45 protein-coding genes and 1 tRNA gene are annotated in these 50,890 nt (G+C 42.3%); 13 read left to right on the top strand and 33 right to left on the bottom strand.

Going from position 1 to position 50,890, the window contains the following annotated elements; genetic code table 11:
* Positions 1-3: 3 nt before the first annotated feature.
* The 4 genes from A7456_RS11910 to A7456_RS06055 all read right to left on the bottom strand — a co-directional run bounded on the left by A7456_RS11910 (position 4) and on the right by A7456_RS06055 (position 1,928).
* On the bottom strand, positions 4-318 hold the full coding sequence (locus tag A7456_RS11910) for a calcium-binding protein (protein WP_067008579.1): 315 nt from the start codon (positions 316-318) through the stop codon (positions 4-6).
* Between the two features lie 139 nt (positions 319-457).
* Complete coding sequence (locus A7456_RS06065; protein WP_066886328.1) at positions 458-751, bottom strand: hypothetical protein; 294 nt, start codon at positions 749-751, stop codon at positions 458-460.
* On the bottom strand, positions 748-1,512 hold the full coding sequence (locus A7456_RS06060; RefSeq protein ID WP_067008576.1) for a hypothetical protein: 765 nt from the start codon (positions 1,510-1,512) through the stop codon (positions 748-750). Before A7456_RS06060 ends, A7456_RS06065 begins: the two co-directional genes overlap by 4 nt.
* 230 nt (positions 1,513-1,742) lie before the next feature.
* A complete protein-coding gene (locus A7456_RS06055) occupies positions 1,743-1,928 on the bottom strand; it encodes a hypothetical protein (RefSeq protein WP_067008573.1) in 186 nt (61 codons plus the stop codon).
* Positions 1,929-2,119: 191 nt separating this feature from the next.
* On the opposite strand from A7456_RS06055, the gene A7456_RS06050 reads away from it, so the two are divergent.
* From A7456_RS06050 to accC, 3 genes are all read left to right on the top strand, one after another.
* Entirely contained in the window at positions 2,120-2,731 is a 612-nt protein-coding gene (locus A7456_RS06050; RefSeq protein ID WP_067008570.1) for an LOG family protein, read from the top strand.
* 340 nt (positions 2,732-3,071) lie between these two features.
* Complete coding sequence (accB, locus tag A7456_RS06045; protein WP_067008666.1) at positions 3,072-3,497, top strand: acetyl-CoA carboxylase biotin carboxyl carrier protein; 426 nt, start codon at positions 3,072-3,074, stop codon at positions 3,495-3,497.
* A gap of 10 nt (positions 3,498-3,507) precedes the next feature.
* Positions 3,508-4,857 (top strand): acetyl-CoA carboxylase biotin carboxylase subunit, encoded by a 1,350-nt coding sequence (gene accC / locus A7456_RS06040; protein WP_066886339.1) that lies wholly within the window; start codon positions 3,508-3,510, stop codon positions 4,855-4,857.
* A gap of 272 nt (positions 4,858-5,129) precedes the next feature.
* On the opposite strand, the gene A7456_RS06030 is transcribed toward accC, so the two are convergent.
* From A7456_RS06030 to A7456_RS06020, 3 genes are all read right to left on the bottom strand, one after another.
* A complete protein-coding gene (locus A7456_RS06030; protein ID WP_067008564.1) occupies positions 5,130-6,551 on the bottom strand; it encodes a surface lipoprotein assembly modifier in 1,422 nt (473 codons plus the stop codon).
* Positions 6,552-6,638: 87 nt separating this feature from the next.
* Complete coding sequence (locus A7456_RS06025) at positions 6,639-7,562, bottom strand: factor H binding protein domain-containing protein (protein ID WP_067008561.1); 924 nt, start codon at positions 7,560-7,562, stop codon at positions 6,639-6,641.
* A gap of 208 nt (positions 7,563-7,770) precedes the next feature.
* Complete coding sequence (locus A7456_RS06020) at positions 7,771-8,667, bottom strand: LysR family transcriptional regulator (RefSeq protein ID WP_066886350.1); 897 nt, start codon at positions 8,665-8,667, stop codon at positions 7,771-7,773.
* A 293-nt stretch (positions 8,668-8,960) separates the two neighbouring features.
* On the opposite strand from A7456_RS06020, the gene A7456_RS06015 reads away from it, so the two are divergent.
* Complete coding sequence (locus A7456_RS06015; protein WP_067008559.1) at positions 8,961-10,121, top strand: MFS transporter; 1,161 nt, start codon at positions 8,961-8,963, stop codon at positions 10,119-10,121.
* Between the two features lie 125 nt (positions 10,122-10,246).
* Positions 10,247-11,026 (top strand): hypothetical protein, encoded by a 780-nt coding sequence (locus A7456_RS06010; RefSeq protein WP_067008556.1) that lies wholly within the window; start codon positions 10,247-10,249, stop codon positions 11,024-11,026.
* A gap of 101 nt (positions 11,027-11,127) precedes the next feature.
* Here A7456_RS06010 and A7456_RS06005 read toward each other — a convergent pair whose 3' ends face one another.
* Positions 11,128-12,654 (bottom strand): acetyl-CoA hydrolase/transferase family protein, encoded by a 1,527-nt coding sequence (locus A7456_RS06005; RefSeq protein WP_064610540.1) that lies wholly within the window; start codon positions 12,652-12,654, stop codon positions 11,128-11,130.
* Positions 12,655-12,836: 182 nt separating this feature from the next.
* Positions 12,837-13,932, bottom strand: a protein-coding gene (prfB, locus tag A7456_RS06000) for a peptide chain release factor 2 (RefSeq protein WP_152721544.1) whose coding sequence is annotated in 2 segments (ribosomal slippage) — positions 12,837-13,859 and positions 13,861-13,932 — 1,095 coding nt in all. Because the reading frame shifts where the segments join, the coding sequence is not laid out codon by codon here.
* A gap of 207 nt (positions 13,933-14,139) precedes the next feature.
* Between prfB and gltS the strand changes: the two genes are divergently transcribed.
* Positions 14,140-15,387, top strand: coding sequence for a sodium/glutamate symporter (gene gltS / locus A7456_RS05995; protein WP_066886364.1), 1,248 nt, complete (start codon positions 14,140-14,142; stop codon positions 15,385-15,387).
* Positions 15,388-15,513: 126 nt separating this feature from the next.
* Here the strand turns inward: gltS and A7456_RS05990 are convergent, their stop codons facing one another.
* Both A7456_RS05990 and mrcB read right to left on the bottom strand, forming a co-directional pair.
* Entirely contained in the window at positions 15,514-17,103 is a 1,590-nt protein-coding gene (locus A7456_RS05990) for an inorganic phosphate transporter (protein WP_066886367.1), read from the bottom strand.
* Between the two features lie 278 nt (positions 17,104-17,381).
* On the bottom strand, positions 17,382-19,745 hold the full coding sequence (gene mrcB / locus A7456_RS05985; RefSeq protein WP_067008553.1) for a penicillin-binding protein 1B: 2,364 nt from the start codon (positions 19,743-19,745) through the stop codon (positions 17,382-17,384).
* A 568-nt stretch (positions 19,746-20,313) separates the two neighbouring features.
* On the opposite strand from mrcB, the gene A7456_RS05980 reads away from it, so the two are divergent.
* From A7456_RS05980 to htpX, 3 genes are all read left to right on the top strand, one after another.
* Positions 20,314-20,916 (top strand): nitroreductase family protein, encoded by a 603-nt coding sequence (locus A7456_RS05980; RefSeq protein ID WP_066893451.1) that lies wholly within the window; start codon positions 20,314-20,316, stop codon positions 20,914-20,916.
* A gap of 265 nt (positions 20,917-21,181) precedes the next feature.
* Complete coding sequence (locus A7456_RS11975; protein WP_067008550.1) at positions 21,182-22,027, top strand: lytic transglycosylase domain-containing protein; 846 nt, start codon at positions 21,182-21,184, stop codon at positions 22,025-22,027.
* A gap of 183 nt (positions 22,028-22,210) precedes the next feature.
* Positions 22,211-23,119: a protease HtpX gene (gene htpX / locus A7456_RS05970; protein WP_067008547.1), complete on the top strand. Its 909-nt coding sequence runs from the start codon at positions 22,211-22,213 to the stop codon at positions 23,117-23,119.
* Positions 23,120-23,168: 49 nt separating this feature from the next.
* Here the strand turns inward: htpX and A7456_RS05965 are convergent, their stop codons facing one another.
* The 17 genes from A7456_RS05965 to pncA form a co-directional block, all read right to left on the bottom strand.
* The gene (locus A7456_RS05965) at positions 23,169-23,873 is read right to left on the bottom strand and encodes an LrgB family protein (RefSeq protein ID WP_067008544.1); all 705 of its coding nucleotides are present in this window, start codon (positions 23,871-23,873) and stop codon (positions 23,169-23,171) included.
* On the bottom strand, positions 23,870-24,253 hold the full coding sequence (locus A7456_RS05960) for a CidA/LrgA family protein (protein ID WP_067008542.1): 384 nt from the start codon (positions 24,251-24,253) through the stop codon (positions 23,870-23,872). Before A7456_RS05960 ends, A7456_RS05965 begins: the two co-directional genes overlap by 4 nt.
* Before the next feature lie 173 nt (positions 24,254-24,426).
* Positions 24,427-25,464, bottom strand: a complete 1,038-nt coding sequence (sppA, locus tag A7456_RS05955) for a signal peptide peptidase SppA (protein WP_067008539.1) — start codon at positions 25,462-25,464, stop codon at positions 24,427-24,429.
* A 136-nt stretch (positions 25,465-25,600) separates the two neighbouring features.
* Positions 25,601-28,180: a ComEC/Rec2 family competence protein gene (locus A7456_RS05950; RefSeq protein WP_067008537.1), complete on the bottom strand. Its 2,580-nt coding sequence runs from the start codon at positions 28,178-28,180 to the stop codon at positions 25,601-25,603.
* Positions 28,181-28,195: 15 nt separating this feature from the next.
* On the bottom strand, positions 28,196-28,990 hold the full coding sequence (gene ispD / locus A7456_RS05945) for a 2-C-methyl-D-erythritol 4-phosphate cytidylyltransferase (RefSeq protein WP_067008534.1): 795 nt from the start codon (positions 28,988-28,990) through the stop codon (positions 28,196-28,198).
* A gap of 7 nt (positions 28,991-28,997) precedes the next feature.
* On the bottom strand, positions 28,998-29,489 hold the full coding sequence (locus A7456_RS05940; protein ID WP_066893443.1) for an FtsB family cell division protein: 492 nt from the start codon (positions 29,487-29,489) through the stop codon (positions 28,998-29,000).
* 1 nt (position 29,490) lies between these two features.
* Entirely contained in the window at positions 29,491-30,804 is a 1,314-nt protein-coding gene (eno, locus tag A7456_RS05935; protein ID WP_066893442.1) for a phosphopyruvate hydratase, read from the bottom strand.
* Positions 30,805-30,940: 136 nt separating this feature from the next.
* Positions 30,941-32,782 carry a DUF262 domain-containing protein gene (locus A7456_RS05930; protein ID WP_067008530.1) on the bottom strand — a complete coding sequence of 614 codons (1,842 nt, stop codon included), beginning with the start codon at positions 32,780-32,782 and terminating at the stop codon, positions 30,941-30,943.
* A 39-nt stretch (positions 32,783-32,821) separates the two neighbouring features.
* Positions 32,822-33,688 carry a 3-deoxy-8-phosphooctulonate synthase gene (gene kdsA / locus A7456_RS05925; protein ID WP_067008527.1) on the bottom strand — a complete coding sequence of 289 codons (867 nt, stop codon included), beginning with the start codon at positions 33,686-33,688 and terminating at the stop codon, positions 32,822-32,824.
* Positions 33,685-34,101, bottom strand: a complete 417-nt coding sequence (locus tag A7456_RS05920; RefSeq protein ID WP_062501586.1) for a PIN domain-containing protein — start codon at positions 34,099-34,101, stop codon at positions 33,685-33,687. Before A7456_RS05920 ends, kdsA begins: the two co-directional genes overlap by 4 nt.
* A gap of 8 nt (positions 34,102-34,109) precedes the next feature.
* Positions 34,110-34,355 (bottom strand): hypothetical protein, encoded by a 246-nt coding sequence (locus A7456_RS05915; RefSeq protein ID WP_067008524.1) that lies wholly within the window; start codon positions 34,353-34,355, stop codon positions 34,110-34,112.
* 9 nt (positions 34,356-34,364) lie between these two features.
* Positions 34,365-34,619: a type II toxin-antitoxin system Phd/YefM family antitoxin gene (locus A7456_RS05910; protein WP_066893435.1), complete on the bottom strand. Its 255-nt coding sequence runs from the start codon at positions 34,617-34,619 to the stop codon at positions 34,365-34,367.
* 70 nt (positions 34,620-34,689) lie between these two features.
* Positions 34,690-36,324, bottom strand: coding sequence for a CTP synthase (locus A7456_RS05905; protein ID WP_067008522.1), 1,635 nt, complete (start codon positions 36,322-36,324; stop codon positions 34,690-34,692).
* Between the two features lie 432 nt (positions 36,325-36,756).
* Positions 36,757-37,053, bottom strand: coding sequence for a PepSY domain-containing protein (locus A7456_RS05900; RefSeq protein WP_065256757.1), 297 nt, complete (start codon positions 37,051-37,053; stop codon positions 36,757-36,759).
* 276 nt (positions 37,054-37,329) lie between these two features.
* On the bottom strand, positions 37,330-38,859 hold the full coding sequence (gene rimO / locus A7456_RS05895; protein ID WP_082995470.1) for a 30S ribosomal protein S12 methylthiotransferase RimO: 1,530 nt from the start codon (positions 38,857-38,859) through the stop codon (positions 37,330-37,332).
* A gap of 142 nt (positions 38,860-39,001) precedes the next feature.
* Positions 39,002-39,086 (bottom strand) — tRNA-Leu (locus tag A7456_RS05890).
* Between the two features lie 94 nt (positions 39,087-39,180).
* Positions 39,181-39,795, bottom strand: a complete 615-nt coding sequence (gene pncA / locus A7456_RS05885) for a bifunctional nicotinamidase/pyrazinamidase (RefSeq protein WP_406946782.1) — start codon at positions 39,793-39,795, stop codon at positions 39,181-39,183.
* A gap of 226 nt (positions 39,796-40,021) precedes the next feature.
* Between pncA and A7456_RS05880 the strand changes: the two genes are divergently transcribed.
* A complete protein-coding gene (locus A7456_RS05880; RefSeq protein ID WP_062500485.1) occupies positions 40,022-41,506 on the top strand; it encodes an alanine/glycine:cation symporter family protein in 1,485 nt (494 codons plus the stop codon).
* Between the two features lie 58 nt (positions 41,507-41,564).
* On the opposite strand, the gene A7456_RS05875 is transcribed toward A7456_RS05880, so the two are convergent.
* The gene (locus A7456_RS05875; RefSeq protein ID WP_067008516.1) at positions 41,565-42,365 is read right to left on the bottom strand and encodes a ferredoxin--NADP reductase; all 801 of its coding nucleotides are present in this window, start codon (positions 42,363-42,365) and stop codon (positions 41,565-41,567) included.
* A 119-nt stretch (positions 42,366-42,484) separates the two neighbouring features.
* Between A7456_RS05875 and A7456_RS05870 the strand changes: the two genes are divergently transcribed.
* The 3 genes from A7456_RS05870 to A7456_RS10940 are packed head-to-tail and all read left to right on the top strand — an operon-like array spanning position 42,485 to position 45,338.
* Complete coding sequence (locus A7456_RS05870; protein WP_067008514.1) at positions 42,485-44,023, top strand: hypothetical protein; 1,539 nt, start codon at positions 42,485-42,487, stop codon at positions 44,021-44,023.
* Positions 44,024-44,052: 29 nt separating this feature from the next.
* A complete protein-coding gene (locus tag A7456_RS05865; protein ID WP_067008511.1) occupies positions 44,053-45,072 on the top strand; it encodes a hypothetical protein in 1,020 nt (339 codons plus the stop codon).
* Positions 45,069-45,338 (top strand): YkgJ family cysteine cluster protein, encoded by a 270-nt coding sequence (locus tag A7456_RS10940; protein ID WP_082995469.1) that lies wholly within the window; start codon positions 45,069-45,071, stop codon positions 45,336-45,338. Before A7456_RS05865 ends, A7456_RS10940 begins: the two co-directional genes overlap by 4 nt.
* A gap of 163 nt (positions 45,339-45,501) precedes the next feature.
* Here A7456_RS10940 and A7456_RS05860 read toward each other — a convergent pair whose 3' ends face one another.
* Genes A7456_RS05860 through nuoK form a run of 4 tightly spaced genes read right to left on the bottom strand, consistent with a single transcriptional unit; the run spans position 45,502 to position 50,856 of the window.
* The gene (locus A7456_RS05860; protein WP_067008508.1) at positions 45,502-47,013 is read right to left on the bottom strand and encodes an NADH-quinone oxidoreductase subunit N; all 1,512 of its coding nucleotides are present in this window, start codon (positions 47,011-47,013) and stop codon (positions 45,502-45,504) included.
* Positions 47,010-48,689 (bottom strand): NADH-quinone oxidoreductase subunit M, encoded by a 1,680-nt coding sequence (nuoM, locus tag A7456_RS05855; RefSeq protein ID WP_082995468.1) that lies wholly within the window; start codon positions 48,687-48,689, stop codon positions 47,010-47,012. Before nuoM ends, A7456_RS05860 begins: the two co-directional genes overlap by 4 nt.
* 1 nt (position 48,690) lies before the next feature.
* Entirely contained in the window at positions 48,691-50,544 is a 1,854-nt protein-coding gene (gene nuoL, locus A7456_RS05850) for an NADH-quinone oxidoreductase subunit L (protein WP_067008505.1), read from the bottom strand.
* 6 nt (positions 50,545-50,550) lie between these two features.
* Complete coding sequence (nuoK, locus tag A7456_RS05845; RefSeq protein ID WP_036331908.1) at positions 50,551-50,856, bottom strand: NADH-quinone oxidoreductase subunit NuoK; 306 nt, start codon at positions 50,854-50,856, stop codon at positions 50,551-50,553.
* Positions 50,857-50,890: the final 34 nt, after the last annotated feature.

The following is a 50,890-nucleotide window of genomic DNA, read 5'->3' as shown; positions in this document are numbered from 1 at the left end:
TATTCAGATTCTTTTGGCATTTGGTTCATTCCTGATTGTTCGCACTAATGTCTTAATTAAACTCGTAGCCCGTAGTAGCTCGTAGATACCATCAGTGAATTTAATCACATCTTTATCCTGACCGTTTGGGTTGAAATTAATGATTTCGTCTTTACCGAAATTTTTACCCAGCACATAAACATTTGAGCCAATGCCACTCTCTAGCTTGTCGTTACCAATGCCCGAATATAGAATATCATCTCCATCGCCACCATAAGCATGATTGTTGCCACTTAGTAGATGAATAATGTCATCTCCTGCCCCACCATTTAAGTCCAAGGTTAATGGGTCATAGATGTGGTATTCGCCTGAGCGGGGGATGTCTAGCCAATCTTTAACGATGTCGGGGAGCCAATCTGTGGGAATGTTGGGAAAATCAAATTTAGCAAAGAAATCACCAACCTGTTCACGCCATTTGTCAAAGGTGTCTTGTACTGCTTCTTTTTAACTTACCAAAGGTAATTCCCAAAGAAACAGTATCAGCAATTTTTGAAATGTTATCCACCCCTCCATTGCTTGTACCTGTAAAAGTAGCAAACGCCCCTATCGATGATATTAGTCCAGCAGTTGCTGACAATATGTTACTAAAAGTTGGTTCTTTAATTGCCTCGCCAAAATCACCTCCTGCACTTATGGTGCCAGAAGCAAAATTATAACCATTTCTATGAAATTCATACAAACTTGCTATAACTGTTGCTAGTGAATTACTCATACATTTCTCCTATTTGTGTACAACATAAATATAAATGAAAAAAATATAGATAAAGTATAAGAAGCCATACTTATTGTTAAGAACAAGAAAGATTTTCTCTTATTCTCCTGGAAAAATCGCAAAGAATCTTGATATTCTATGTAGGATATTCCACTGATTTTAACATCATATGCTAGAAAAATAGGCTTGTTATTTCCATTGTAAGTAGTTAGATAAATAACTTCAATGCTTTCACCTATTGGCAATTCCAGTTTTCTATCCATAAGCTTATGATGTGGATAATTTAATTGAAAAGTTTGGCTATTAGTTAGTTTTTCTGATTTATTATTTATAACAAAATATTTTTCAGGTTTTTTATATTGGTTACTACCTACAATTGGTGAAGAAACCACCCCAGTTACAGTACTTAATTCTTTTTTTTCCTTATTAAAATCTATCATATAATAAGGAAATTCTAAAAAATTAAAAATTGATATAATGACAATAATTGATATTGGTGAAATAATAAAGACAAACTTAATATCTTTTCTTATTTCCTCTATATTTTCTTTACCATCTTTAATTCTAAAATATAGAAACAAATATTCTATGATAAAAATAAAAAAAATAAAACCAAAACCAACAAAAACACTAAAAAAATAATTAGTTAAAAAACATAAAACAAAAAACACCATAAAAAATATATGGAAATTTTTAATTAATCTCTCTCTGTTAATATTTTCTTTAAAAAAAATAATATTAATAAAATGATTTAATTTCATAAAAATTTTCCCATATCTACATTAGAAAACCAAACACAATTTGATAAGTAATAGAGTTTATGGGTTAGACCCAAATGTAAACCTCGAAAAATTTAAATATTGAGCTTTATTTAATCAATAAGTTACCAATATTACAACAGCCTCACAATCAACATATTATACACCCATTCACTCACAAACACAAAAACACAACATTTATTCCCTATTTTCTGATTGTTCCTTTATAACAATCAAGCTGCCCATCTTTCTTCGTTGATTGCAGGTATATTAAGATTATGACGACCCATAATCATGCCATCGCCATTATGGTCAAACATCGCTCCCCCATTCATCACAAATAGCATGCCAAACTTAGACACCCTACCCACACCATTGCCATCTAGGTCTAGGATGATGGGGTCATAATATTTTTTCATCATTGATTTTTTATCAAAGTTTTGTTAAATTAAGATGCTTATCATTTTAACAAAATGGTATTGCACATTGATGGTTTTTAATGAATGTCATTTAACCCATACATCCAAATGTTTTAAATAACCTTTAAAACAATACCATCCGCCAACAAAACCAATTTTCTTAAAATTTAATAAAAATATAGCGAGTTTTTATGTCTGCCATCACCTTAAACAGCATTACCGTCTATTGCGGTTCTAACTTTGGTCAGATTGCCGATTATTATCACCATGCCCAAATCCTAGGTGAACGCCTTGCCCATCACAATATCCGCCTAATCTATGGTGGAGGTAATATTGGACTGATGGGTACAATCGCTGACAGTGTCTTATCTCATGGTGGAGAGGTTACTGGTGTCATTCCTACCTTTTTAAAACAAAAAGAGGTCGCCCATTTGGGTCTGACCGAACTCATCGAAACGCCCGACATGGTTAGTCGCAAAACCAAACTCATTGAACTGGCAGATGGCTTTATTGCCATGGCAGGTGGCCTAGGAACGTATGAAGAGCTGTTTGAAGTGCTGTCTATCACTCAGCTTAATCTCATCTCCAAACCCATTGGCTTATTAAATGTCGCTCACTTCTTTGATCCGCTACTTGACATGCTTGCCAAAACTGTTGAGAGTGGGTTTATGCCCAAAGAAAACTTACAACTTGTCTGCGTGGCTGACAACAGCGAAGAGCTGTTACACAAAATGGCAAATTTTAAATTCATTAACGCCCCCAAATGGGTCAGACCAGCATGGCTTGATGAACACATTGATTGATGTTAAATGGCAAATTTATTAAAGCCAATGCAACAACAATGATTAAAAATTAACCATATTTCATCTTTATACTCACCAATTTACCCCATTTTACAAAAAAATTTGCCTAAAATCACAAAAAGTACTTGCAAAATATTCGTACGCATGTACACTACACAGTTGGTAAAATACAGATTTGCGTTATTGACGTTTAGCAATAACGCTGATGATTGCCACTAGGCGATTTTGAAAAAATTTGTTACAATAAACTTTTACAATTTTATAAGGTAACGGCATGGGCATTCTAAAAAACACCCAAAAACCAACTTCCCAATCAAAAACACAGGCAAAGAGTGCCAGCATTGACATCGCTCAGATTCGTGAGTTGATTGAACTCATGGAAGAAAAAGATTTGGCAAATTTAGAACTGGGCAATCATGACAACTATGTCCACCTAACTCGTCATGTCGCAACGCAAACCGTTGCCCTACCCCAAATGTCAGCATCTGCCAGTATTTCACCAACTGCCCCCACACCAAAAACCCCAAGCGGTAAAGTTGAGACATCGCCCATGGTTGGTGTATTCTATTCTGCCCCCAGTCCCAATGACCCCCCTTTTGTCAAAGTTGGTCAAAAAGTAGAAGCAGGCGACCAACTTGGTATCATTGAAGCGATGAAAATCATGAACCCCTTAGAGGCCACCCAAAGTGGTATCATTGAAGAGATTTTGGTGTCTAACGCTGAGGTGGTACAGTTTGGACAACCTGTCATTCGCTACAAAGCCTAATGGGTGATTTATGATTAAGAAGTTATTGATTGCCAATCGTGGCGAGATTGCTTTGCGTATCGTGCGTGCGTGCAAACAATTGGGCATACAAACAGTGGGCGTGTATTCATCGGCGGATAAGGATTTGATGCACCTGCGATTCTGTGATGAAGCGGTCTGCATAGGCAATGCCCCATCCACTCAAAGCTACCTATCCATTCCTGCCATCTTGACCGCAGCCGAGGTAACAGGGGCTGATGCCATCCATCCTGGTTATGGTTTTTTGTCCGAAAACGCTGACTTTGCCGAACAGGTTGAAGAGGCTGGGTTGAGCTTTGTTGGCCCGCACCCTGACCACATCCGCCTTATGGGCAACAAAGTCTCTGCCATTCATGCCATGAAACAAGCAGGTGTACCAACCGTTCCTGGCTCACAAGGCACCATCACCCTACACAATGCCGAAGAGCAGGCTCGTGCCATTGGCTTTCCACTCATCATCAAGGCAGCAGCTGGGGGGGGTGGTCGTGGCATGCGTGTGGTTGAACGTTTTGAAGAGCTTATCAATCAAGTCCAAGCCGCCAAAACCGAAGCCAAAAATGCCTTTGGTGATGACACGGTTTATATGGAACGCTTCTTAAAAAACCCACGCCATGTGGAAGTGCAAATCTTAGGTGATGGCGATGGCAATGCCCTACATTTATTTGACCGTGATTGCTCACTGCAACGCCGTCATCAAAAAGTACTAGAAGAAGCTCCCGCCCCTGGCATTGCTGATGACATCAAACAGCCAATTTTGGATGCGTGCGTGCGTGCGTGCGAACAAATTGGCTATCGTGGGGCAGGAACATTTGAATTTTTGTATGAAAATGAACAGTTCTTCTTTATTGAAATGAATACACGTGTACAGGTTGAACACCCTGTTACCGAGATGATTACTGGCATTGATATCATCGTAGAACAGCTAAAAATCGCCGCAGGTTATGGTCTGTCTTACCATCAAGATGAGATTACCATTCGTGGGCATGCCATGGAGTGTCGCATCAATGCCGAAGACCCTAAGACATTCATGCCCTGCCCTGGTCGCATTGATAATCTATTCGCCCCCAGTGGTGCTGGCGTGCGTTTTGACAGTCATTTGTATCAAGGATACAGTATTCCCAGCTATTATGATTCAATGATTGGTAAGCTCATTTGTCATGCCCAAACTCGCAAACAAGTCGTACAAAAAATGCGACACGCCCTAGATGAACTCATCATCGAAGGCATTAAAACCAACGCCACTTTGCACCGTGATGTGATATTACAAGATGAAGCCTTTACCGAAGATGCTCAAAACATTCATTATCTGGAAAATCATTTGTTAAAGAATGATTGTAAATGACCAAAAGGCTGTGAATATACCACAGCCTTTTGTTTTATGAATAAAACTAGGGCGTGCCTGCCTTTTATATTTGCAATGAAAATCACGAAAAATCGCACGTTTTTCAAGGAAAAAGCGAAGTTTGATGGTCGTTCTACCAAACGAGCTTTTGACTTCAAGCCACAAGATTTAGCCATTTTTCATGCAAAAACGATTGGTTTATTTCTAAAATATTTCTATATTGTAAATAGTGTTATAAAGGGCAGGCACGTCCTACCTATTTAACCACACCCCTAGAACTTTTTCTCAACGCTGATGAATGACTGCACACCATCACGAGAATACAAATCCGCCATGTTACTGTCTATCTTACGGTAGTTAATATTAAGATTTGGTACAAAGCCTTTGTATTGCCACTTATCATACCACAGTGCTGTTTGTAGATAATATTCATCATCTTGACGATTAAAGCCATAAAGCAGCTGTTCGGGTGTGTCAAATTTTCGTTTGGCATAACGCACCGACACACGTCCGCCCATGCCATTACCCATCTCACCTAGCACACCCAAATTTATGCCATGACGCACAGACGCAACCTCTTTATCCTTAGTGTCATCATCGGTTACATCCACCCCACCAAAGACCATCAAGCTCGGCGTTAATACATAGCGATAACTGGCACTCACACGACGGACATCACTGTCATAACGCTCTGCCAGTCGCTTCTCATCATAGTATCGTTTGGCGTATTGCACGCCTGCCCCCACATGAAGTTTTGAGCTGATACGGCGATTGATGTTTGCCTTGATGCCTGTTTCATGTTGATAAGGCTTATCATCAAGCCATGTATGATTCAAAAATGGCACGACGCTGACATTACCACGCACGTTTTGGTATTTATATCCCAGCCCAAGCGTGGCGGTTTGTTCATCATATTCAGGCTTATTCCAATAATGCACCCCATCAATGCCTGCATTGGCGGTTAGGTAGTGATTGGCTCTAAGCTGTTTGTCTTTGGCGATGTCAAAGCCATATCGCACCCCTGTGGCTTTTTGGGGCAGACTCTCAGCGGTTTTTTTCCACGTCTTGCCTTGCCATCTGACTTGGGTGGCAGGTGAGGCGTTATTGACGTTATCGGTTTTTTCATAATTGACATTAAAACTTGTGTTCGCTTTATTACGTTTATCAATTTGGTCAAGATAACGTTCGGTCAATGCCTGCATGTCAGTATTTAGCAAAGGCTTAACCGCCATCAGCTCTGATTTGGCTTCATCATAGCGCTTATCTTCAAAGAGCATGAGCGCAAGGTCAAAACGAACATAATGAAAATCAGGATTGTCCGCCAGCATTTGCCGATACACTGCTATCGCCCGATGATGATTAAATTGTGAGCGATGCCATGCCCCCAGTGCATATTGATACAGTATGGGGTCATATTCTGCTGATGATTGATAGGTGTGTAGCAGCCCATCAAGCGATTGCCAATCTTTTGCCACAATCGCCCGATTAATCTGCCCTGTCAGCCCATCACCTAGGTTTAGAGCATCTACTTTGCCCATGTTAATCTCAGAGCCTGCCTTTTGTATCGGTGTGATGTCAGGGGTTTTTTCTAATGGCATATCAACGCCTTGGGTATGCACCACATTGGCATGATTGGCATGCGTCATGATAGACATCAGCATGAGACTGGTTATAAAAAAGCCAAGTTTTTTCATAAATGTTCCATTAAAACAAAACACACAAAAAGCCGTCAGTCAGATGACGGCTTTTTGTCATACAGTCAATCAAAGCGCTTATTTGGCTTATTTGGCTTGCTTAGTACCACCAAATACGCCACCCACATCTTCATTGCCCAGCTCCACTGAACCGACAATCTCAGCAGCATTTGGCCCAAAGAAACCAAGCGTATATTCACCAAAATATCTACCATCAGTTGCCTTTCCTTCAATGCCTTGGGCGGTAATAGGGCTATTATCAATCTCACTTGTGTGTGTTTGTGTGGTGATGTTGCCTTTTGATAAGGTGATATTACCAAGGCTGCCACTGCCTGTTTTTGCAGCAAAATCTACATCATAGTTAAAATTGACTTCTTGAGCCCCAGATTGCGACCCAACCTTGCCCGAGCCTGAGTAATTAAACTTGCCTGTGGTTGGTAATTTTTCGGTGGGCACTCCCCGAACAAAAAAATGTATGTCATCAATAGATTTGTTATTTGTCTCATTGCCCAATTTTACGGTCATATTTTTATTATGAATCCCTGCGATTAATGAATAATCTTGTTTAAAAAGATAAACATCAGAGTTTCTTGTGATAGAACCTTGAACTCCGTTAGCACTACCAGTTACCCTTTCTTGGACAGAAAATTTATGATGTCCCTTAGCGTATTTGCTAAGGTCGATATCACCATTTTGTGTACGACCATTTATGGTTAGAGCATAGCCATCAATTTTGGGAGTGATGCGAGCAGCATCTTTAACATAATCTATCGCTTCCTGCTCTGCTCCTTTTTTTAATGAAGCATAACGGACAGTTGCATCCCATTTTGGTACTGGGTTGGTAGTACCGTGGTTACCGTGGTTGGTAGTACCGTGGTTACCAGAATTATTAGTATTAGCCACCAAAGGTGTTGGTTTTTGCACGCCAGAGCTGCTACTGCTACTACACGCTGTCAGAAGTGCCGCAAGAGCGAGTGTTGAAGAACCTAGGGTAATTTGTTTGACTTTCATGATTAATCCTTACAAATGGAAATAGATGGAAATGATACATTTCATTCACAAACACATAACATAAATAACAAGTATGTGTGTGTATGGTTATTTTCTGATAAGATGCAACCAAAGTCAACAAATCGTTTTTTTTTTTGAGATTTTATGTATTAATTTTGTAATTTATTACTGTATTAAATTGGCTGATTCAGGCAGTGTTTTTTTACGCTTAGCTGACACTTTCTTTATCGTGCACATCTTTGATGCCTAACATATCAAGCAAGGCATCTGTGCCTGATGAGCGAGTTAGATTCGGATTGATGACCAGTCCCAAATGACGCTGTAACTCAATATTTTCATTTAGGTCAATTTTTACCAAATCTTGATTGATGAGCGTCTCAGGCAACACCGACCAACCCAGCCCCACAGACACGAGCATGCGGATGGATTCTAGCGGATTGGTACTCATGGTGGCAAAGGGGCGAAGATTGTGCTTATTAAATTTGGCCAAAGTAATCTGACTGGTATAAGTATTCGCCGCAGGTAAAATTGCAGGATGGCGTGCCAGTTGTAGTAGGCTTATGGACGATTGTTGTGCCAATGGGCTAAGCACACCCGTTACAAAATGCAATGGGTCAGACCACAGCGTATGATACGCCAGTCGTCTGTCAAAGGTTGGGGGCAAGGTCAAAAACGCCAATGCCACATCGCCCTCTAACACCGCCTTGTGTGCTGTTTCACTGTCCATAAATTGCACTTCTAACTGAACAGACGGATAGGCTTGGATAAACTGCTTTAAGACAGGGGGCAGGTGATGCAGTCCGATATGGTGGCTTGTGCCGATGACCAACCGCCCTGTCGCCACTTCCTTTGAGTAGAGCAAATTAGCCTTACAACTTTCATAATCTTCAAGCCATTTTTTGGCATATGGCAGCAGCTCATGAGCGGACGTTGTAGGAATGATACCACGCCCGATGGTGTCAAACAGTGCCGTACCAAATTCATCCTCCAAACTCTTAATTCGTTTGGAGACAGCAGGTTGGGTAATGAATAATTTCTCAGCAGCACCTGAGATACTGCCTGTTTGCATGACAGTAATAAACGTGGATAAATTGGTGGTATTCATGATACATTCCTACGTACAATGATAATGGTATGATGGCAAAGCTGTCAGTACAATAAGTACAATATCATATCAAAATAACATTATATCAAATTTTTAAGGGTTAGTAATCATTTTATTTACTTTTGGTTATGTTTTTAAAGCCAAATAAGGCAAGATGATGATGGATGCTCGCTTGGTAATTTATCTGGGTAACTTATCTGACAAATAACCAACCCAACTTTTGACCGTGCTAAATTTTAGACTGTGCCAAATTATGGTACAATAGCACGCCACTTGTTGCCCCAGATGATGATATGACCATCCACCATCCCACTGCTAACCAACAATTCACCATCGCCATGATTGGCTTTTTTGCCTTTTTGCAGGTCTATTCGGTGCAAGCGATTTTACCTGTACTCATGCAAGATTTACAAGCAAATGAAGTGAAAATGGGGCTGGCGGTTGGGGCGACGGTTGGGGCGATTGCTCTGATGTCGCCTTTTATGGGGATGCTCTCAGATGCCTTTGGGCGACGTCGGTTCATCATCGGTTCACTGTGCATGCTTGGCGTTCCTACATTCATGATTGGCATGTCAAAGTCGGTAGATGCCCTGATATTTTGGCGGTTTTTGCAAGGGCTTGCTGTGCCTGGCATTACAGTGGTACTCATTGCCTATATTGGCGAAGAATACAGTGATAATATCGCTGGCATGATGAGTTTGTATGTGTCAGGCACAGTATTGGGTGGATTTAGTGGACGGTTCTTTGCTGGACATCTGCATGAATGGATGGGCTGGCGATGGGGTTATGGGGTTATGGCGGTGCTGACCATGGTGGGGGCGATTTGGGTGTTAAAAAGCCTGCCCAAATCACAACATTTTCAAAAAAGCCAAAACCGACAAGATGCTCTGCGTCTGCTTTTATCTCACACCAAAAACCGCCACGTCATGAGTGCCTGCCTACTCGGTGGCTGTGTGCTGTTTAGCTTGGTGGGCTGTTTTACTTTCATCAACTTACATTTGGCAGATGCCCCTTATGAGCTCTTAGCTTCTCATCTGTCCAATATCTTTGCCCTGTATCTGATTGGCATGATTATCACCCCCTTATCTGTCAAAATCATCGCTCGTTTTGGCATGGAAAATACCATCATCTTTGCCATCATATGTTCCATCATGGGGCTGTTTATCACTTTATATGAACCCCTACCACTCATCATCATCGGTTTGACCATCATGTCATCGGGGGTATTTATCACACAATCGGCAACCATCAGTTACATTGCAAGTCATACCAAAGAAGGACGTTCATTGGCATCAGGACTGTACTACATGGGCTACTATGGTGGGGGCAGTGTTGGGGCATGGGTCTGTGCCATCGCCTATGCTCATGGTGGCTGGCTCCATACTGTACTGACCATCTTTGGCGTGCAACTGCTTGCGTTAGGTGTGGTGGTGGGACTCATGCAAAAGAGATGATGATAAAAATCATGTCCATACAAAATATTGTATTAAAATTCGTTTACCCAATTTTCACATAAATACACCCATCTTTACCGATTTTTTGCTACAATAGTGATAACTTTTATTTCACCTTAATATTTATGAACAACGCTTACAAAAGTCATACACAAGCAGAATTTGAACAAACAGGGTTTGCCTTTGAAAATGAAAACCTGCTTGATGGCATCACTGCCAGCATTCAAAATACGCTGACCAGCATCAAGCAAAGCTATACCAATGCCGCAGGCGATTTGATTGATGAGATTTATGTTACTGGCAGTCAAGAGCAAGTTAACGATGCCCTAAATGAGTATGTGGTACAAAATGTTGATATGGTGCTAGATTTGCACCTTGAACTTCTTGATGGTTTTTTAAGGCTTTATTGTACGGCGGATCTGTTAGACATGCACCTGTCAGTGGCATGCAATTTCAAGCTGACCGAAGCTCGTCTTGACCGCCATGTCCAGCGTTTTGCTTTTGAACAAATCTCCAACACCGACATCATCGCCTTGCACAGCAAATCATGGTGGAAAACCCCCGCCATTTACTTTGCCATATCTGCCTATCGCACCTTACTTAGAAAAGACCCCTTACCCTTTTTGTTATCGCTATCACCCAAACTAAAAGGCAAACCCTTTATTGAGTACAAAGGCAACATCATCTATTTGGAAATCGGACGTTGGCTTCCTGATGACATCAAAGGCTATCTTAAAAAAGCTCAGGTCAATCATGGTGTGGTCAAAAAAGAACAAATCGTACTAAAAGTACAACCCAACTTTGGCGACATATTAAGTTTTGGCGACTCAAACAGTCCCATCATCACCGAAAAAGACAACCCCAACAAGGCAGATGATAAAGACGAAGAAAAAGAAAAAGCATGACCAATGCCAAATGTTACCAATCTTTTTATCGCAGTCTTTTATGATGGCAAAAAACACCCAAGCGATGGCTTAGGTGTTTTTGGTTTTTGCCAGTGCAATACTTACTTAATACGCATATCGCCCGTCTCAACAAAGCGTTGATGCCATGACAAGGCTTCTAGCAACAGATGCGGCGTGTGTACACCACCTGTTTTTTGGCTTGCCACAAATGCACGGTCATAATAATCACGAAGCATGTCACGATAATCAGGGTGTGAACAGTTGTCAATAATCACCTTAGCACGCTGTTTTGGCGACTTACCACGCAAATCCGCCATGCCTTGTTCGGTTACGATAAACATCACATCGTGTTCGGTGTGGTCATGATGGCTGACCATCGGTACAATCGCTGAGATTGCCCCACCTTTGGCAGTAGATGGGCTGACATAAATGCTAAAAAAGCCATTACGAGTAAAGTCGCCAGAGCCACCAATGCCATTCATCATACGAGTACCCATGATGTGAGTTGAGTTGATATTACCATAAATATCCGCTTCAATCATAGAATTCATACCAATCACCCCCAAACGGCGGATAATCTCTGGATTGTTGCTAATCTCCATGGGGCGAAGGACGATTTTGTCTTTTAAAAACTCAATATTTTCGTTAAAGCGTGCCAGTGCATCTGGACTAAATGACAAAGCGGTGGCAGAAGCGGTTTTCATTTTTTTAGCCAAAATCAAATCAAGCATGCCATCTTGAAGTACTTCGGTATAACCCTCCAAATCATCAAACGGTGCATCCAAAAGACCTGCCATGACTGCATTGGCAACATTACCCACGCCTGATTGAAGCGGTAGCAGGCTCTTAGGTAAGCGGCCCGCCTTAACCTCATGGTCAAGAAAATCAATCACCTGAGCTGCAATACGCTTAGACACATCATCAGGCTCGGCAAATTTAGAATTACGGTCGCCAGCACTCGTTAGCACAATGGCAAGCACTTTATCAGGGTCAATGGCAAGCCCTGCTGTACCAATACGGTCAAATGCCCCAACGATGGGAATGGGCTTACGGTGTGGTGGCAAACCCACCTCATCATAGATGTCATGCATGCCCTCTAAGCCTGCACTTAGAGCATCATTAATCTCAATGATGATTTTATCGGCATTTTTAATCGCCTCTACGCCATGACCGATGCCCATCGCAAAAATCAGCTCACCATTTTCGGTAATGGCAGCCGCCTCAACGATGGCAATGTCAAATTTACCATAAAAGCCTTGACGCATGTGCTGTTCAACATGCGATAAGTGCATGTCTTGATAGGCAATCTCGCCTGCATTAATGCCATTACGAAGTATTGGGTCAGACTGAAATGGTGAACGAAAATGCAATGCTTTTGCCTCGGCAAGCACGCCATCACACTCAGGAGCAGTGGATGCCCCTGTTACCATACCAACGCTAAACTTTTCACCTTTGCCATGAGCGTCCTTGGCTTTATTGGCGATGGCAGTTGGTAGGGCTTTTGGGTAGCCTGCCCCTGTAAAGCCTGTGATGGCAAGCATCATACCATTTTGGATGAATTGAGCGGCTTTGTCAGCACTCATCACTTTTTCACGCAAACCTGCGTGGCGAATACGGTCAATACTCATGACTCTTTACTCCGTTATGTTAAAAATAGATGTCCAATAGCAAAATGCTGATGTGATTTTAGCATTAGATTAAGATAAAATAAATAGTTTGTTGCAATATTTAGTGGGATTTTTGATATACAAAATCAATCGTTATCATAAAAAATAATTAATTTTTAAACTACAACCCTGCTTTTTTTAAACTACAACCCTGCTTTAAGACTGGCTTCAATAAACTTATCCAAATCCCCATTTAATACCGCTGTTGTATTGGAAGTTTCAACCCCTGTTCGCAAATCCTTAATGCGTGAATCATCAAGCACATAAGAGCGGATTTGACTGCCCCAACCGATGTCGGATTTGCTCTCTTCAAGTGCTTGCTGTTTTTCCATGCGTTTTTGCATTTCAAGTTCATAGAGTTTGGCTCTGAGCATTTTCATGGCAGTGTCTTTGTTGGCATGTTGAGAGCGTTCATTTTGACAAGCAACAACCACACCTGTTGGCTGATGGGTAATGCGTACCGCCGAATCGGTCGTATTGACATGCTGACCGCCTGCCCCACTTGAACGATAAGTATCAATACGCAAATCGGCAGGGTTGATGTCAATGTCAATATTATCATCAATCTCAGGCGAGACAAACACCGCTGCAAACGAAGTATGGCGACCGTTATTACTGTCAAAAGGCGACTTACGCACCAAGCGATGCACGCCAATCTCAGTGCGAAGCCAACCAAAAGCATAATCACCTTTGACCATAATGGTTGCTGATTTGATGCCTGCCACGCCCCCCTCAGAAACCTCCAATACCTCCGCCTTAAAACCGTGCGACTCACACCAACGCAAATACATCCGCAAGAGCATCTCTGACCAGTCCTGTGCTTCTGTACCGCCTGAGCCTGATTGTATGTCCAAATAGCAATTATTGGCATCCATCTCACCGCTAAACATACGCCTAAACTCCAACTCTTCTACGCTGTTTAGGGCATCATCCAGCTCCGTTTGCACATCACCAAGCAGGCTCTCATCATCTTCTTCTACGGCAAGCTCTAACATGGCGGCAGCATCATCGAGTTTGGCGGATAAGCCATCTATCACGCCCACGATACCATCTAGCACTGATTTTTCCTTGCTGATTTTGGTGGCAAGGTCAGGATTGTTCCAAATGTCGGGGTTTTCTAGTTCTAAATTAACCTCTTCTAGGCGTTCTTTTTTGCTCTCAACGTCAAAGATACCCCCGAAGCTCTTGCCCACGAGCGTGCAAATCTTTGATTTGTTCTTGATACTGTGCAATTTCCATAATAATGAACCTTAGTTAGATTGTTAGAATAAAAGGAACTATTATAACAAACTTTGCCTTAAAATAAAATGCGAAAAATAAACGCCATCTAAAAATACATGATTTGCTTTATTGTAACCTTTTGTATATAATACATCATTTTCAACTGATTTTTGTAAGTCATTGAAAATCATCATTTTTACGTATTATTCCAAATAAGGAGTTTGCATGGAACTTACCGAAATCACGCTAAACGGCTATTATACGCTGATTTTGGCAACCATTGTCCTACTTGTGGGGCAGTTTTTGGTGAAAAAAATCAAATTTTTGGCAGATTTTAACATCCCTGAACCTGTGGCAGGTGGTCTGCTGGCGGCAGCTATTATCTATTTTCTAAACCATCAATACGGCTATGTTTTTAACATCCAAAAAGAGTTGCAGACCGCTTGTATGCTTATGTTTTTCTCATCCATCGGTTTGTCGGCAGATTTTCGCCGTCTAAAAGCAGGGGGCATGCCACTGGTCATTTTGACGGTGTTGGTCGGATTTTTCTTACTCGTCCAAAACGGCGTGGGCGTGGCACTGGCATCCATGTTGGGACTTGACCCCATCATGGGTCTGGTGGCAGGGTCTATCAGTCTGATCGGCGGACATGGTACAGCAGGTGCTTGGGGTGCAACTCTTGAAAATAACTATGGCGTAACAGGGGCGGTTACCATGGGTATCGCTGCGGCAACTTATGGCTTGGTGGCAGGCGGTCTGGTTGGCGGCCCTGTGGCAAAACGCTTGATTAAAAAAATGAACATTCAAGCCACTGTTACAAATACCAACAAATCCGACAGCAGTGATGATGCCAACAATACTGTATTTGAAAAATCTGACAGCGTACGTTTGATTACAGCCGTCTCTGCGGTAGAAACATTGGCTTTGTTTGCTGTCTGCTTGGTGGCCGCTGACTACATGAGTGGAGTCGCCAAAGACATCGAGTGGTTAGCTCAGCTTAAAGTACCTACCTTTGTATGGGCATTGGGTACGGGCGTGATTTTGCGTAATGTGCTGACCAGTATCTTTAACTTTGATATGTTTGACCGTGCCATTGATGTATTTGGTAACGCATCTTTGAGTTTATTTTTGGCGATGGCACTCATGTCCTTAAAACTGTGGGAACTTGCTGACCTGGCGGGCCCTTTGGTTATCATTTTGGGCGTACAGACCATCGTGATGATTGTATTTGCTTATTTTATCACGTTTAGAATCATGGGTAAAAATTACGATGCTGCGGTATTGGCAGCAGGTCATTGTGGCTTTGGTATGGGTGCAACACCAACCGCTGTGGCAAACATGCAAGCGATTACCGATCGTTATGGGGCTTCTCACAAAGCATTCTTGATTATTCCAATGGTGGGAGCATTCTTTGTGGACCTTATGAATTTGGTGGTATTACAAGGTTTCTTGGTGTTGCCATTTATGAGATGATCTGTATAAATAAAAAAGGCGTATCGTTGGGTACGCCTTTTTTATGGTCAAATAATTTATGTAGCGTCTGTGTCGTACGTGTACGACAAAGTTTAATTTTATTGAAAATTGTTTTTGTAAAATTACTTAGCCAAATATCAAAGACAATGCCACAAATGCCAATGCACTGATTGCCCCTGCCGCAGGAAGTGTGATGACCCATGCAAGTCCAATGGGTTTCATAAGTTTCCAGTTGGTATTTTTATTCACCAAACCAATACCTAGCACCGCCCCCACAAGAATATGCGTGCTAGATACAGGAATGCCAATACTTGATGCCCCCATCACTACCGCTGCCGCTGCAAGTTCTGCCGAAAAGCCTGATGCTGGGTGCATTTTGGTCAAATTTGTACCAACGGTTTGGATGACCTCCTTACCAATAAACCATAAGCCTGCAATAAGCGATACACCAAAAGAGACAAGCACAGGAGCAGGTACGGATGCTTTGGCGGCAATGGCATTTTCACGGATGACATCCATAATCGCCACAAAAGGACCAACAGCATTAGCAATGTCATTTGAACCGTGCGAGAATGCAAAAGCACAAGCGGTAAAAACCTGCATCCAGCTAAACATAATAAAGGTCGCTTTGCCCAAATCTTCTTTGTGTTTGCCACGAATGGTCTTGGTATAAATAAAGGCGGTAAGCCATACCATCGCCCCAATCATACCCATCACAAGAGCAGAGTGCAATGTGGATAAATCCAGCCCTGTATTTTTTAACCCCTTAAAGACCACCATCGCTGTCATGACCACCGCACCTAAGGCGGCGATGAGTGGCACCCATGTTTTGAGTGCTTTTAAGGTATCTAGGTTCTCACGCTTATGTTCTATGGCGTACAGTTCTTTATAATAACCTGTTTCTAACTCATCGGCACTGTCTGCCTCTTTATAAACCTCCTGATCACGCAGCAGTGCTGTGGTGTAGTTTAGTTTATCCTCCTTTGGCAGATTTTCAAAATATTCTTTTTGGCGAGCTTTTAGGGCTTTTTTTTCTACTTTTAGCTCCTTGACTTTTATCTCCATGTGATCGTTATACGTCAAAATATTCTTTTTGACCAACCCATAAATTAGGTAAGATAATGCCCCACCCAGCACAGGTGAGAGCACCCACGAGATGGCAATTTCACCAATTTTTGACCATTTAACAGTAGATAAAGCAAGCTCAGATCCACCCAAATTCACACCAAGCACAATGCTTGACCCCACAATACCCCCAATGATGGCATGTGTGGTTGAGACAGGCAAGCCTCGTTTGGTTGCAAATAAGAGCCAAAACGCTGCTGCAATGAGTGCTGAGAGCATAAGATAAATGAATTGGTTGGGCGATACCCCTAGATTGGATATATCCACAATGCCACTTCTGATGGTATCGGTTACGGCAGCCCCTGCCAAAACCGCCCCTGATACCTCAAAAATTGCTGCAACCGCCAAAGCCTGAGTAACGGTAAGTGTCCCTGCCCCAACAGAGGTACCAAAGGAGTTAGCAACATCGTTACCGCCGATATTGAACGCCATAAAAATCCCAAAAAAAGTTGCCACTAAGAACAGCATGACCTGCTGATGATTGGTGTAGTTAAGCCCCCACATCACAAAATAGACGCTAATAGCTAACATTAATAAGGCAAAAAAGACATTCGCCACCATGGGCGTGGACTGCTTTGCTGAATTTACCATAAAATCCGCCAAGGGTTGATTCAGTTAAAATGATGATTATTAAAATCACAATAAAAAGCCCCACCCATTAAAATGCTAAATTGGGTAGTGCCATGACAACTTTATCTAAGATATCCCCACAGGTTTATCCAAAAATCGTTGTATGATGTTTGCATGATAAAAGTCAAATACGACAGTGACATGACTACATGACAATTTTAACACATTTCATAAGTTTTGGGAAAATGTATCAAAATGTTGTGATTAAAATGCGATAAACCCAATGGGCTGTATTAATACTAAAAACCCTCCGTTGCATCTACATTACCAAAAATTACCTCACCTTCATCAATCATCTCATTACCATCCACACCGATGGTTTCATCAGTGTATTCATCCAAAAACTGCTCATCCAGACACGATGAGCTTTCTTTTGGGGCGTACTTGCTTAACACAGGGACATACATGGCACGCTCGCATGTCTCATCCATAAGCAAGCCTGTCTCACCATCAAGCCATAGCCACGTTATATCACTGCTTTGATTTAGCTGAACAGGGGTCAGATTAAGCCGTTTCATATAATCTGACCAAATGGGCAATGCCCCTGACCCCCCTGTCAGTCCAATGGGCTTATTGTCATCACGCCCAACCCACACCACCGAGACATAATTACCACTAAATCCTGCAAACCATGCATCACGAGTGTCATTGGTTGTGCCTGTCTTACCAGCGAGTTGATAGGTGTTGCCAATACTGCCCATGCCTTTGGCAGTACCCTTTTTGACCACTTGTTGTAGACCGAAGTTTGTAACTGTCATGACCTCAGGGGGGATGCGTGCACTTGATTTAATGTTATCATCAATACGCTGAATCACTTTGCCAGTCTCACTGATGACCTGACGAATGCTGTGGATGGGGGTATGATTACCGTCATTGGCAAAGACTTGATACACCCCAAGCATGTCCATGGGCGATAAATCAACCGCTCCGAGCATGACGGATGGATAGTTGGGAATGTCACCTTGAACACCCAACTGACGTAACTGTTTGACAAACACATCCACCCCAAAATCCATACCAACATTGACCGCCGCTTGGTTATAAGAGTTGGCTAAGGCACTAAGCATAGGAACATCACCATGGCTTATGCCAACATAGTTTTTGGGCGTCCACGATTTTCCGCCTACATGATGGGCAATGGGTTCATCTTTGATGGGGGTTGCCCAGTGGTATTTGCCCGACTGGATGGCGGTCATGTAGATGATGGGCTTTAACAGTGAACCAACCTGCCGTTTTGAGTCAATTGCACGGTTAAATCCTGTAAAATCACTGGCACTACCAACAATGGCAACGAGCTCGCCCGTAGCAGGGTCAGCACTGACCAATGCCCCTTGTAAGTTTTTATTTTTATTTATTTTTTTATTTAGATGCTCACTGATGGCTTTGTCTGCTGACATTTGGGCAATTGGGTCTAGTGTGGAGATGATTTTTAGACCTGCACCACGCAAATCACTGTCTTTATAATACTCTCTTAGCTCACGGCTGACCACATCAAAAAAGTCAGGAAATCTGGGTTTGGCGATGGTTGGGGTTTTGACCACGCCGAGTGGTTGCTTGATGGCCTTATCATATTCATCTTGGCTGATTTTACCCATGATAAGCATGTTATGTAGCACAATATTACGGCGTTCTGTTGCCCGATTGGGGTTTTTTTTGGGATTATAATAACTTGACCCCTTGGCAATCCCAACCAGCAAAGCATACTGGTCAAGACTTAGCTCAGAGATGGGTTTGTCAAAATAAAAATGCGAGGCAATGCCAAAACCATTGACCGAACGATTGCCATTTTGTCCCAAATTAATCTCATTAATATAAGCGAGCAAAATGGCATCCTTGCTATAATGACGTTCCAACAACAATGCCATCAAGGCCTCATTTGCCTTGCGTTTTAGAGTGGGTTCTGAATTAAGATAGAAATTTTTGACAAGCTGTTGGGTGATGGTAGAACCGCCTTGACGTTCACCGCCCATGATATTGGCAAGAAAAGCTCGTCCCGTTCCACGCACTGAAATGCCATAATGTTCATAAAAACCACGATCTTCGGTTGCAATGAGTGCATCCACCAACATCTGGGGTGTGGTGTCTTTGTCCAGCAAAATGCGGTCTTCGTTATTTTCAGGATAAATGCCGCCAATGTTAATCGGCTCTAAACGCACCTCTGCACCTGCGGCGGGGTTGGTGCTTTGGATTTTGGCAATCTTGCCAGCGTTAAATGTGATTTTTAGCACCTGAGCTGGGTCTGTCTGACCATCGCCATAATCAAATCCTCGTGTATGCACTGTATAAGTACTGCCCGATTTGTTATAACGCCCTGTTTGAGTGATGTCGCCTTGACTGTATCTTAGCATGTCAAGCCACGCCTTAAAATTAGCATCAGATACTGCCACGCCCTGTTTTAAATTAAGCGGACGAGAATAGACCGTTGCAGGAATGTCCCAACGACGATTTTCAAATTTGCTGACAATTTCGCTGTTTAGCCAATAGGCATGCATCGCCAAAAATACCAACCCTGCGATGATGGCAATCAGTAACAAAAACCCAATAAACATCAGACCCTGTTCTGATTTTGACGAGTGGTTGGCAAATTTTTTATGATTTAGCATGATGATGATTTTTAAAATTTTAAAAAAGTGTCATATCATAACGTTAATATCAAGCATTTGGCAAGTGAAAAAAGCACACAAAACCGCCCAAATGTTACAGACAACTGACAGCAGATGACCATTTTTATCAACAGATTAACAAAACAGCCATTGTTTTGTTGTCATTTTCATCTATAATAAATCCCAATTTTATCCTCCGTTGCCGTAAACCTGCGACTTTGGGCGGTGGATATAAGGCAATTGTTAAATGCGATAAGTTTTGCTATACTCATCTCACTATATTCAATGTCTTACATTCCACAGTTAAGTTAAGACTAACTTGCGAGTACGCAGTAACTTAACTGGTAAGACGTTTTTAAACACACACTTAAGCTAATTTGTGTCTATGACAATCCTAACAGTAGGATTAGCTTAAAATAAGAACCTAAGATGTACGGTGTGTCGTATGGGCGGTTGTCACTATCTTAGGCTTGCGGTCGGGCTTGACCGTCTTGCAGAAGGAATCCCCGCCCTAAGTGCGGGGAGGAAGTCAATATCGTATCATTCACATCATTCATAAGGCATCATCATGACCACCCAAACCTTACAAAACACTGCTCAAATGCGTCGTTCTATTTATGCTTTGGACAAAAATAGCCCCTTAACCAACACGCAAATCAATCAAATCGTTGAACATGCTCTATTGCACACACCATCATCATTTAACTCACAATCCACTCGCCTTGTGGTGCTACATGGGGATGAACATGAAAAACTTTGGCATGGTACTGCTGATATTTTACGCAACATCGTACCTGCCGATGATTTTGCCGCCACCCAAACAAAATTAGATGGCTTTAAAGCAGGAGCAGGCACGGTTTTGTTTTTTGAAGACACAGACGTGGTCAAAGACTTACAAGAGCGGTTTTCTGATTATGCTGATAAATTCCCCATTTGGGCAGAACATGCCAACGCCATGATGCAGTACGCCATCTGGACAACCTTAGCCTCTGCCAATGTCGGTGCCAACTTACAACACTACAATCCACTCATTGATGATTTTGTGGCAAATCAATGGGGCATACCCAACAATTGGCAACTGGTCGCTCAAATGGTCTTTGGTGGTATTACTGCCCCTGCCGACAAAAAAACCTTCGCCCCTGTGGCAGAACGTCTAAAAGTCTTTGGTTAGGCGTATCAAGTAAATTTTTATGTAATGATTTTGTGTTATCATTGGCACATGCTCGCCCTTAATAATACATCTTAACTTGTATTTTAAATGATGCTGTTTTTAAAATAATATGTTTTTAAAACCATACTGCTTTAAAAACAGCATGGGTATGTTAATGCATCAATGTTGTCATCATTTATCAAATACACCATTATACAGACAGTTTTAAATATAAAAAGGCAGGCATGTCTTAATACACCTACCAGCATCACCAACCAAAACAATCATGACCAACACTTTTTTAAGCCGTTTACTACTCATCACCTTAATCTGTGCTGTTGCCACGCATGCCACAGCCAATACCATCTATGTCTACGAAGATGGCAATAATGGACAAAAATTCCTAACCAATATCCAACAAAATGCCAATGGTGCCAAAAAATTCACCCAGGTCAGTGTTACTTATTATCCTGACACCAAACTACACTCTAATGGCAACATCCCCAGCACTTACAATCCAACAACCGCTGCCACGCCCAGTCGCAGTGCCAACCGTAACAGCTATGACCACTTAATTCGTGCCGCCGCTATTCGTCATGGCGTAGACCCTGCACTCATCAAAGCCATCATTCATACCGAATCTGCCTTTAATCCAAATGCTCGCTCACCTGTCGGGGCAATGGGACTTATGCAGCTCATGCCAGGCACTGCCAGAGATATGGGGGTAGGTAATGCTTGGGACCCCGCTCAAAACATCGAGGGCGGAGTAAAATACATCGCATGGCTACAACGTCAATTTGCCAATCGTGACCACGTTATTGCTGCCTATAACGCAGGACTGGGTAATGTCCGAAAACATCGTGGCATTCCCCCATTTCGTGAAACACAACATTACGTCAGTTCGGTAAACAAACGTTATGCCAGTCTCTATCGCCATGATACAGGCATCATCAGAGATGGTACGCACCTGGCCATGAACCAAAGTTTTAACCCACCTACCCCAACAACCTTACAAGTACCCAGCTCATCAGGCGTCCAAAACGTAAGCATTACCTATACCCCTGTCAGCTATGCCACACCCCAAAACCCCAATGTGGGCAATGATTCGGGGCGTGTTTATATTCACAGATAATCTCTGATTTTGTCATAAAAATTGCTCATTTTTATAAATCATCAATCAATAACACAATGCCATTTAAATTTTTAACATCGTCCCCATAATGAGTATGTGCTTAGCCTTTTTAAGGCAAGCTACCCTACAACAATGCCATTGGGCATTTTTATTTTGCAACTTTTATTTTAAGGAAAATTTACCGTGTTACGCATTGGTTTATTTTTACTCACCAACATTGCCGTCATGGTTGTGGCAGGCATTGCCTTTTTCATCCTAAGCAGAGTCTTTGGATTGGGCAGTGTACATGGAGCGGGTGGTTTACAATATGGCTCGCTTGCCGTCATGTGTCTGTGCTATGGCATGATAGGCTCGGTCGTTTCTTTGTTTTTATCAAAGTGGATGGCAAAAAAATCCACAGGCACAGTCATTATTGAGCGCCCTGCTAACGCCACCGAACAATGGCTTGTTGATACCATCGCCAAACAAGCCAAAGCCGTTGGTATTGGCATGCCTGAGGTGGGTATTTTTGACAACGCCCAACCCAACGCTTTTGCCACAGGTTGGAACAAAAACTCTGCCTTGGTCGCTGTCTCATCAGGACTGCTACACACCATGACCGCCGATGAGGTTGAAGCGGTACTGGCTCACGAAATCGGACACGTTGCCAATGGCGACATGGTAACACTTGCCTTGATTCAGGGTGTGGTAAACGCCTTTGTCATGTTCTTTGCTCGTATTATCGGCTCATTTGTTGATCAAGTGGTCTTCAAAAACGAAAGCGACACGCCCGGCATTGGTTACTTTGTAACTAGCCTTGTCATGGATGTCTTACTTGGCTTTTTGGCAAGTGCCATCGTCATGTGGTTCTCTCGTTTGCGTGAATACCGTGCTGATGAGATGGGAGCAAAACTTGCCAGTCGTGATAAGATGATCAGTGCATTAAATGCCCTACGTCCTGCTGAGTCTCGCCCCGACCAAATGCCAGAGAGCATGAAAGCCTTTGCCATTTCTAGCGGTCAATCCCAAGGATTTAGTATTGCCAATTTGTTCCGCACGCACCCAACATTAGATGACCGCATCGCAGCACTACAAAAACTGCCTGCCAGATGATGTTATTATCCTACACCCAGACCGTCAAACCATGGCGGTCTTTTTCATGTTAAAGCAACCATGGTACAATCACAGGAGCCAAAAACGCCGTTAAAATCCCATTTAAAATCAACCCCACTGTGGCATATGCCACAAACCTTGACCCCATCTGCATGACACGCACTGTGCCTAAGGCGTGTGATGCCGCTCCCATAGACAGCCCCCATGCCATAGGATGAGTGGATTTGATGAACAGCAATACACCCATGCCCATCATCTGCCCCGCCACGCCTGCAATCAGTACGGTACTGGCAGTAATGCCCATGACCCCATTTAACTTATCAGCAACCTCAATGGCTATTGGCATGGTAACAGATTTGGGAGCGATGGCAATGGCACTTTGTTCACTGCCACCCATCAGACGCACCAACCACACCCCTGAGATAATACCCGTAAGTGAACCTAATATTTGTGAGATGATGATAGGAAACCACTGTGAGCGTATTTTTTGCCACTGAACATAAAGTGGTATGGCAAGTGCCACAACAGCAGGTTGCAACCAAAAACTCAGATGATGACTTGCCTGCTCAAAACTTACCCATCTGATATTTAGTGCTTTTAGCAGAATAATAACCACGATGGTCGTAATAAGTGTGGGATTGATGAGTTGGTTTTTAAAATGAGCTTTAACTTGCATGCAACCATAAAAAACGGCGATAAGCATGAACAGCAGAAAAAAGGGGCTATTTAACAGCTCTGTTAGCTTGTCATTCATGAGTTGTTCTCTTGATGTAAGCGTCCTTGATGTCTGGCTTTTTGGGCATGTCTTAGCCATTGGTAGGATTTGCTCGTTACAACCAACACCAGCAGTGTGCTGATGGTAGATGCTCCAATGAGTATACCCAAATCCTCCCAAATGACATTAAGATATTGCATGATAGAGATACAGGCAGGCACAACCATCAGCACCAAATAATCAAGCAAAGTCTTAGCAAGACCCTGTACCGCATCTAATTGAACCACACCAACCTGCAATGCCCCAAACAAGATAATAAGCCCAATCACGCTCGGAGGTAAGGGCAGTCCTGTCAAAGCGATAAAAACCTCACCTAGGAACACACACCCAAAAATAATCAAAAATGCTTTTAAAATCATGATGGCTTTATCCAACCCAAAGATGACGTATTGTACAAAACTTTATGGCATTTTGCACCGCTTAATTATGATTGTCATTTGTTGGATGTGATAAGGCTTGGTTAAATAAAAATTGAATAAAAATCAAAAAAAAGGGCAGTCATACCCTTTTTGGTTTTTTGGTTTGATTTTTATTACTGTAACCTGCTTTGGCTGTTTTCTGCAATGCTCATCTGTAATCCCTGCCCCAGACCTTTGCCAATTTGCACGCCCAGACGGTCAAAGACTTTACGCATGGGGTCTACATAGGTGTAATTTACCGAATGCTCAACACCCAGCTCTTTTTCTAGCTGACTGATGCTGCCTGCTTTATCGGCTAGTCCCAATTCAAGAGACTCTTTGCCTGTCCAAAACAGTCCGCTAAACACATGATTTTGCTCGGTATTTTTAAGTTTATCACCACGACCTTCTTTAACTGCATTGATGAAATTTTGGTGTGTGGTATCAAGCAGTTTTTGGACATGTATTCGCTCATCTTCGGTCATGGGGCGAGACATGGATAAGATGTCTTTGTACTGCCCTGATGTCATGGTGCGGTCTTGAACACCGATTTTTTTCATCAAATCTTCGGTGTTATAATTGGGCATGATGACCCCAATAGAACCAACCAGACTTGATGGATTAACCCAAATTTCATCGGCAGAGCTTGCAATATAATACGCCCCACTCGCCCCAATATCACCAATGATGGCATAGAGTTTTTTATCAGGATTTTCTTTGCGTAATGCCATGGCAGTCTGCCAAATCTCATCAGACTGCACAGGTGAACCACCCGGAGAATTGATGGCAAAAGCGACGGCTTTGGCATTGGGGTTCTCAAAGGCTTCGGTCAATGCTGAGTTTATGTCATAGGCATTGGCGTCGCTCTCACTGGCAATCACACCATTGACCTCCACCACCGCCAAATGAGGTAAATTCGCCTCCAAAGGTATGTTATTGCCAGTATTGCTACACCCACGCCCCATGATGGCAATGATAAAGACGATATAGGCGAATGTGAGTAATTTAAAAAATATGCCCCAACGGCGAGCCCTTTTTTGCTCATCAATACTTGCCATGAGCGTTTTTTCTAACAAACGCCACTCTTGACCACTGTATTGGTTCGGTATTTGGTGTGTTACATTTGAAGATTCGCTTTTATTGTCTTTATTGGGATTTGGAGGCCATGCCATGATATATCTCCTGGCTTATCGGTTGGTTTTAATTGCTTTTAAATTTTAAAAGGCATATTTTAACACAAATATTACCAAACATTTGTCCTAAATTTTATCAATTTGTTATTAGCTCATGCTCATCTTAGTAGGCACATTACCGACCACTAAGCTCTATCATGATTAGCTTAGCCTGCTCACGATTGGCTACTGTGTCTTTGTCGGTAAAAATCAATTGTGCTGGCAAAGTTTGTGTCAGCATCGCCTCACTTATGACATGGCGACTGTGTCCAAGCCATACATCGGCACGTACCTGCTCATCATGACATACGCTCTTATACATTTGCCATGTATAATCATGAGTTGCCCCATTGATGATGAGCCTTGACCCTACTTGTTTATTATTTTTTGTGCCAAAACCATCATCACCATGATAGTCATGATGGATGCCACCCATGATGGCAGGTGTCAGCTCGCTCTCAATGACAATAGTGCAACCCCACACCCGCTTGTCATCTATCATCTGCCAGCCTGTCATTGCTGATACATTAAGTCCTTGCCCTAACCATCTTCGCCCCATCTCACACGCCTGCATGGGTAAGCCCTGCACGTCATTGACAATCCTCCCTGCCTGCCAGTAGTGATGGATAATCATATCTTGTGCCAGTGTTGCCACCAGTGCATTCATGCGATGACTTGGTGTCTGCACAATGACCCCTGTCAGATGGTTAATGCCTTGTTGATGAAGTTTATCACGCAGCAATCTTGCTACCTTATCATGCCCTAATGCCTTATCATCTTGCAAATCCGATAAAATAAGCCACACCGCTTCATCACCATTATCTGCCCCTTGCTGACGGATAAGCACTTGACTGACCTTGTCATCACCATCTAGCACTGTTACGCTAAATGGCGTCCGTTCATTTGCAAATAACACCATCATCATCGCCATCACAAGAGGTACCAATGCAAACTTACGTCCAATCACAGGGGTCACCCAAACTGCCACTCCAAGAGCAAAAAGTACCATGCCCGTTGTGCTTATGGTTTGATACAGCCACGCATTAGTAAAACTTTGAAACCACATCAAAAGCTGATGAAGCCATATCAATATCAGCGATGAGATGCCCCATAGTACATCAGCCAGCTCTGATGATACCATAAAAATCACCCCTGCCAACAAGTTTATTGGCACGATGATAATCCCAAACAGTCCCACCGCAAACAGATTGACAAATAAACCCCACAGTGATACCTTGCCAAAAAACAGCAAAGAGACAGGCAACATGGCGATAAAGAGATGACTTTGCAATTTTAATAAACCGACCAGACGGTCTTTTATAGGCATAATGGATGTGTCAAATTCACCTTTACCATCATTCATAAGCAGTGCTACTGCCATAAAAGACAACCAAAACCCCGCCTGCCACACCATGACAGGATCAAGCCATATCATAACCAGTCCCACCCACATCAATACCGTCAATGGCGACAAAGGCAATGCCAAATAGCCCGCTACCGCCACCGCCAACATCATGTAAACTGTCCGAACCGCAGGCACATCAAAGCCTGTAAATAACGCATAAATCATGCTCACCCCAAGCATGACAAACAGCCTTAGACGATGGCGAGGCAGTAGCTGATAATACGGAAAAAATCTATCGGTCAGATAACGCACACCAAAACTCAATATTGTCGCCAATAACACCACGTGCATGCCTGAAATGGCAAGCAAATGACTGATGCCACCAAACTGATACAAATCTTTGGTCGCACGATTGATTAATGCCCTATCACCTGTCAGCAGAGCAAGTGATACCGCTTGGGCTTGCTTTTTGTCATCGCTTAGTGTGTGCCAATCTTTATAAAAATGGGTGCGTAATGTATGACGAAACCGCTCCAAATGCCCCACCAAACCAACCTGAGATAAAATCATCGGTTCATCATGCACCGCCAATACCTGAGCATTGGCATGAATGTGGCGTGTGGTAAGCCATCGCTGACTGTCAAATTCTGGGGTGCTGGGGCTTGCGGTGATGGGCGTAATACGCAGTGTCATGTAAGTGGCCGTATTAGGGTGTAGTTTGGCAAGCCAATGATGGTTTGAACCATCCTTATTATCATCCTTAACATTTGCCACGTGTAGTAACACCGTCATCTGAGTGGGCAAAGATGGGTGAAATGTGGGCGTGTGTGTGGTCGTAGCAAAAGGGTTATCGCTCTGTGTTTGTTTTTGTGTTTGTTTTTGCTTATTTTTATTATCTTTATTTAAACCAGTCATCATCGGACGATTATTGTCAAATGTTAACTCAGATAATGTCGCTTTTTGGCGATAGTAACTCCCTGTATCATACACACCATCACTGACATTATGTACCGTTACTTTGGCATTGATGATATAGCCATGCTCGGGTATGGCATGAACAGTACTCAGAAATGCCTTCTTAGTGCTGATGGTGTTAAGCATGAATAACAGAATTATAAAGCCGATGAACAATATTTGTACAAAAATTTGCCCCATCCGAACAAAAATGGATTTGGGATAAAATTGATTGAATTTAAAACATAAAAAAGCACACCCCAATAAGAGCATGCTCATCATCAAAAATCCCATCCCATGAGTGATATCCATACCAAACAGCTGACTACTTATGGCTGTTATGTCTTGGCTGGGCAGAATATTTAGTGTGGCAAGCACCATCAGTGCCACGCCAATAAATACAAACCAAATCAACATTGTATCCACATCATTTTAGGTTTGACCCACACCATATTGCAACATCAGCTCAATCAGTGCCAAATCATCAGGATAGGTAAGTTTCATATTCATGCGTGAACCTTGCACCAAAGCCACCGATTGACCCAATCGTTCAAAACCACTGGCTTCATCGGTAATCATCAGTCCATCAGCAATGACCGTATCAAGCATGGCTTGTAGGGCGTGTAATCTAAACACTTGGGGGGTTTGAGCCTGCCACAGTTGATGGCGGTCCACGGTACGACATATCCATCCATCAGCACACTCACAATCGCTCAAACTGGTAGGATTTTGTGTGCGGGCAAACTTTAAGGTATCCACCACAGGTGTGGCAAGTATTGCACCTACTGGATGATTCTCGCCATTTGCTTGTCGCTGTTTTTGTTCAACTATACACACCACAGCGATAAGACGGCGTAAGTCATCAGCAGGCAAGCATGGTCTGGCTCCATCGTGGATAAGCACCCACGCATCGCCCACCACTCGCCGAGCGATATCATCCACGCCTGCCTTGACCGACAAAAAACGCTCTGCACCGCCATCGGTCAGATAAATCGGTTTATCAAAGCAAAAATCCAAAGACGACACAAACGCATCATCTTTGGCAACAACCAAAGTCAAATCGGCAATGGCAGGAGTATTCAAACACGCCACGCCATGTTCTAATACCGTTTGTCCTGCCACTGATAAATACTGTTTTGGCATGTCCGCCCCAAAACGGCTGCCACGCCCTGCTGAGACAATGAGTGCATGAATGGGCAACTTGGGGGGGCAGATTGTCTGTTTCATCATTCAATCATTCACCCGTATCAGCACTAACACCTGTGAAGACATTCTCACCCATGTCATTATCAATAAGTCCATCCACAGGCTCTGTTGCATTCATCGCATCAACACCATAAGGAATTTGCCTATCACCAATCACAGGGGCAACGGACAACTCTACGAAAGTCTCACCTGATTTAATCAAACCCAAATCAAGACGGGCATGTTCTTCTATGGCACTTAGTCCAGATTTTAAATCACGAATGTCTGCCCGTAAAGTGTCATTGACCGCCTGGGCAGTGGCATTGATTTTTTGTTGTCTGCTAAGTTCATCATTTAACCGACCAAGTGCCTGATGACCAAACTCACCGTACCAGTATTGATGTTGCAAACCCACCAACACCACCACACCAAAAACAATAAGCAGCAAATAACCCAAAAAAGTAGGCGATAAAATGATGCCTACTTTTTTGGTATGTGTTTGGCGTTTTGATAAAGTGTCATCAGTTTTTTTGGTTGTCATATCAACCACGCAATCCGATAAATTCAGCACGCCCACGATAGCTTGCCGTAACCATCTGTTCAATGCGTAGCAGTTGATTATATTTGGCAACACGGTCAGAGCGACACAATGAACCTGTTTTAATTTGCCCTGCTGCTGTCCCCACCGCCAAATCAGCAATGGTTGAGTCTTCGGTCTCACCCGAACGATGGCTGATGACGGTAGCATAGCCGTTCTCTTTGGCAAGATAGATGGCATCTAAGGTCTCGGACAATGTGCCAATTTGGTTGAATTTAATCAAAATGGCGTTGGCGATGTTTTTATCAATGCCCTCACGCAAGATTTTTGGATTGGTAACAAATAAATCATCACCCACAAGCTGAATCTTATCGCCTAATTGTTTGGTTAAATATGCCCAGCCGTCCCAATCACTCTCATCTAAGCCATCTTCAATAGAGATGATGGGGTATTGACGCACAAGAGAGGTCAAATAATCAGAAAAACCTTGACTGTCATAAGATTTACCCTCACCTTCTAGCATATATTCACCATTTTTATAAAACTCGCTAGATGCACAGTCAAGTGCTAAGAAAATGTCTTCTCCTGCTTTATACCCTGCTTGTTCAATGGCTTTGATGATGACAGTAATCGCCTCTTCATTAGAGCGTAAGTTCGGTGCAAATCCACCCTCATCGCCCACCGCAGTATTTAGCCCTTGGGCTTTTAGCACTGATTTTAGAGCATGAAATATCTCTGTGCCTGCACGAAGACCCTCTGAAAAAGAATCAAAACCCACAGGTTCAATCATAAATTCTTGAATGTCTACCGTATTATCAGCATGAGCCCCACCGTTTAAAATATTCATCATTGGCACAGGCATGGTCAATGAAGTTTGTCCACGCAAATTGGCAATATATTGATGAAGTGGTAAATTTTTGGCAATAGCCCCTGCTTTGGCAATGGCAAGCGACACCGCAAGCGTGGCATTTGCTCCTAGGTTGGCTTTATTTTCAGTGCCATCTAAGTCAATCAAAATTTTATCAAGTCTACTTTGGTTGGTAACATCCTTATCAAGTAATGCTGAGCGGATTTGGCTGTTAACATTTGCCACCGCTTTTTTGACACCCTTGCCCAAATAGCGAGATTTATCGCCATCTCTTAGCTCCAAGGCTTCACGAGAACCCGTGGATGCACCAGAGGGGGCAGCGGCACGACCACGCACGCCATTTGCTAAAATCACGTCCGCCTCAATGGTCGGGTTGCCACGAGAGTCCAAAATCTCACGAGCCACGATGTCTTTGATTTCTATGGCGTTATCGGTGTTTTCAGCGTACATACGTTTTTTTCCTTTTGATTGGGTGAATGATAATGAGTGGAAATATGGGTATTTTATCACAAAATTGGGTCAGTGGTTTGAAAATTTACATATTTAAATAGACTACTCAAACCACTCATTTCCATTTATGTTAAAATTATTTATTTTTGGCAAAAATAAAATCCGATATTCTTGCAACCGCTTCATCTGTTGCCGTTAAAATATCATCTTTTTCCCATTGGTCTTTTGAGTAATCAACCAAAGATTTTGCAATGGCATACTTACTGTCTTTATAGCCTTTTCTATCACCAATAGTATTTTGCTTTTTAGTTTTAAACCAATCTTTTCCAATTGATTTATTAACATCTCCTTCAAGCAAAATCTTATTGCCAATTTTATTAACCAATGATTTAAACTCATCAATATCAGCAATATTTGCATCTTGACGAATAGTATCAATATTACGACCACTGGCAGGCATAATATGTTCAATATTGACACTTTCTACAAAATCAAATGGCAAATCTTTTTGTTTGGCAAATAAGTATTCGTTTAAAAATACCAAAATATTTTTATCATAATCAGAGATTAAGATTTTCACATCTTCTGGTTGCCACTGAGAGATATGCTTATCAAAATTTTGCTTAATTTCATCAATAGAGATATTTTTATCAATCAGTTTAACAATCTCACCAAATAAAAAGGTTTTAAATTTACTGCTAGAATAGCCCAAATGACCAACTTCTAATAAAGTAAACAATCTCAACAAAGATTCACAAACCGTAGAAATATTTTCTTGTGAAATATCATCAACATCAAAACGATATAAATATCCTGCCAAAAATAATTTAATATTTTCATTATTTTTTAGCATTAGCTTCACAATTGGATATTCTTGGACTTTCTCCCATTTATTGGCAATATCAGTAAGTTTTTGACATAATTCCAAAGGATTGGTAAGTAGGTCATCTTTTTTAATTTCGGTATAATAACGTCTTAAACCTGGTGTAGTTACATCAATAGATAGACCACCATCATCTTTTGTCTTGACATACTCATTACCAATTGCTCTATGAATATACATATATTGTTGCAAAATATTATCCAGATTGACAATTTTACTTTGATTTAGCCGACTTGCTAATTTATTTAAATCCGCCCAATTTTCATTAAACTTTTCATGCATATCATCTTTTTTAGCATTGGCATATAGCTGAGCAGAGATAATATCAGAATCTGATAGTGGCAATCCTGTTGAATTTAAAGAATTAAACATGGTAATTGCTTGTTCAGTTTGTTCACTACGAATTGCAATTACCTCACATTCATCAAGAAATATTTCAGCAAATTTATAAATTTGTGATTCTGATTTATCAGCCAATTGTTCATAAAAAAACTTGAAGTTTCTAAAATGATTGGTATATTGATTATCTTTTTGCTTTCTGGGAATTTTAAAGGCATTCTTTTGTGCAATATCAAAATTTTCTGCTTCAATAATTTTATTTAATTCATCATGATGCAATTCATTGATAGAATTATTTTGCAAAATTAGAATGTTTTTTATCTTTTCTGTATTTTCAAGCATATCAACCACATCAATAGGTTTTGCTCTATAAAGGATAGACATAATAACTTTTTGCCTATCCTCCAATCCCGACTTTAAACCTCTTAACACCTCATCATCAACAATTTTTGGAATGATTTTATTAATGTGCAACAACAATGCCTTTAATAATAATAAAAAAGTTGTCGTTCTTTGTTGTCCGTCAATTAAACTTAATTGATTAGAATGAGAGCAATCAATAATAACTGTACCAAAAAAATAATTATCATCGCCGTCAGATTCAACGAATGATTCAATATCATTCCATAACTTTTCACATTGACTAATAGTCCAAGAATAACCCCGCTGATATTCAGGAATGACAAAATACTTATTTTTATCTAGCTTTAAATACCTAGATATAGATTTTAGCTCTGGATTAATGCTTGTGGCCATGACAATCACTCTAAGTTAATAATAAATTCACAGGTTGATTTAATGCGTATCTAATTTCTCAAACCCTTTTACCAAATTATCCAACTCTTTTAATTGACGTAAAAATGGTTCTAACTGTGATAATCTCAACGCACAAGGACCGTCGCATTTGGCTTTATCAGGGTCAGGGTGAGCCTCTAAGAACAGTCCTGCCAGTCCTGTTGCCATGCCCGCTCGTGCCAATGTGGTAATCTGACTGCGACGACCGCCAGCACTGTCCGCTCTTGCCCCTGGCTCTTGTAGAGCATGCGTTACGTCAAAAAATACTGGCACATTCATCGCTTTCATGGTGTCAAAGCCAAGCATGTCAACCACAAGATTGTTATAACCAAAAGATGTCCCACGTTCACACAAAATAATGTTATCATTGCCTGCGTCTAGGCATTTGCCTATGATATGTTTCATCTCATGTGGGGCGAGAAATTGAGCTTTTTTGATGTTAATCACCGCTCCTGTATGAGCAATGGCACTAACAAGGTCAGTTTGACGGCTCAAAAATGCAGGAATTTGTACTATGTCCGCCACTTTTGCCACAGGAGATGCTTGATAAGGTTCGTGTACGTCTGTAATGATGGGCACGCCGTATTTTTCTTTAATGTCGTTTAGCCATGTCAGCCCCGTATCAAGGCTTGGCCCTCGAAAGGAGTGTAAGCTTGACCGATTAGCCTTGTCAAAACTTGCCTTAAACACATAGCCAATATCAAGTTTCTTGCAAATCTCAATATAGCTCTCGGCAATCTCAAATGCCAATTCTTGACTTTCTAAAACATTCATGCCACCAAATAGCACAAATGGCAAATCATTGGCAATTTTGATGTCGCCTGATGGTGATGATAATTCAATGGTAGATTTGGCGGTTAATGTCATGGGTTTTCCTTATAAAATGGATTGATAATGGTAAGTTTGTTTTCAATGATATGATTATGGTGCATATCTTCGGAATATAAAATGGGTGTATTTGATTGCAAGGCACAAGCAATCATTAGACTATCCCAATAGGAATAGTGATATTTGGCTTTGATATTTAAAGCATGAATAGCCAATTTTGTATCAACTGTTAAAATATCATAGTCATTGGCAAATGCAGAAATAATATAAGTTAATTTATCAAAATCAACATATCTCTTTTTAATCATCACATTGCAAAATTCATTAATCACCTGCGTGCTAATTACAACGTGATGAGTATTTAACAATTCTTGGGCAATTTGATTTTTTGGATAATCATCGCTCATGGCATAAATCAAGATATTGCTATCAAAAAAGCATGATTTATTCATAAAAACCCTTAGCGACTGTTTGCTTCTTCACGGTCAAATTTATAATCAGGCGGTAGTTGGATTTTAATGTTTTTAAACACCTCTTTCATGGTCGCCTTTGGGTTATGCTCATATGGCATGACAGGCTCATTAGCAGGCAATACCACAAAACTTTTGCCATTGCTTGATAACAACACTTTTTCGCCCAATGATATTTGCTCTAAGGCATGGGCGATTTGTTGTTGTTCAGCATGGTTAATCATAATTTCAATCATTATTTATTCCTATCTGTATTTATTATTAACATGCAATTTATTTGGCATATATTCAACAAAACAATCCAACGGCTCATCAAAATCATCTGCCATTTTAATTTGCCCTTTGGCACTGCCTGCTTTGCGTGATTTTTTGGCAAGTTTATTTTCGGGTGTCAAATTCATTTTATAGGCTTGACCGTCTTTGATAAAAATCAACTCTTCGCCCAAAATGGCTTGCTCTATGTGCTTAGGCTGTATCTCATGAATGGCAATTTCAATCATCTTATCCTCTTTTTATCTTCCTAATGAATAAACAGGGCGAAAACCGCCCCATTTATTTTATTGTAATGCTTTATTTATCATTTTGCAATGCAACTGCTGCATGAATAAAGGCGTTAAAAAGTGGATGTCCGCCACGAGGTGAACTTGTGAACTCTGGATGATACTGTACCGCCACAAAGAAAGGGTGATTGTCAAGCTCCACTGTCTCCACCAAATTTTGTTTGGCAGAGTAGCCTGAGACTTTTAACCCTTGTGCTTCAAGTGCCTCAATGTAGCGACTGTTCATCTCATAGCGATGGCGATGACGCTCAAAAATGGTGCCTGCTCCATAGATTTTGGCAAGGCGAGAGTCTGCCACCAAATGAGCCTCTTGTTTGCCAAGTCGCATCGTACCACCCAAATCGCTGTCATCTGAACGAATTTGTAATTCACCTTTTTCATCAAACCATTCGGTAATCAGTCCGATGATTGGGTTGGCAGTTTTTCGGTCAAATTCAGTAGAGTTGGCTTCAAGTCCCAGCACGTTGCGAGCAAATTCAATGACAGCGAGCTGCATGCCCAAACAAATACCCAAAAACGGCACGCCATTTTCACGGGCATGGCGGATTGCTTTGATTTTGCCTTGTGTGCCACGCTCACCAAACCCCCCCGGTACTAAAATGGCATGACAGGCTTTTAGTTCATCCATAAGAGCATCTTGGGTTTGTAATTTCTCAGCATCAATATAGTGGATTTTGACACGAGTTTTGTTGTGAATGCCTGCGTGCAACAAAGCTTCATTGACCGACTTATAGGCATCTGGCAATTCTACGTATTTACCGACCATCGCCACGATAATCTCACCTTGGGCGTTAAATAATCCATCAATGACTTTATCCCAATCAGACAAATCGGCTTTGGGTTGATTAAAACCAAAACGCTCACACACCAAATCATCCAAATTTTGTTCATAAAAAGTGCGTGGAATCTCATAAATACTGCGAGCGTCCTTACAGACCGCCACCGCACGTTCACAGACGTTCGTGAACATGGCAATCTTATGCTTGGTGTCATCGTCTACATCATGTTCGGTACGACATACCAAAATATCAGGCTGAATGCCAATAGACAACAGCTCTTTGACAGAATGCTGGGTTGGTTTGGTTTTTAGTTCGCTGGCAGATGAGATATAAGGCAGTAAGGTTAAGTGCATGAGCATGGTATTTTCACGCCCAAGTTTAACCATCAGCTGTCGCACCGCCTCCATAAAGGGCAAACTCTCAATGTCGCCCACCGTACCGCCAATTTCAATCATGGCAACATCATAACCCTCGCCTGATGCTAAGATACGACTTTGAATTTCATCTGTGATGTGTGGCACAACCTGCACGGTCTTGCCAAGATAATCACCACGGCGTTCTTTGGCAAGTACCGTCTGATAAATACGCCCTGATGTGAAGTTATTTGCACGAGACATTTTAGAATGCCTCAAAAAACGCTCATAATAGCCCAAATCAAGGTCAGTCTCTGCCCCATCTTCGGTAACGAACACCTCTCCATGTTCAAACGGACTCATCGTACCAGGGTCAACGTTGATATAAGGGTCCATTTTGGTCATGGTAACTTTTAGACCACGAGCCTCAAGCACAGAAGCCAAAGAGGCAGCGGCAATGCCCTTACCCAAAGAAGAAACCACACCACCTGTTACAAAAATAAATTTAGTCATGATACTCATCAGTTATTGGTAAAAGAGAATTTTACTAAAAAATACTAAAAAAATATAGGGGGCAACAGCAAATTCCCAAAATTTTTGTCAAATCAGTCAAAACAAAAAAGACTTGAATCCATTCAAATCTTTTGGTAGTGGTGATTGACAATCAATGACCACCAATCAATCAGATGCTCATCAGTCAATGCGTTCGCTGATAATTTTTAGGTCAGGGTAGCTTAGGTAAATTTTGTATTCCCAAATACCTTCCATAACGGAAAATAGCTCAGGGCGAACAGTTTCCGTGGTAAAATTCAATTTTGTTAGCTGTATATAATTTTTGATTACAGTAATTTTTTATTATAGTAATTACAGTAAAAATACTGACTAAAAAAGTAGGCTATTGAAGCCTACTTTTTTAATTGATTGCTTAATTTGTAATGATGCTAATTACCAATCAATGCGTTCGCTGATAATTTTTAGGTCAGGGTAGCTTAGGTAAACGTCATATTCTTGAAAGTCTTTATAAGCTTCAACGTCCAAAATCTTTTGTCCAAGATGCACACCAGGCTCGATGTCTTTGATGCGATAGCCTCTATCCTGCAAGATTTTTACAGCTTTTTGTACATTGGCTTGATAGCTAGGATCCATATAAATCTGACGCTCAATCATGTCTTCGTAATCTGCAAAAGCTGCAACAGGGGCAAGCAAAGACAGTGCCAAAATAGATGCTAGGATTTTTTTCATGTTTTACTCCAATTGGGATATATTAAACAATTTAAACAATTTAAACAAAATTAAAGTCAATTCATCATCAATCTTTAATTTGACGCCATTTTAGCATAAAATCACCCACACACAAGAGCAAGCTACATTTTACGTCCACTTTATTACTCAATTTCACAAAACTTACAGATTTTTTAATAAAGTTGTTATTATTTTACCAAATAATTACCCAATAAGATTAAGGATTTTAAAATTTGGATAAAAACACAAAAATAACCTGCCTTGTCATCGTCTAATTTATGCCACAAAACTGGCAAACAAATCATATTCACTGGCCTCATCGATGGTTACGGTCAAAAATTGCCCCACTTTTACCGTCTCATCAATATCATCCACATACACATGACCATCAATCTCAGGAGCATCGGCATAGCTACGGCAAATGGCGATGTTTTCATCAAAGTCAATCTCATCAACCAACACCACCAAAGTTTGCCCGACTTTTTCTTGAAGTTTCTCTTTGCTGATTTGTTGTGCCAGTGCCATAAAACGCTCATAACGTGCTTGCTTGATGGACTCTGGCACAGGATTGGGTAAATCATTGGCGGTCGCTCCGTCAATCTGTGAATAAGTAAAACAGCCCACACGGTCAAGGCGTGCTTGTTTTAACCAATTCAAAAGATACTCAAAATCCTCTTCTGTCTCACCTGGAAAGCCCACCACAAAGGTAGAACGAATGACGATATTAGGGCAAATCTGTCGCCATATGGCAAGGCGTTCTAGGGTGTTTTCACTCATGGCAGGACGTTTCATCGCCTTTAATACAGATGGGCTGGCATGCTGAAACGGAATGTCAAGATATGGCAAAAGCCCACCCCTGCCACCACTGATTTTCATGCTGTCTGCCATAATTTGCACCACGTTATCCACGTGCGGATAAGGGTATACATAATGTAAACGCACCCAAATGCCAAGGCGTGCTAAGGCTTGGCACATATCAAAAAACTTGGTCTTTATCGGTTCGCCCTGCCAAAACGCCATTTTATATTTTAAATCCACGCCATAAGCGGAGGTGTCTTGACTGATGACAAGCAACTCCTTAACCCCTGCTTTTTTTAGGGCAACCGCTTCATTCATCACGCTGTCAATGGTACGAGACACCAAATTCCCACGCAAAGACGGAATGATACAAAACGTACAGCGATGATTACAGCCTTCGCTGATTTTAAGATAAGCATAATGAGCAGGGGTTAATTTCACGCCTGCATCATTAATAAGGTCAATCTTGGGGTCATAAGTCTTTGATTTGGCAGGTTTTGGTACGTGGTGCGTTACTGCCTTGACCACCTCATCATAAGCATGTGCCCCAGTTACCGCCAATACAGCAGGGTGCATGGTGCGAATTTTTTGGGCATCTTTACCCAAACAGCCTGTTACGATGACTTTGCCGTTTTTGGTGATCGCCTCACCAATGGCATCAAGGCTTTCTTGAACAGCAGATTCAATAAAGCCACAGGTATTCACCACTACCAAATCTGCCCCATCATAATCCTTGGCGACTTGATAGCCCTCACGAGTAAGCTCAGTAATAATCCGCTCGCTATCCACAAGTGCCTTGGGGCAACCCAAAGACACAAAGCCGACTTTGGGCGTTTTGATGGCATCATCTGAACCATCATTTGGCTTGTCAATTTGCACAAGAGCGGTATTTTGCAAATTGGCACTTTGGTCAATGGTGCGGTTTTGGTTGTGGTTGGCTTTATGGTGATAACCAACTTTGCTAGGATTTACATTGGAATGTTTAGGGTTAAAGGTTTGAACGGTCATGGTGTTTTGGATAAAGATTGGCTAAGGATAAACTTGGCTGATGGGCATTGAGATTATTGAGATTATTGAAATTTTAATTAATTTTATCACATGTTAAAACTTACATAGCAAAAAACCCGCCTTAACAGCAGGTTTTTGTATATGGTGGGGTCGGAGAGACTCGAACTCTCACGGGTCGCCCCGCTGGAACCTAAATCCAGTGCGTCTACCAATTTCGCCACGACCCCAGATTCATCAACTTTCGTCTTGATGTGGCATATTATATACACCTTTTAAAATTTGGCAAGCACTTTTTAATAAAAGTTTTAAAAAGTTTATAAGTCATTGATTTATAATATCTTTTGAATCAATAAACGCTACCCCAACTGCTGTCATGTCTGCCATGGCCTTATCTAATGAACCATTCATGTCAATTGGGGCGGTTGCATCAGTAATGACCGTACACCCAAATCCAAATGCCACCGCATCCATCGCTGTCCATGCCACACAAAAATCAGTGGCAATACCAACCACATACACATCACTTACGCCACGTTCATGCAAATAGCCTGCCAGCCCTGTTTTGGTTGTCCTATCTGCCTCCATGAACGCTGAATAACTGTCTATGTGCTGATGATAACCTTTACGGATGATTAATTGGGCTTTGTCAGCCTTTAAATCATCATGAAAGTTCGCATCAGGTGTGCCTTGCACACAGTGGGCAGGCCATAGCACCTGCGTGCCATAAGGTAACTGTATCGTATCAAATGCCTCTTTGCCGACATGGTTTTGATAAAATGAGATGTGCGTGGCAGGGTGATAATCTTGGGTCAAAATGACGGTATCAAAATGGGCGATTAGACGGTTAATTATGGGGATGATTGTATGGCTGTTTGCCACTGCCAAATTACCATCAATAAAGCCGTTTTGTATATCCACAACCAGTAAGGCTTTCATAAACATTCCTTTTATTGTTTAAAAGTCTAAAAAGTCTATTAGTTTGCATAAAATTTTGTCAAAAAGCAAGCCTAATTTATATGTCGCTATTTTATCAATCTCATCCACGCCAACATGATGGTGCCATCATTGTAACGCTTGTAATCATTGACAATTTTTTTTATAATAACATCTTTACCAAAGCAAGGTCAATCCTTGCTTTTTTTGTGAACTAAACGGAGTGGCTATGTTTGAATGGTTTAACAGTCTCATCAATTGGGGCGTAAGCCTTATTTGGGGCAATGGCGATTGGCTAATAGTGGGCAATCCTTGGTATGGTCTTATTGTGTTTTTGTTGGTTGGTGGAGGCATTTATTTTACCATTGCCACAGGCTTTGCTCAATTTCGCTATTTTGGACATTTATGGAAACTTCTTAGAGTATCAGGGCAAGGCGGTCGCTTGGGCGGTATCAGTTCCTACGAAGCCCTAATGACGTCGTTGGCAGCACGGGTCGGTACAGGTAACCTTGCAGGGGTTGCCATCGCCATTTATTTGGGGGGTGCTGGGGCGGTGTTTTGGATGTGGGTTACAGCCATTTTGGGGATGGCAACAAGCTTTATTGAGTCTGCTCTTGCTCAGGCTTATAAAGTCCCCCACACTGACAACGTCTTTCGTGGTGGCCCTGCCTACTATATTCAAGCAGGGTTGGGGCAACGCTGGCTTGCCATCATCTTTTCGGTGTGCCTGCTCATTGCCTTTGGACTTGCCTTTAATGGTGTGCAAGCCAATACCATCGCTCAGGCAAGTCTGGAAGCCTTTAACATCCCCCCTTGGGTAACGGGGCTATTTTTAGTGATTTTGGTCGCTCCTGTGGTTTTTGGGGGCATGCGTTCAGTTGCTAAGGTGGCAGGTAAGATTGTGCCAATCATGGCGATTTTATACGTTTTGCTGGCTTTGTTTATCATTATTAGCAACATCACCCAGTTTCCTGCCGCCATTGCCATCATCTTCAAATCCGCCTTTGGATTTGAACAGGCCGCAGGTGGGGTCTTAGGCTATACCGTTGCATCAGCCATGATTAATGGCATAAAACGTGGTCTGTTCTCCAACGAAGCGGGCATGGGTTCTGCTCCCAACGCCGCTGCAACCGCTCAGACTTATCCCAATCACCCTGCCGTACAAGGTTTCATGCAAATGCTTGGGGTGTTTATGGATACCATCGTCATCTGTACCGCTACCGCCTCCATCATCATCTTATCTGGTGTGGTTGACCCAAACTCTGAGCAGACGGGCATTCAACTTACCCAGCTTGCTCTGTCGCAATATGTGGGGCAATTTGGCGTGGTATTTGTGGCGGTGGCGATTTTCTTTTTTTCGTTCACCACCATCATCGCCAATTATAGCTATGGCGAGAGCAACATTGAGTTTTTATCTGGTCAAAAAAACGCCAAGCCTGCCATGATGGGGCTACGCATCGCCCTGCTTGTCATGGTCTTTGTGGGGTCTGTTGCCGACCTAAAAACGGTTTGGAACTTTGCTGACTTGACGATGGGCATCATGGCAGTTATTAACCTTATCGCCATTGTATGGCTATCGCCCGTGGCACTGCGTGTCCTAAAAGACTATGAACGTCAAATCAAGTCAGGTGTTGACCTAAAAGACATCAGCTTTGACCCCGACCTGTTTCCTAAGCTTAAAACCGAAGCAGACAGAACAGCATGGAAGGATTGATGGTTTTAGTACACTAAATAAAAAACAGGGCAGATACTACCGCCCTGTTTTTTATTGCCTACCAATAATTCTCCACTGCAATATTACCCACACCCCTACGGTTCATCGCCAAACCTTTGTTTTTTAAACTTTCTTTGGTGTCGTCCACCATCTGCGGATTGCCACAGAGCATGACATGAGAAGTGGCAGGATTTAAGTTTAAACCGACAAAGTTTTCAAGTTCGCCACTGTCTATCAAAGCAGGAATGCGAGCATTTAGGCAGTTTTCCACTTTTTCACGAGTGATAATCGGCACAAAATGGAGTTTAGCTGGGTTGTCGGTCAGTTCGCTAAACTGTTGATTTAATTCATGAATTTTATCAAGATAGGCAAGTTCTGCTTGCGTTCTGGCACTGTACACCAGTACGATGTCGCTGTAATTTTGCCAAGTGGTCAAATCGCCAAGCATGGATAAAAATGGAGCAAGTCCCGTGCCTGTTGCCAGTAGCCACAAATCCTTTGGGGCAGGTTCTTGGTAGCGAGCAAGGGTCAAAAAACCAAACGGCTCGGGGTTAAGATAGAGCGTATCGCCTACCGTCAAATGCTGTAATTGACTGGTAAACGCCCCGTCAGGCACGACCACCGAGAAAAATTCCAACTCTTCATCATAAGGGCTTGACGCTACCGAATAAGCACGAAAAATCCGCTCATTGGGGGCGTTTTTGGCATTGGCAAGCTCGCTGGGATTGATGCCCAAACGGGCAAATTGCCCTGCATCAAAACGAAATCCATCTGGGCGTGTTGTGGTAAAGCTAAACAGCGTGGGTGACCAGACGGTCTTGGAAAGTACGGTAATGGGTGTGGCGTGTTGGTCGGACATGGAATTTGACTGGGTTTTGAAGTTGGCATTATTTTAAAGGAATTTAAAAAAAAAGTAAAATAACCCTTGCAAATTAAGGGGGGGGGTAAAATACTCACAAACACTAACAGGAAATATTCATGAACCCAAATACCACATCATACCCACAAAACCGTAACAACCTAACTGATACCGCTATCGCAGGGGCATTATCCGAAACAGTGTCTCGTTATGGCTTGGCAGGTGCTGAGTTTTTAAAGGGACTTCGTGGGGTAGATTATGAGACTGGGCAAATTTTTGACAGAAGTTTACGAAAGGTCGCACAAGGAAAACTAAACCCCAATTATTATGAACAAAACCTAAAACAACAAGCAGGGTTTTCAGCAGAGATTGCTAGTGTTAGTAAAAAAAATGCCCAAGCGATTATGAGTGGCAACAACAGTCGATTTTCACGCAGTGAGGACATTGCCAGTTATGGTAAAAACCACAATGTAGTAGATATTGTTGAGTTGCTAGAAAGGCAAGAAATCTCCACCTCACAGATGAAGTTTGTGAGTAATTATAAGAATTTACTCAACAAAATCGCCAAACGCAATAGTGGTGATAAAAATGATTTGTCTCGCTATTTGGAGGTGGATAGACTAGAAATGCCAAGTGAGCAAGTCGAAGAAGCCAAAGCATACTGTCGTGAGCAGGCCAAAAGCTTAAAACAACAATCCGAAAGAACTAGACAACAAGGCGAATTGACCAAAGCAGAGGGCTTAAAACAACAAGCCAAGAATTTTGAAAAATTAGAAAGCAAAATCAGTGACTCTGGCATGACCACCGAAGAAGCCATCGCTTATCGTCTAAATCCAGAGTGGGAGACCGTTAAGGATATTAGTAGGGTCAGTCATCAAGCAGGGATACAAGGAGCAAAATTTGGTGCTGTAATTGGTGGCAGTATTTCACTTGTTACCAACATCATCGCTTATAAAAGCAGCAATAAAGAACTAAGTGAAGCTGTCGTAGACACAGGTATGGATACCCTAAAATCGGCAGGGGTGGGTTATGGTACCGCCTTTACTGGCACAGCCATCAAAAGTTATATGGCACAATCTGCAAACGAAGTCGTCCGAAATCTTTCAAAAACCGCCCTACCTGCCATGATAGTGTCCGCTTGTCTTGCTACAAGCAAATCTGTTGCCAGCTATGCCAAAGGCGAAATTGATGAAAGCACACTCATGCAAGAGATGGGTATCAGTGTTACAGGAATGTTATCATCATCGGTATTTGCTACCATAGGACAAATTGCCATTCCCGTTCCTGTGCTTGGTGGACTGATTGGTGGTATGGTTGGTTATGCCCTAACCAATACTTTTTATCAAAGTTTTTTTGATGTTTTAAAAGACAAAAACATTGCTCGTGAACGGCGAATATTGATTGAAATGCAGTGCAATAGTGCCAAAATTTTGGCGGAACAATACCGCATCGTTATTCAAGACATTTTTGAACAAAAAAGCATTGAGCTTGACCATCAAACCAAAAAACTGTTTGCTACTTTTAATGACGACTTGACCGCTGATGAGTTTTGTCAAAACATCAATGAATTTGCTAAATTTTTGGGCAAAGATTTACCCATTAAAAATTTACAAGAATTAGATGACATTATGTTATCTGATGAACCCTTAATCATTTAATCCTCAACCTTCACAAACGGAGAAATATCATGCCAATCCCAATTGTTTTAGGCGGTCTTGCAGTAGCGGCTGCCGTTACAGGTGTTGCCAAAGGTGCAAAAGGCATCATGGACAACAACGAAGCCAAAGAGTTAAATGAGCTTGCCAAAGCCAACGTTGAGCAGTCCGAGTTTAATCTTGAACAAGCCAAAAAACATTCTCAAGCATCACTTGAACTACTTGGCACCGCCAAAGTTACTATATTAAATATGTCGGTCAAAAAGTTCTTGGAAGTATTTGGTCAAATTAAAAATGTCGATTTTGAACATGATGGCAATTTGGGAAATCTATCATTGACCGAATTTGATGTAGCAGATTTTAGAATGCTACGACAAGAAGTCTCGTTCATCGCAAGCTCAGGTCTTGGTGTGGGTGGCGGTGCAACCAGTGGGGCTTTGGCAGCATTTGGGGCTTATAATGGCGTAATGGCACTTGGAGCTGCCAGCACAGGCACAGCCATCAGTACACTCAGTGGGGCAGCGGCCACCAATGCCACGCTAGCATGGCTTGGAGGCGGCCCATTGGCAGCTGGCGGTTATGGTATTGCTGGTGGCACAATGGTACTAGGAGCAGTGGCGGCAGGTCCTGCCATGCTGATTGCTGGTTGGTATATGGGAGCCAAGGCAAGTAAAAACTTAGATGATGCCAAATCTAATATTGCCCAAGCAAAAGCATTTGAAGCAGATGTTGACAACACCATCACAGCAATAGATGGCATTACAAAACTTGCAATACAACTGAAAGATTTATTTCATCAAGTGCGTACAGAAGCCCAAAAAACCCTAAACGACTTAGAGCAAGTCATCGCCAAACAAGGGGTTGATTACAGTCAATACAACGAGTACAGTAAGCTATGCGTCATGAAAAATGTCAAAATCATGCAACTTATCAAAGCCATGCTGGATATTGCCATTTTGGACAAAGAAGGCAATGTTTTGGGCGATGCCGAAAGCAATATCTTTCAAGTTAAAAACATCATTGACAATGATTATCAAGGTGAGATTGCTTGACTCACACACCATTTCCCTGCACCGCTTGCGGTCTATGCTGTCGCCATGTCCATTTAAGCGATGTAACCGCTTATTTGGATAGGGGCGATGGCATTTGTAGGTTTTTGGATACCGACACCAATCTATGTCAAATTTATGATGATAGACCCCTGATTTGTCAAGTGGAGAATTATTATCGCATTCATTTTAAAGATAAAATAGACTGGGAAACTTTTATTAATCTTAACCTTAAAGTCTGTCATCAACTCCAAAATCAGCATTTATAATAATAAATCCCAAAATTATCATAAACTGTAAACACCTATTTTAAGTCAAACTCTTTTATGATGCGTGTTACGCACTTGACACTTGAAATGGGTTTTGTGATGTTTTTGAAATGGTCTTGATAGGCGCAAAAAAACAAGCACCCAACTAAGTGCTTGTTTTTATTTACCCCAAAATTGCCAAACTTGCCATTTTAAAGAGCGTGTTTGGCAAAATTCCCATCACAAAAATAAATGCCGTGATAAGAATCAGTACAAGCCCCCCTGCCTTAACACGCCAATCATTGGGTACATCAAAAGGCACGATGGTCATTGGGCGTTTGAACATGATAAGCAGCACTTTTAGATAATAATAAAGTCCGATGGCACTGCCCAAAACCACCATAAAGGCAAGTCCAAATCGCCCACCTTGAATGGCAGCGAACAGCACCTGCATTTTGGTGATAAATCCTGCGGTAAGTGGCATGCCTGCCATGGACAGAATCATCACCGTCAAAACCGCTGTCAGCACAGGTCTTCGCCAAAACAACCCTTGATAAACCGCCATGCTGTCCGCTTCATCTTCTATCTCTTGGGTTGCTCTATTGCGGTCGGTTTCACCGTACGCTCCTGTCATCAGCACAATCACCCCAAATGCCCCAACAGAGGATAAGGCATAGATAAGCATATACATACTGATTACACTGTCAGCATCTGCCGTTGCCCCTGTGGCGATGAGAGGAATCAGCACATAACCCATATGTGCCACAGATGAGAACGCAAGCAGGCGTTTTAGGTTGGTTTGAGTCAGAGCAAGCAAGTTCCCTGCCATGATAGACACCCCAACAATGGCAACCAATATCGCATCAATAGCTGATATGGCAGGAGTTGCACTTGTCAGCAAAAAACGCACGGTAAGGGCAACCACCGCCACCTTGCCCACGCTTGCCAAAAATGCCGTAACAGGGGCAGGAGAACCTTGATACACATCGCCTGCCCACGCATGAAATGGTGCAAGCGATAACTTAAAAGCAACCGCTGCCACCATCATGACCGCCCCAACCACAAACAAAGGCAGTATCCCAAAACCTGCCATCAAAGCCTCTCCAAGATGGGTAAAGCCAAGCTCACCTGTTGCTGCAAAAATCAGTGCCATACCCATGAGTAAAGTCGCCGAAGCAGTGGCCGATAAAATCAGGTATTTTAGCCCCGATTCTAAGGATTTTTGTTTTAGATAAGCAAAACTTAGCATGCCATACATGGGTACAGACAAAAGCTCTAATGAGACAAAAAAGGAGGCAAGGTGATGAGATGAGGTCATCAAAACCGCCCCAAGCGTGCTGATTAAAAGTAGCAAGTACAGCTCTTCTTTGTTGTTATTAAAACTTTGAAAATAGCGATACGATAACGTAACACACGCCAAAGCCGAAACGATGATGATAAGGCTATTAAACAAAGCAAAACCATCCACCAAAAACAGTCCCATGACATTGCCACCATTGACATAAGCAGGCAATACACCAAAAAACTGTAACAGCAACACCAGCAAAGCCCCATTTAACCCAAGAGCGGCTAAGCCAACAATCAGACCATGTAAGCGTTTGATGGCGATGGCAAGCATGACCAAAAGCACCGCCATGGCTAATATCATGGCAGGTAATAAGGGAAGCAAAGATGAAAACTTAATAGACAGGTTCATTCGTTAGCCCCCTGTTTGATATTAATAACCTCTGGCATAATGTCTGGCAAGATGGGTTTTTGATTGCCTTTGAGTTTTGCAATGGCACCATCCACATCTGAGTATCTGTTGGGCATTTTGGTGCTGATATGGTGCATTGCTTGCTTAGATTTGTCCAGAACAGGCTGTGGATATAGCCCAAGCCAAATAAGCCCTACCACAAGCACACCAAGCAAAGACAGCTCTCGCCTGCCCAAATCACGCAAAGGCTTGGCGGTATCGTCTTTTGCCTTATATAAGGCGTGCAAATGGGGCGTGGTGTTGTCGCCAAACAATGCCTTATGAATCAAAATCAGTGCATACAGCCCTGCCCACACAAAACTTACCGTCAGTAGCACACTGATGATGGGATATGCCTGAAATGACCCCATCAAAATCAAAATCTCGCCGATAAAGTTACCCGTACCAGGTATGCCCAACAATGCCGCACAAAAGAACATCATAAATGGAGCAAGGCGGCGAAACTGTCCCCACATACCACCCATGACCGTCATATCACGAGTGTGCAAACGCTCATAAATTTGACCTGCCATAATAAACAGTGCTGCACTTGATAAACCGTGAGCAAGCATTTGCACCATCAAACCTTGCAACGATACAAGTGTGCCAGCATAAATGGCAAGCACGACAAAACCCATATGCGACACACTGGTATAAGCGAGCAGTCGCTTGATATCGGTTTGGGCAAATGCCAAAAACGCCCCATAAAATACACCAATCATGCCCAAAGTTATCGCCACTGGTGCAAATTGTGCCGAGGCATTTGGAAATAATGGAATGACAAAACGCAACAAGCCAAATGCCGCCGTCTTAATCAAAATTCCCGCCAAATCTACCGAACCTGCCGTTGGTGCTTGGGCGTGGGCATCAGGCAACCAGCCATGCAAGGGAAATATTGGAAGCTTAACTGCAAAACCAATAAAAAAGCAAAGCATGATGGCATATTCCCAATCACCAAGACTGACCCCTAAGAGGTCATGATAATCAAAACTTAACATGCCTGTTTGGGCAAAACTGACAAGCACAAGCATGCTTATGCCAATGAACATAATAAGCCCAGATGCTTGGGTGTAAATAAAAAACTTTGTGGCAGCCGTGGATTTTGGTTTTAGGACATTGCCATTAGTATCACGCACATCATGCCCCCAAAGGGCAATCAAAAAGTAGATGGGCAGTAGCATCATCTCCCAAAAAAAGAAAAACAAAAACAAATCAATGGCCAAAAAGACACCAATGACACCACCTAAGGACCACAGCAGATTAAGATGAAAAAATCCCACACGGTGCTTAATCTCACCCCACGAACAACCCACCGCCATGATGCCCAAAAATGCCGTCAAAATAATCATGAGCAAAGACAAGCCGTCCATCGCCAAGGAAAATTTAATGCCAAAAACAGGCATCCAAGGCAATTTAAAGGTTGCCGCCCAAGGCAGGTTATCAGCATTGCCAGCATTTAACACCCCAAAGTCGCCTTTGGCATACAACATCAAAGACAGCACAAAGGTCAATGTCATGCCAAAGAGTGCTACCCATCTGGACAGCCGTGCGTTCTTTTTTTCAACCAACCAACACAAAAATCCTGCAATCAACGGGATTGCAATCAGACCTGGCAAAAGCCATGTTTGCTCTATCATCTTATACCACCATCATCATTGCTAGGACTAACACCACAGCAAGCCCCACACCAAAACTCACAACATGCGTGCCAAGTCGCCCTGTTTGGGTTTTTAACAGCAATTTATTGCTAAGTTTGACCCCAAAGGGCAGAACATACCATAATTTGTCCACCGGGTCGGATTTTAATACCTTTGCGATGCCCAAAAATGGTTTAACAAAAACAATGTCATACAACGCATCAAAGCCCAATCCATGATAACACCAATAGACACATGCTGTGCCAAAGGTAGAATTTGTCCATTTTGTCAAAATTTTGCCTTTGTTTATGACATATAAAAAGTAGGCAAATACCAAGCCACAGACAGTAAAGCCAACAGCGATAATCTCGGCGGTGTGCTTGCCGTCTGTAAGGGTACTACCCACGCTCACTGGCAAGACATTTGCCAAAGGTGGATGAATCCACGCCCCAATCCCTGTCGATAGCACCAGTAGCACCACCAAAGGCAAAGCGTAACTTATACCCTTTAAAGGCTCGCCATGCGTTTTTTGCTCTCCAAAGAACACAAGATAAATCAAACGAAAAGTATAAACAGCCGTTAAAAATGCCCCAAACACGCCCGCCCAAAACAGACCCATGTGTCCTGTGGCATAAGTCTCCCACAAAATCGCTTCTTTGGAATAAAAGCCAACCGTTACAAAAGGCAAGGCAACCAACGCCCCACCACCTGCCACAAATGACCAAAACACAAGGGGAATTTTATGACGCAGACCACCCATCTTAAAAATGTTTTGCTCGTGGTGTGTTGAGATAATCACCGCCCCACTGGCTAGGAATAGCAAGGCTTTAAAAAATGCGTGCGTCATCAAGTGAAAAATCGCCACCTGCCACGCTCCAACCCCTAAGGCAATGAACATATACCCTAATTGACTCATGGTTGAATACGCCAAAATACGCTTAATATCGGTTTGTGCCAACGCACAAAAACTTGCCACCAGCATGGATAATGCACCAACACCGCCCACCCAATACAGGAGCATCTGGGGGGTCAGCACAAATAAAGGGTGCATGCGGGCAATCAAATATACCCCTGCGGTTACCATGGTGGCTGCATGGATAAGAGCGGAAACAGGCGTAGGGCCTGCCATCGCATCTGCAAGCCAGGTATGCAGTGGAATTTGAGCTGACTTACCAAACGCGCCGCCGATAAGCATTGCCACGATGAGTAGTAGCATGGGGTCATTAACAGCAAACATGGCATCTGCTTTGGCATTGATGGCGGTCATATCAAGCGTACCAAATACAACAAACAGTAAAAACAGCCCAATCGCCAAAAACACATCGCCCACACGGGTTACAGTAAATGCCTTTATCGCCGCCCGCCCGTTGGCTCGGTTTTGATAATAAAAGCCAATTAACAAATATGAGCAAATGCCCACACCCTCCCAGCCCAAATACATGAGCAAAAGGTTATCAGCAAGCACAAGCATGAGCATGCTTGCCACAAATAAATTCAGATAACTAAAAAAACGGGCAAATCCTGCTTCATCTTTCATATACCAACTGGCAAACAGATGAATCAAAAAGCCCACGCCTGTAATCACGCCCATCATGGTAACAGACAATCCATCAAGATACAGCCCAAATTTGGGAGCAAAATCGCCCACCGACAGCCATGTCCAAAGTGGCACAGACATCGCCTGTTGCCCTTTTGTCAAAAACCCAAAAATACTGACAAAGGCACACACAGCCGACAGCCCCATCGCCCCCACCCCAATGATGGTAGCAGGTTTTTCGCCAATTCTGCCTTGCCCCATGGTCAATATCAAAAATCCAATTAAAGGGAAAATAAAGGTCAATGCTAACAAATTCATACCACCCTACCCCTTTAATTCACTGGCGTGATTGACATCAAGACTTCTAAAACGATGATAAAATTGCAAAAGCATGGCAAGCCCAATCGCCGCCTCTGCCGCTGCCAGCGTCAAAATAAACACAAACATAACCTGCCCATCTGCCTTGCCCCACATGTTACCCCCCACCACAAAGGCAAGAGCAGCTGAGTTCATCATAATCTCCAAACTCATGAGCATGAACAACACATTGCGTCTTGCCATGACGCCAGCCAGCCCAATAACAAACAAAATGGCAGCCAAAATCAGCCCATGATGAGCAGGCACGCCCATATCAGATGCCAATTTGGCGACTTCATGGGCAAAG

Origin of the sequence: Moraxella nonliquefaciens, assembly GCF_001679005.1 — a bacterium.
Lineage (GTDB): Bacteria > Pseudomonadota > Gammaproteobacteria > Pseudomonadales > Moraxellaceae > Moraxella > Moraxella nonliquefaciens.
Note: the sequence above shows the minus strand (reverse complement) of the source record. Positions and strands in the feature narration are given on the sequence as shown.

What these genes read in the sequence shown, in the direction of transcription:
- A7456_RS06065 (WP_066886328.1), bottom strand. Translation starts at nt 751, where the DNA reads ATGAGTAATTCACTAGCAACAGTTATAGCAAGTTTGTATGAATTTCAT.
- A7456_RS06060 (WP_067008576.1), bottom strand. Translation starts at nt 1,512, where the DNA reads ATGAAATTAAATCATTTTATTAATATTATTTTTTTTAAAGAAAATATT.
- A7456_RS06055 (WP_067008573.1), bottom strand. Translation starts at nt 1,928, where the DNA reads ATGAAAAAATATTATGACCCCATCATCCTAGACCTAGATGGCAATGGT.
- A7456_RS06050 (WP_067008570.1), top strand. Translation starts at nt 2,120, where the DNA reads ATGTCTGCCATCACCTTAAACAGCATTACCGTCTATTGCGGTTCTAAC.
- accC (WP_066886339.1), top strand. Translation starts at nt 3,508, where the DNA reads ATGATTAAGAAGTTATTGATTGCCAATCGTGGCGAGATTGCTTTGCGT.
- A7456_RS06030 (WP_067008564.1), bottom strand. Translation starts at nt 6,551, where the DNA reads ATGAAAAAACTTGGCTTTTTTATAACCAGTCTCATGCTGATGTCTATC.
- A7456_RS06025 (WP_067008561.1), bottom strand. Translation starts at nt 7,562, where the DNA reads ATGAAAGTCAAACAAATTACCCTAGGTTCTTCAACACTCGCTCTTGCG.
- A7456_RS06020 (WP_066886350.1), bottom strand. Translation starts at nt 8,667, where the DNA reads ATGAATACCACCAATTTATCCACGTTTATTACTGTCATGCAAACAGGC.
- A7456_RS06015 (WP_067008559.1), top strand. Translation starts at nt 8,961, where the DNA reads ATGACCATCCACCATCCCACTGCTAACCAACAATTCACCATCGCCATG.
- A7456_RS06010 (WP_067008556.1), top strand. Translation starts at nt 10,247, where the DNA reads ATGAACAACGCTTACAAAAGTCATACACAAGCAGAATTTGAACAAACA.
- A7456_RS06005 (WP_064610540.1), bottom strand. Translation starts at nt 12,654, where the DNA reads ATGAGTATTGACCGTATTCGCCACGCAGGTTTGCGTGAAAAAGTGATG.
- gltS (WP_066886364.1), top strand. Translation starts at nt 14,140, where the DNA reads ATGGAACTTACCGAAATCACGCTAAACGGCTATTATACGCTGATTTTG.
- A7456_RS05990 (WP_066886367.1), bottom strand. Translation starts at nt 17,103, where the DNA reads ATGGTAAATTCAGCAAAGCAGTCCACGCCCATGGTGGCGAATGTCTTT.
- mrcB (WP_067008553.1), bottom strand. Translation starts at nt 19,745, where the DNA reads ATGCTAAATCATAAAAAATTTGCCAACCACTCGTCAAAATCAGAACAG.
- A7456_RS05980 (WP_066893451.1), top strand. Translation starts at nt 20,314, where the DNA reads ATGACCACCCAAACCTTACAAAACACTGCTCAAATGCGTCGTTCTATT.
- A7456_RS11975 (WP_067008550.1), top strand. Translation starts at nt 21,182, where the DNA reads ATGACCAACACTTTTTTAAGCCGTTTACTACTCATCACCTTAATCTGT.
- A7456_RS05965 (WP_067008544.1), bottom strand. Translation starts at nt 23,873, where the DNA reads ATGAATGACAAGCTAACAGAGCTGTTAAATAGCCCCTTTTTTCTGCTG.
- A7456_RS05960 (WP_067008542.1), bottom strand. Translation starts at nt 24,253, where the DNA reads ATGATTTTAAAAGCATTTTTGATTATTTTTGGGTGTGTGTTCCTAGGT.
- sppA (WP_067008539.1), bottom strand. Translation starts at nt 25,464, where the DNA reads ATGGCATGGCCTCCAAATCCCAATAAAGACAATAAAAGCGAATCTTCA.
- A7456_RS05950 (WP_067008537.1), bottom strand. Translation starts at nt 28,180, where the DNA reads ATGTTGATTTGGTTTGTATTTATTGGCGTGGCACTGATGGTGCTTGCC.
- ispD (WP_067008534.1), bottom strand. Translation starts at nt 28,990, where the DNA reads ATGAAACAGACAATCTGCCCCCCCAAGTTGCCCATTCATGCACTCATT.
- A7456_RS05940 (WP_066893443.1), bottom strand. Translation starts at nt 29,489, where the DNA reads ATGACAACCAAAAAAACTGATGACACTTTATCAAAACGCCAAACACAT.
- eno (WP_066893442.1), bottom strand. Translation starts at nt 30,804, where the DNA reads ATGTACGCTGAAAACACCGATAACGCCATAGAAATCAAAGACATCGTG.
- A7456_RS05930 (WP_067008530.1), bottom strand. Translation starts at nt 32,782, where the DNA reads ATGGCCACAAGCATTAATCCAGAGCTAAAATCTATATCTAGGTATTTA.
- kdsA (WP_067008527.1), bottom strand. Translation starts at nt 33,688, where the DNA reads ATGACATTAACCGCCAAATCTACCATTGAATTATCATCACCATCAGGC.
- A7456_RS05920 (WP_062501586.1), bottom strand. Translation starts at nt 34,101, where the DNA reads ATGAATAAATCATGCTTTTTTGATAGCAATATCTTGATTTATGCCATG.
- A7456_RS05915 (WP_067008524.1), bottom strand. Translation starts at nt 34,355, where the DNA reads ATGATTGAAATTATGATTAACCATGCTGAACAACAACAAATCGCCCAT.
- A7456_RS05910 (WP_066893435.1), bottom strand. Translation starts at nt 34,619, where the DNA reads ATGATTGAAATTGCCATTCATGAGATACAGCCTAAGCACATAGAGCAA.
- A7456_RS05905 (WP_067008522.1), bottom strand. Translation starts at nt 36,324, where the DNA reads ATGACTAAATTTATTTTTGTAACAGGTGGTGTGGTTTCTTCTTTGGGT.
- A7456_RS05900 (WP_065256757.1), bottom strand. Translation starts at nt 37,053, where the DNA reads ATGAAAAAAATCCTAGCATCTATTTTGGCACTGTCTTTGCTTGCCCCT.
- rimO (WP_082995470.1), bottom strand. Translation starts at nt 38,859, where the DNA reads ATGACCGTTCAAACCTTTAACCCTAAACATTCCAATGTAAATCCTAGC.
- pncA (WP_406946782.1), bottom strand. Translation starts at nt 39,795, where the DNA reads ATGAAAGCCTTACTGGTTGTGGATATACAAAACGGCTTTATTGATGGT.
- A7456_RS05880 (WP_062500485.1), top strand. Translation starts at nt 40,022, where the DNA reads ATGTTTGAATGGTTTAACAGTCTCATCAATTGGGGCGTAAGCCTTATT.
- A7456_RS05875 (WP_067008516.1), bottom strand. Translation starts at nt 42,365, where the DNA reads ATGTCCGACCAACACGCCACACCCATTACCGTACTTTCCAAGACCGTC.
- A7456_RS05870 (WP_067008514.1), top strand. Translation starts at nt 42,485, where the DNA reads ATGAACCCAAATACCACATCATACCCACAAAACCGTAACAACCTAACT.
- A7456_RS05865 (WP_067008511.1), top strand. Translation starts at nt 44,053, where the DNA reads ATGCCAATCCCAATTGTTTTAGGCGGTCTTGCAGTAGCGGCTGCCGTT.
- A7456_RS05860 (WP_067008508.1), bottom strand. Translation starts at nt 47,013, where the DNA reads ATGAACCTGTCTATTAAGTTTTCATCTTTGCTTCCCTTATTACCTGCC.
- nuoM (WP_082995468.1), bottom strand. Translation starts at nt 48,689, where the DNA reads ATGATAGAGCAAACATGGCTTTTGCCAGGTCTGATTGCAATCCCGTTG.
- nuoL (WP_067008505.1), bottom strand. Translation starts at nt 50,544, where the DNA reads ATGAATTTGTTAGCATTGACCTTTATTTTCCCTTTAATTGGATTTTTG.
- nuoK (WP_036331908.1), bottom strand. Translation starts at nt 50,856, where the DNA reads ATGGGCGTGCCTGCTCATCATGGGCTGATTTTGGCTGCCATTTTGTTT.